Origin of the sequence: Pseudomonas alcaligenes (assembly GCF_041729615.1) — a bacterium.
GTDB classification, from domain to species: domain Bacteria; phylum Pseudomonadota; class Gammaproteobacteria; order Pseudomonadales; family Pseudomonadaceae; genus Aquipseudomonas; species Aquipseudomonas alcaligenes_B.
Genome location: NZ_CP154874.1, coordinates 3,207,501 through 3,262,948, shown reverse-complemented (window position 1 = coordinate 3,262,948; position 55,448 = coordinate 3,207,501). Strand labels below are relative to the sequence as shown.

Genomic DNA, 55,448 nt, shown 5'->3' with positions numbered 1-55,448 from the left:
CCCTCGGCCACCACTCTGAGCCCCATGTTGTGGCCCAGCTCGACGGTGGAGCGGACGATGATGTCGTCGTCCGGGTTGCTCAGCAGGTCCTGGACGAAGGACTTGTCGATCTTCAGCTCGTGCACCGGCAGGCGCTTGAGTTGGGCCATGCTGGAGTAGCCGGTACCGTAGTCGTCGATCGACAGGCGCACGCCGAGCTCGCACAGCTGCTGCAGCTGGCCCATGGCCAGTTCGGGGTCGGCCATCACCGCGCTCTCGGTGATTTCCACCACCAGGCCGGCCGGCGGCACGCCGTGCTCGGCCAGCTGGGTGGCGATATAGCCGGCGAAGCCGGGATCGGCCAGGTCCAGCGCGGAGACGTTGACCGCCACCTTCAGGTCCAGCCCCTGGTCATGCCAGGCGCGGCTCTGCGTCAGGGCGGTACGCACCACCCAGCGGGTCAGCGCGCAGACGTTGCCGGTCTGCTCGGCCAGGGGGATGAACTCGTCCGGGGGGACGAAGCCGTGCACCGGATGAATCCAGCGCACCAGGCACTCCACCCCGAGCAGGCGGCGCGCCCGAATCTCCAGCTTGGGTTGGAAGTACAGGCTCAGCTGGCCCTGCTCCACCGCGCCCTTTAGCTCGCTCATCAGCGCCAGGCGCACCAGGCTGTGACGATCCAGCTCCGGGCGGTACAGCGCATAGGGTGCGTGCTGCGCCTTGCCCCAGTACATGGCCACCTCGGCATGCTGCAGCAGGCTGCCGGCACTCTCGCCATGGTCCGGATGCAGGGCGATGCCGAGGGTGGCGTTGAGGGTCATGCCGATGCCGCGTACCACGAAGGGCTGCTGCAGGGCGCCGCGGTAGTGCTCGGCGGCCGGTATCAGGTCGCCCGGGTGGCAGCGCGGCAGCAGCACGGCGAACTCGTCCCCGCCGAGGCGCGCCAGCTGCTCGCCCTCGCGCAGCAACTCCTGCAGGCGCCGCGCGAGCAGGCACAGCAACTGGTCGCCGGCCTCGTGGCCGAGGGTGTCGTTGAGGTCCTTGAAGTTGTCCAGGTCCATCAGCAGCACCGCCACGCCCTCCCCCGCCGGGCATTGGGCCAGGGCCTGCTGCAGCTCGGCGGCGAAACGGTTGCGGTTGGCCAGCTGGGTCAGCGGGTCGCGGTAGGCGAGGAAGCCGATGGTGGCCTCGCGCTCGGCGATGCCGCGCTGCATGGCGACGAACTCGCGGGCCAGCAGGCCGACCTCGCCACCGGCCTGGCTGGCCACGCTGGCCTGGTAGTCGCCGCCGGCGATACGCCGCACGTTCTCCACCATCTGCGCCAGTGGCCGGCTCACCGTGTTGGCGATCCACAGGGCGCCGAGCCCGGCCAGCAGCAGGGCGGCGGCGAAGATGCCCGCCAGCTGCCACTGCAATGGCCGGTAGTGGGCCAGTTCGGCGGACAGCGAGCGCATCAGCAGCACCTGCAGGTCGCCATCGGTACCGGCCAGCGGTGCACGCAGGGCCAGCTGTTCCAGGCCCTGCAGGGGAAAACGGAAGACCTCGGCGCTGTCCGGCAAATGGCTGCCGCCCAGCTCGGCGCGCGGCAGGTCGGCCAGGTTGCTGGCCAGCACCCGGTAGGCGCCTGGCGCGCCGTCGAGCAGCGCCACGTCGGCACCGCTGAGCTCGGCCAGGTGACTGACGGCCGCATCGTCCAGCTCGAAGGCCATCAGCAGCCAGCCCATCAGGTTGGGACGCGGGGCGAAGATCGGCGTCAGGTTGATGTGCAGCACGCGACCATCGAGCACCACCAGGCGCTCGGCGCTGTCCGGTTCGGCCGCGTTCAGCAGCCCGGCCCAGGGCAGGCGCGTGCCGGGCTCCAGCTCGGTACTGGTGCCGGCCAGCACCAGGCCGTCCGGCGCCAGCACCAGGGCGAAGCCGGCCTGGCTGCGCGAGGCGAAGGACTCCAGCGCGGCGGACAGCGACTGCGCCTCCTGCTGCGGACTGGTCACCAGGTCGGCGATCTCGCCGAGCAGGGTGAAGTCCTTGGCGATCAGCTCGGCCATGGCGCTCTGCGCCTGGCGCCGGCTGTGCAGCTCGTTGGCCAGCACGCGGTGGGCGAAGCCCAGCTGCGCCTGCACCTGCTGCAGGCTGTGGCCGAAGGTGGAGCGGTAGACCAGTAGCGCCAGCAGCAGCATCAGCGCCACCAGCAGCAGCAGGAAGAAACCGAGGATCTTGCCGCGCAGGCTCATGGCGCGTAGCCGCCCTTGCCCTTGGGTCGCCCCTGGGGCTCCTTGGGCCGCGGGTCTGGCCTGAGCGGCGCGACCAGCTGCCAGTTCACCGGCCCTGCACCGTCCAGCGCGCGGACCAGCTGCGCCGGGGCATCGGCGATGCGCGGGTGCCACAGGTGCAGGCGCTGGCCGGCGGAGGGCATGTAGTCGATGCGCGCCAGCCCCCGGGCATCGGCCTGGGCGAACCAGGGGCTGTCCAGCACCAGCACGAAGCCGAGCATCCAGTCGTGGATGTTGCAGCCCAGGGTGACCAGTCCGGGCTTGTCGAACAGCACCTCCTGCGGCGCCTCGCTGCTCTTCTGCAGGCGCAGCTCGAAGCGCTTGGCGGCGGAGAAGGAATAGACGTGGTGATTGATCGGGTCGGCGTTGGGGAAGCTCACCCGGGTGCCGGTCTGTACGGCGAGGATATAGGGCACGAACTGGCGCTTGCGCTGGTCGACATGGGCCGCGAGCGGCAACGCCTGCACGGGTCCCGGCTCGATCCACAGCACCGCCTCGCTCAGCGGCCGGCCCTGGTCATCGCGCAACTGCACCTCCAGAGTCGCCGCCGCCAGCGGCGAACACAGCCACGCCAGCGCCAGCCCCCAGTACCGCCTGCCCATAGCCATCCCTCCAGTTGCGATGGCTTGAGTATAGGAAGCCCTATTCCAGACCGATTTCGCGGATGCGCGCGACCAGCCACTGCAGCGCCTGGTCGCGGCGGCGCAGGTCGAGGCTGACGATCTCCAGGTGGAAGGGCCCCAGGGCGAACGGCAGGTCGAACAGCTGCAGCGGCAGCAGGCCGGCGAAGTAGCGCGCCAGGCGCGTCGGCAGCACCGCCACCAGGTCGCCGCCGGCGGCGATGTGCGCCGCCTGCAGGTAGTTGGGCGTGGTGTAGACGATCTCGCGGGCGAGGCCGTGCTCGCCCAGCCACTGCTCGACCATGCCGCGGGTCTGCCCGCCATGCACCCACAGGTGGCGCAGGCCCAGGAAGGTCTCCAGGTCGAGCCCCGCCCGCAGCTGCGGGTGGTCGCGTCGCGCCACCAGCTGCAAGGTCTCGCTCATCCAGCGCACCCCGGCGAAGCGCGGCGGCAACGCCTCGAAACGGCCCAGGGCGAGGTCGATCTCGCCCTTCTCCAGGGCCTCGGCCGGCAGCCGTGGCGACAGGTGCTGCACGTCGATGCGCACGCCCGGCGCCTGCTCGGCCAGGCGCGCCAGCAGGCGCGGCATCAGCAGCATCTCGGCGTAGTCGGTGAGGGCGATGCGAAAACGCTGGCGGCTACGTGCCGGCTCGAAGCGGCTGCCCTCGCCCAGGCTCTCCTCGATCTGCCGCAGCGCCGCGCGGATCGGCGCCTCCAGCTCCAGGGCCCGCGGCGTCGGCTGCATGGCGCGGCCAACACGCACCAGCAGCGGGTCGTCGAGCAGGTCGCGCAGGCGGTTCAGCGCGTTGCTCACGGCCGGCTGGCTCAACGCCAGGCGCTCGGCGGCGCGCGACACGTTGCGCTCGCGCAACAGGGCATCGAGCACCCGCAGCAGGTTGAGGTCGAAGGTCAATATATTCACGAGGAGAATTCTGCTTATCACAAGTCAAAATTTCCCAAATAGTACAGCCGTACTTAAGGTGCGTCAGTTGTGTTTTACGTGACCGAGGTAGGGCTATGAGCAACAACTACAAGATCGAACAGGCCGCCGTGATCGGTGCCGGCACCATGGGCCGCGGCATCGTCATCAGCCTGGCCAACGCCGGCATCCCGGTGCTGTGGCTGGACAACAACCCGCAGATGGTCACAGCCGGCCTGCAGATGGCCGAGGACACCTGGGCCCAGCACGTCGCCAAGGGTCGCATCAGCACCGGCGAGGCCAGCCTGCGCCGCGCGCGCATCCAGGCGGTGGCCGACTACGCCGAGCTGGCCGGGGTCGATCTGGTGATCGAGGCGGTTTACGAGAACCTCGAGCTCAAGCAGGAAATCTTCCGCACCCTCGACAAGACCGTGAAGCAGGGTGCGATCCTCGCCAGCAACACCTCGGCGCTCGATATCGACGCCATCGCCGCCGTCACCGCGCGCCCGCAGGAGGTGCTCGGCCTGCACTTCTTCAGCCCGGCGCACATCATGAAGCTGCTGGAGATCGTGCGCGGCGCCAAGACCGCGCCGGCCGTGCTCGACGCCGCCCTGGGCCTCGGCCAGCGCATCGGCAAGGTCAGCGTGGTGGCCGGCAACTGCGACGGTTTCATCGGCAACCGCATGCTGCATACCTATGTGTTCGAGGCGCGCAGCCTGCTGCTCGAAGGCGCCTACCCGCACCAGGTCGACAGCGCCCTGCAGGGCTTCGGCTTCGCCATGGGCCCGTTCCGCATGTACGACGTGGTCGGCATTGACCTGGAATGGCGCGCCCGCGAGCTGGCCGGCAAGGGCCAGGACGTGGCCCAGGTGCAGGTCGACAACCGTCTGTGCGAACTCGGCCGCTTCGGCCAGAAGTCCGGCAAGGGCTACTACCTCTACGCGCCGGGCAGCCGCCAGGCCGAGCACGACCCGCAAGTGGACGCCCTGGTACAGCGCGAGAGCGAGCGCCTCGGCTACGCCCGTCGTCGCATCGGCCCGGAGGAAATCCTCGAACGCTGCCTGCTGGCGCTGGTCAACGAAGGCGCGAAGATTCTTGAAGAAAAGATCGCCGCAAACGCCCACGACATCGACCTGGTGTACCTCAACGGCTACGGCTTCCCCGCCGACAAGGGCGGGCCGATGGCCTGGGCCGACGCCCAGGGCGTGGCGCAGATCCGCCAGCGCCTGCTGCAGCTGGCCGAGCGCTTCGGCGCCCACTGGCAGCCGGCCGGCCTGATCGACCACCTGGTGGCCGACGGCAAGAAATTCGCCGATGTCCAGGAGGGCCGCGCATGACGTACCAAGCGCCACTGCGCGATATGCGCTTCGTCCTGCATGAACTGTTCGACGTCGCCGGCCACTGCGCGCGCCTGGGCAACGGCCTGGACCGCGAGCTGATCGACGGCGTGCTGGAGGAGGCCGCGGCCTTCACCGCCAACGAGATTGCCCCGCTCAACCGCAACAGCGACGAGGAAGGCTGCCAGCTGGTCGACGGCAAGGTCAGCACGCCCAAGGGCTTCCGCGCCGCCTACAAGCAATACGTGGACAACGGCTGGGCGAGCATGACCGGGCCGGTGGACTTCGGCGGCCAGGGCTTCCCGCAGCTGGTCAGCTTCGCCTTCCACGAGATGCTGATGGGCGCCTCGCTGTCGTTCCGCATCTACTCCGGCCTCACCGAGGGCGCGGTGCTGGCGCTGGACAAGCACGGCAGCGCTCCACTGAAGGACGCCTACCTGGCCAAGATGGTCGGCGGCCAGTGGACCGGCACCATGTGCCTGACCGAACCCCAGGCCGGCACCGACCTGGCCCTGCTGCGCACCCGCGCCGAGCCGCAGGCCGACGGCAGCTACAAGGTCACCGGCAACAAGATCTTCATCAGCGGCGGCGAGCAGGACCTGTCCGAGAACATCGTCCACCTGGTGCTGGCGCGCCTGCCGGACGCTCCGGCCGGGGTCAAGGGCATCAGCCTGCTGCTGGTGCCCAAGTTCATCGCCACGCCGGAGGGCGGGCTGGGCGCGCGCAATGCCCTGAGCTGCGGCGCCATCGAGCACAAGATGGGCATCAAGGGCGCCTCCACCTGCGTGATGAACTTCGACGGCGCCACCGGCTGGCTGGTCGGCGAGGCCAACCAGGGCCTGGCGTGCATGTTCACCATGATGAACGACGCGCGCTTCCAGGTCGGCCTGCAGGGCCTCGGCATCGGCGAGGCGGCCTTCCAGGGCGCCCTACGCTATGCCCGCGAACGTCTGCAGTCGCGCGGCCTGAAGGGCGCCGCCGCACCCGAGAAGGCGGCCGACCCGATCATCAATCATCCGGACGTGCGGCGCATGCTGCTGACCCAGAAGACCCTGGTCGAAGGCTGCCGCATGCTCGCCGCCTACACCGCGCGCCAGCTCGACCTGGAGCACGGCGCCGAGGAGCCGGCCGCGCGCAAGGCCGCGGCCAGGCGCGCCGCGCTGCTGATCCCGATCGTCAAGGCGTTCTTCACCGACATGGGCCAGGAAGTCGCCAGCCATGCGGTGCAGGTCTACGGCGGCCACGGCTTCATCCGCGAGTGGGGCATGGAACAGCTGATGCGCGACAGCCGCATCACCCAGCTCTACGAGGGCACCAACGGCATCCAGGCGCTCGACCTGATCCGCCGCAAGCTGCTCGGCGACGGCGGCGCCGAACTGAGCGCGCTGATCGGCGAATTCAGCGAGCTGTGCGACGCGCAGGCCAGCCAACCGGCGCTGGCAGAGATGGCGCACACGCTGCAGGCACGCCTGGGCGAGTGGCGCGAGCTGAGCGCCGAGGTGCTCGCCCGCAGCCAGCGCGACGCCGAGGAAATCGGCGCCGCCTCGGTGGACTTCCTGCAGTACTCGGCCTATGTGTTGCTGGCCGGTTTCTGGCTGCAGGCCGCCGCTGCCGCCCAGCGCGCACTGGATGCTGGCACCAGCGAGGCGGCCTTCTACCAGGCCAAGCTGCACAGCGCCGCGTTCTATCTGCGCCGCGTACTGCCGCGCGCCAGCAGCCACCGCGAGGCCCTGCTGGGCGGCGCGGCGTGCCTGATGGCGATGCCGGAGGAGAGCTTCGCGTTCTGATTGGCGCTGCGTGCGGCGCTGTCCGATGCTCATTCTCGGGCAGCCCCGCACGCAGCCCCTCCCCCTAACCAAGAGGCACGGATGAAAACAACAAGAAGGGTGCTGAAAATCCTGCCGGTGCTGGCCCTGATCCTGGCCGGCCTGTACGGCTATTTCCTGTATGCCCCGCCACCGACTACACCGACCCTGAGCGCCAGCCTGCAACGCGCGCAGATCGCGGTCGGCGACCGCCAGCGCGACTACGCCTACTACCTCCCCGCCAAGCTGCAAGCCAAGGCAACGCTGCTGTTCGTGCTGCACGGTTCGCTGCAGACCCTCGACGACATGCGCACCTTCAGCGCCTACCAGTTCGAGCGCCTGGCCGACGAGCATGGCTTTATCCTCGTCTATCCACAGGGCTATGAGCGCAACTGGAACGACTGCCGCGCCGTGGCCGACTACCCCGCACGCCAACAGAACGTCGATGACGTCGGCCTGATCGCCGCGCTCATCCAGCGCTTCGCCGCGCAGCACGGCGCCGACCCGCGGCGCGCCTTCCTCGCCGGCTATTCCAACGGCGGCCACCTGGGTCTGCGTATTGCCCTGGAGCGCCCGAACCTGCTGGCCGGCGTCGCCGCCGTGGCGGCCAGCCTGCCGACGCCCGACAACCTGGCCTGCCAGGCCGTGGCCGGCGCCACGCCGGTGCTGCTGATGAACGGCACCCGCGACCCGATCAACCCCTACAACGGCGGCCGCGTCACCCTGTTCGGCTTCGGTGATCGCGGTCACGTGCGCTCGTCCTATGCCTCGGCGCTGTTCTTCGCCGAGCGCGCCGGTTACGTGGCCGCCGAGATGCAGCGCGAGAATCTGTGGCAGAACGGCGACAACCCGGCGCAGCGCGTCGAGCTCGACCGCTGGCAGGCCGCCGAGCGCGCCGAGGTCGTCCTGTTCGCCGTGATCGGCGGCGGCCACCTGCTGCCCCAGGCCGGCTTCCGCGCGCCGCGCCTGCTCGGCCCGACCCTCTCCGGTTTCGACGGCCCACAGGCCATCTGGGACTTCTTCGCCCGCCAGCGCCCCGCGCCGGCGCAGCCCTGATCGTCAGGAGGATTCGCCATGCAACCCTTCAGCTTCGCCACCACTGCGCAGATCCTCTGCGAATCCGGCGCCGCCACGCGCCTCGCCGAACTGTGCCGCGAGCGCGGCGCTAAGCGCGTGATGCTGGTGACCGACCCCGGCATCACCCGTTTCGGCCTGCTCGACGGCGTGCTGCCCGGTTTCACCACTGCCGGCCTGGCCGTGGAGGTGTTCGACCAGGTGATCGCCGACCCGCCCGAGGCCATCGTACTCAACGCCGTGGAGCGGGCCCGTGCGCTGGGCGCCGACCTGGTGGTCGGTTTCGGCGGCGGCAGTTCGATGGACGTGGCCAAGCTGGTCGCCCTGCTCGCCCATCCCAACTGCCAGCAGGCGCTCAAGGACATCTACGGCGTGGGCAATGCCCGCGGCCAGCGCCTGCCACTGATCCAGGTGCCGACCACCGCCGGCACCGGCTCGGAGGTGACGCCGATCTCCATCGTCACCACCGGTGAAACCACCAAGATGGGCGTGGTCTCGCCGCTGCTGCTGCCGGACCTGGCGCTTCTCGACGCCGAGCTGACCCTCGGCCTGCCGCCGGCGGTGACCGCCGCCACCGGCATCGACGCCATGGTCCACGCCATCGAGGCCTACACCAGCAAGATCAAGAAGAACCCGCTGTCCGACCTGCTGGCCCGCGAGGCCTTGCGCCTGCTCGCCGCCAATCTGGATGAGGCGGTGCACAACGGGCACAACCGCGAGGCACGCCAGGCCATGCTGCTAGGCGCCTGCCTGGCCGGCCAGGCGTTCGCCAACGCGCCGGTGGCGGCGGTGCACGCCCTGGCCTATCCGCTGGGCGGGCACTTCCATATTCCCCATGGTCTCTCCAACGCCCTGGTGCTACCGCAGGTGCTGCGCTTCAACGCCCCCGCCGCCACGCCGCTGTACGCCGAGCTGGCGCCGCTGCTGCTCGGCGAGCGCTTCAGAGAGGGCAGCGCCGAGCAGCGCTGCGCCGAGTTCATCAACGAGCTGGCGGCGCTGAACGAGCGCTGCGGCCTGCCCAGCCGCCTGCGCGACGCCGGCGTCCCGGAAGCCATGCTGCCGACCCTGGCCCGCGACGCGATGCTGCAGCAGCGCCTGCTGGTGAATAACCCGCGCGAGGTCAGCGAGGCGGATGCGCTGGCGATCTACCAGGCGGCGTATTAATGCCCCTCTCCCTTACGCGGGCCGCCCCTCCCCTCTCCCATAAATGGGAGAGGGGGCAGTCCTGTGCAGTGATCAAGCCGTACAAGGCTTGCCTCCCCTCTCCCGTTCACGGGAGAGGGGCCGGGGGAGAGGGAGAGGGAAAGACCCTCGCAATCACCAAGAACAACACCCACGGTAGCCCGGATGCAATCCGGGAAGCCCGCCACTCCGCCCCCGGATTACATCCGGGCTACGACTGGCCAATAGGCCGAAATACAGCCCACGAATCTAACTACCCCGCGCACCACCCAGGCCCTAGGCTGGTACGCAAGCACGACGAGAACCGTCCCATGAGCCAGCCCGAACACCTGCGCAGCGACTACGTCCACTTCCAGCCGATCACCACCCGCTGGCACGACAACGACCTCTACGGCCACGTCAACAACGTCGTCTACTACGGCTTCTTCGACAGCGCGGTGAACACCTACCTGATCGAGGTCGGCGGCCTGGATATCCACGAGGGCGAGGTGATCGGCTTCGTGGTCAGCTCGTCCTGCGACTACTTCGCCTCCATCGCCTTCCCCGAGCGCATCGAGGTCGGCCTGCGGGTCGGCAAGCTGGGCAACAGCTCGGTGCAGTACGAGCTGGCCATTTTCAAACAGGGCGAAGACGAAGCCTGCGCCGCCGGGCGCTTCGTCCACGTGTTCGTCGACCGCGCCAGTAACCGGCCGGTCAGCATCCCCGAGAACCTGCGCACGGCGCTCGCCCGCCTGCTGCGCGACTGATAACAGCCATAACAGAGGATTCCGCCATGCAAGACGCCGTCATCATCTCCACCGCCCGCACGCCGATCGCCAAGGCCTTCCGCGGCGCCTTCAACGACCTCAAGTCGCCGTCCATGGCCGCCGTCGCCCTGCGCACCGCCGTCGAGCGTGCCGGCATCGAGCCGGGCGAGATCGAGGACGTGGTGATGGGCACCGCCATGCAGGGCGGCACCGCCTCGACCAACCTCGGCCGCCTGTCGCTGCTGGCCGCCGGCCTGCCGCTGTCGGTCAGCGGCCAGACCATCGACCGCCAGTGCGCCTCCGGCCTGATGGCGATTTCCATTGCCGCCAAGCAGATCATGGTCGACGGCATGGCCGTTACCGTCGGCGCCGGCCAGGAGCAGATCAGCCTGGTGCAGAACACCCATATGAAGTGGACCGTTGCCGAAGCCGACGCCAACGTCATCAAGATGGCCGAGCACGCCTACATGCCGATGCTGCAGACCGCCGAGCTGGTGGCCAAGCGCTACGGCATCAGCCGCGAAGCGCAGGACGCCTACTCCCTGCAATCGCAGCAGCGCACCGCCGCAGCCCAGGCCGCCGGCCTGTTTGCCAATGAAATCGTCCCGGTCACAGCACGCAAGAAACTGGTAGATAAAGAAACCGGCGCGGTCAGCTTCGAAGACGTCACCCTCAGCCTGGACGAAGGCAACCGCCCGCAGACCGTGCTGGACGACCTGACCAAGCTCAAGCCGGTCATCGAAGGCGGCTGCATCACCGCCGGCAACGCCAGCCAGCTGTCCGACGGCGCCAGCGCCAGCGTGCTGATGAGCGGCGCCCTGGCCGCCCAGCGCGGCATCCAGCCGCTGGGCCTGTACCGCGGTATCGCCGTGGCCGGCCTGGCCCCTGAAGAAATGGGCATCGGCCCGGTATTCGCCGTACCCAAGCTGCTCAAGCAGCACGGCCTGAGCGTCGACGACATCGGCCTGTGGGAACTCAACGAAGCCTTCGCCTGCCAGGTGCTGTACAGCGCGCAGAAGCTCGGCATCGACCCGGCCAAGCTCAACGTCAACGGCGGCGCCATCTCCATCGGCCACCCCTACGGCATGAGCGGCGCGCGCATGGTCGGCCACGCCCTGCTGGAAGGTAAGCGGCGCGGCGTGAAGTACGTGGTGATCACCATGTGCGTCGGCGGCGGCATGGGTGCGGCAGGGCTGTTCGAGGTGCTCTGAGCCCCGTGCGGCAAACGCGAAAACGCAGGCTTCGGCCTGCGTTTTCGTTTCTGCGGTACTCAGTTGCCGCGGTAGGTGGAGAAGCCGTACGGGCTCAGCAGCAGCGGGATGTGGTAGTGCGCCACGCTGCCGTCGACCTCGAAGATCACCGGCACTTCCGGGAAGAAGGTCGCGGTGGCGTGCTGCTTGAACCAGGCGCCGGTTTCGAAGGTGACGCGATAGGTGCCACTTTCCAGCTTCTTGCCCTCGGGATAGAGCGCGGTGATGCGGCCCTGCTCGTTGGTCGTGCCCTCGTTCAGCTTGTTCCAGCGCTCGCCATCGAGCTTCTCCAGGCTGACCTCGACCCCCGGCGACGGCAGGCCGTCCTGCAGGTTGAGGACGTGCACGCTAAGTGGGTTACCGGCAGCCAGGACGAGGGTGGACAGGCCGCTCAGGGCGCTGCCGAGCAGCAGTTTTTTCAGCATCTTCATGGTGGATCTCCAGTTCAGGGTTGGGTGGGTAGAACCTGGGCGATGGCCTGCAACGCGCAGCCTTCGTCGAATTGCGCGCCGCCGGCACCGGCCACGCCGATGGCGCCGATCACCTGGTCGGCCACCTTCAGCGGCACGCCGCCGCCGAGCAGCAGCAGTTCATCGAGGGTGTTGAGGTTTTCCGCGTCGGGGGTGCTGCGTGCACGCTCGGCCAGCAGGCCGGTGGCGGTCTTGGTCGACAGCGCGGTGAAGGCCTTGCGCTGGGCAGCCAGGGTGTTGTGCGGGCCGACGTTGTTGTCGCGCTGCACTGCCACCAGGTTGCCGCCACGGTCGACGACAGCCGCCACGGCAGTGCGGCCTTCGGCATGGCAGGCGGCCAGGGTGGCATCGAGCAGCTGGTTGGCCAGGGCCAGGCTGACATCGGCGCGCTGCGCCACCGCCGGGATCTCGGCCCAGGCCGGGCTCGCCGCCAGGGCCAGGGCGAGCAGCGACAGTGCGGTAGGGGTTCGGATGGTCATGCGGTTCTCCCGGATAAGGCTCGGCTGAGCCAGTGGCGGGCATCTTGCCCAGTCCTTCCGCACAGACCGATTGCCGGCGGATTACCAATTTGTAATGGGAGAGAAGCGCGGATCGACCTAGGCTATGCGTCTGCAGTGGAGGTCGGCATGCGTATCCTGGTGGTTGAAGACGAAGCGAAGACGGCGGATTACCTGCGCAAGGGCCTGAGCGAAGACGGCTATGCGGTAGAGGTCGCCGGCAATGGCCTGGACGGCCTGCACCTGGTGCAGGAGGAAGTGTTCGACCTGATCATCCTCGACGTCATGCTGCCGGGCATCGATGGCTGGCAGCTGCTGCAGATCATCCGCCGCCAGCTGCAGACCCCGGTGCTGTTCCTCACCGCCCGTGATGCCGTCGAGGACCGCGTCCGCGGCCTGGAGCTGGGCGCCGACGACTATCTGATCAAGCCCTTCTCCTACGCCGAGCTGCTGGCGCGCGTGCGCAGCCTGCTGCGCCGGGGGCCGCCACGGGAAACCGAGCACTTCGAGGTCGCCGACCTGCAGCTCGACCTGCTCAAGCGCAAGGTCACCCGCAGTGGCGAGCGGCTCAACCTGACCAACAAGGAATTCGCCCTGCTGCATCTGCTGCTGAGCCGCCAGGGCGAAGTGCTGTCGCGCTCGCTGATCGCCTCGCATGTCTGGCAGATGAACTTCGACAGCGACACCAACGTGGTCGACGTGGCCATCCGCCGCCTGCGCGCCAAGGTCGACGATCCCTACCCGCTCAAGCTGATCCACACCGTGCGCGGCATCGGCTACCTGCTGGACCTGCAGCCGTGAGGCTCTGGCCGCGCACCCTGAGCCTGCGCCTGGCGCTGATGTTCGCCCTGGTCGGCGTGCTGCTGCTCGGCGCCCTGGGCTTCTTCCTGTATCAGTCGCTGCAGCGCGAAATCGCCTGGCGCGACGACCAGGCCCTGCTCGGCCGCCTGCAGCGCATGCAGGCCCTGCTCGATGACGCCGCCAGCATCGAGGCGCTGCGCCGCCGTCCGCAGCTGTACGAGAACATGCTGGGCAACCGCGACAACCTGCTGTGGATAGTCGATGCCCAGGGCCGGCCACTGATCGAGGTGAACCCGCCGGCCCTGCCCCTGCCGCACCTGCCGCCGGCATCGGCGCCCAGGCTGGCCGATGCGCCGGGCGCTGCGACCCTGCGCCTGGCCTGGCTCGATGTGCCACGCCCGGGCGGCGCGCTGCGGCTGATCGCCGGCAAGCTGGCCAGCGAGCGCGAGCAGATGCTCGCCGCCTATCGCCTGAAGATCGGCCTGGCGCTGGGCGTCGGCGCGCTGCTGGCCTTCGCTCTCGGCGCCCTGGTCAGCCAGCGCGGGCTGCGCCCGGTGCGCCAGCTGGCCCGGCAGGCCGCCGGCATCGATACGCAGCACCTGCACCTGCGCCTGCAAGGCTTTGCCGAGGTCGGCGAGCTGAGTGCCCTGAGCCAGGCGCTGAACCAGATGCTCGATCGCCTGGAGCAGGGCTTTGCCCAGCTCTCGCGCTTCTCCGAGGACCTGGCCCACGAGATGCGCACGCCGCTGAGCAATCTGATGGGCCAGACCCAGCAGGCGCTGCGCCGCTCGCGTTCGGTGGAGGATTACCAGAACCTGCTGGTATCCAATCAGGAGGAATATGAACGCCTGGCGCGGATGATCGACAGCATGCTGTTCCTTGCCCGCACCGAGCAGCCAAAGGCGGCGATCCAGCGCGAGACGGTCGACCTGCAGGCGCTCGGCGAGCAGCTGTGCGACTACTTCGAAGGCATGGCCCAGGAGCGCGACATCACCCTGCTCAACCTGGCCAGCGGACAGCTCGCGGCCGAACCGCAACTGCTGCGCCGCGCCCTGGCCAACCTGCTGGCCAATGCCCTGCGCCATGCCACGCCACACAGCCGCGTGACCCTCGGCAGCACCCACACGACCACGGGCGTGACTCTCAGCGTGCACAACCTCGGCGAGCCGATCGGCGCACAGCACCTGCCGCACCTGTTCGAGCGCTTCTACCGCTGCGACCCTTCACGCCATCAGCCGGGCGACTCCGGCGGCCTGGGCCTGGCGATCGTGCGTTCGATCATGCAGGCGCACGGTGGTCAGGTCAGCGTCAGCAGCGATGGCGACGGCACCACCTTCCGCCTGCACTTCCCGGCCTGACGGCTGCGCCACTCATGCGAACGGGGCCGCAGCCACGTTGTCTTCACAGCTGCTGCGGCGCCCGCTCGCACAGCACCTTGAGCGCCTGCACCCACTGCGGGTGGTCGTTCAGGCAGGGCACCAGCACCAAATCCTCGCCGCCCGCCTCGCGGAACTGCTCGCGGCCGCGGTCGCCGATTTCCTCCAGGGTCTCGATGCAGTCGGCGACGAAGGCCGGGCACATCACCAGCAGCTTCTTCACCCCGGCCTTGGCCAGCTCGTCGAGGCGCGCCTCGGTGTAGGGCTCGATCCACTTGGCGCGGCCCAGGCGCGACTGGAAGGCCACCGACCACTTGCCGGCCGGCAGCCCGGCGCGCTCGGCGAACAGTTCGGCGCTGCGCAGGCACTGGGCGCGATAGCAGTTGGCGAGCACCTGCGGCGAGGCGTTCTTGCAGCAATCGGCGCCTTTCAGGCAGTGGCCGGTGGGGTCCAGCTTGTGCAGGTGGCGCTCCGGCAGGCCGTGGAAGCTCAGCAGCAGGTGGTCGAAGTCCTGCTCGATATAAGGTTTGGCGCTCTCCACCAGGGCCTCGACGTACTCCGGCTGGGCGTAGAACGGCGCCAGCTCGGCGAATTGCAGGGCCAGGCCGCGCTCGCGCACCACCCGCCGCACTTCCTGCAGCGCGGTGGTGGTGGTGCTGTCGGCGAACTGCGGATAGAGCGGGGCCAGGGTGACTTTCTTCACGCCCCGGGCCGCCAGGCCGACCAGAACTTTCTCGATCGACGGTTCGCCATAGCGCATGGCCAGCTCCACCGGGCCATGCGGCCAGTGCGGCGCCATGGCCTGCTGCAGGCGGCGGCTGAGCACCACCAGCGGCGAGCCCTCCTCCCACCAGATCGAGGCGTAGGCGTGTGCCGACTGCGCCGGGCGCTTGAGCAGGATCAGCGACACCAGCAGGCGCCGCACCGGCCAGGGCAGGTCGATCACGTAGGGGTCCATGAGGAACTGGTTGAGGTAGCGACGCACGTCGGCCACCTCGGTGGAAGCCGGCGAACCCAGGTTGAGCAACAGCAGGGCATGATCGGTCATGCGTTGTCCTTGAGGATGTCGGCCAGGGCCGAGTCGATGTCGGTGAAGCGGAATGCGTAGCCGTCCTGCAGGGCGCGCTGCGGCAGGGTCTTCTGCCCGCCCAGGAGCAGCTCGGAGAGCTCGCCCAGGCCCAGCTTGAGCGCCAGGGCCGGCACCGGCAGGATGGCCGGGCTATGCAGGGCCCGGCCCAGGGCGCGGGCGAAGTCGCGGTTGCGCACCGGCTGCGGCGCGCAGGCATTATAGGGACCGCTGGCGCCCTCCCGCCGCAAGAGAAAATCGATCAGGCCAATTTCATCCTGCAGATGAATCCACGGCATCCACTGCCGGCCGTTGCCGATCGGCCCGCCCAGGCCCAGGCGGAACGGCAGCAGCAGGCGCTTGAGGAAGCCGCCATCAGGCGCCAGCACCAGCCCGGTGCGCAGCAGCACCACGCGGATGCCGAGGGCCTCGGCGCGCTGCGCGGTCTCCTCCCAGGCGCCACACAGCTGGGCGGCGAAGTCCTCACAGACCGGCGCATCGCTCTCGTGCAGCTCGCGCTCGCCGCCATCGCCATACCAGCCCACGGCCGAGCCGGAGATCAGCACCCGCGGGCGCTGCGTGCGCGCCTCCAGCCAGGCCAGCAGCTGTTCGGTGAGGCTGATCCGGCTGGCCCACAGCAGGGCCTTGCGCTTGTGCGTCCAGTGGCGGTCGGCGATCGGCGCGCCGGCCAGGTTGATCACGGCGTCCAGGGGGGCGTCGCCATATTCCTCCAGCCGCGCGATGCCACGCACCGCTGCGCCACAGAGTTGGCTCACCTGCTCCGGCCTGCGGCTCCACACGGTCAGGCTGTGGCCCGCGGCCAGCCAGTGCCGGCACAGCGCGCGGCCGATCAGACCCGTACCGCCGGTCAGCAATATGTGCATGGCATCCTCCTCGCATGGCGCTAACCACCAGTCTCGCCCTAGTCTGAAGTATGACGCAGGCACGTGCCTTGTCCGCCCGGACCTGACGTCGCAGTTTCAGCAGGTTCGCGATTGGAACCGAACATAGCTGTACAAGACAAGTGTTTGTACAGAATTCGTCGAGAGCGTAGCCTGTAGTAAAGGCAAACGAGGTAGACCATGAGCGCACCCATCGCCATCATCGGTACCGGCCTGGCGGGCCTCTCCGCCGCGCAGGCGCTGCACGCCGCCGGGCTGCAAGTTGAACTGTTCGACAAGAGCCGCGGCAGCGGCGGGCGCATGGCCAGCAAGCGCAGCGACGCCGGCTCGCTGGACCTCGGCGCCCAGTACTTCACCGCCCGCGACCGCCGCTTCGTCGAAGTGGTGCAGCAGTGGCAGGCGCGCGGCTGGGTCGCCGAGTGGGACCCGCAGCTCTACCACAGCAACCAGAACGGCCTGCAACCCTCGCCGGACGAGCAGGTGCGCTGGGTCGGCACGCCGCGCATGAGCGCCATCACCCGCGCCCTGCTCGGCGCCCTGCCGGTGCATTTCGCCTGCCGCATCACCGAGGTGTTCCGCGGCGAGCAGCACTGGGAGCTGCTGGATGGCGAGGGCAACAGCCACGGCCCCTACAGCGCGGTGATAGTCGCCACCCCGGCGCCGCAGGCCACCGGCCTGCTCAGCGCCGCGCCGAAGCTCGCCAGCGCCGCCGCCAGCGTGATCATGGAGCCGACCTGGGCGGTCGCCCTGGCCTTCGCCACGCCGCTCGATACCCGTGTGGAGGGCTGCTTCGCCCAGGGCAGCGCGCTCGACTGGGTGGCACGCAACCGCAGCAAGCCCGGCCGCGACGGCACCTTCGACACCTGGGTGCTGCACGCCAGCAGCATCTGGAGCAAGCAGCATCTGGACCTACCCAAGGAGGCGGTGATCGAGCGCCTGCACGGCGCCTTCGCCGAGCTGATCGGCTGCGCCCTGCCGGAGCCGGCCGTCAGCCTGGCACACCGCTGGCTCTACGCCCGCCCGGCCAGCGCCCACGAGTGGGGCGCGCTGGCCGACGCCGACCTGGGCCTGTACGCCTGCGGCGACTGGTGCCTGTCCGGCCGTGTGGAAGGCGCCTGGCTGAGCGGCCAGGAAGTGGCGCGGCGGCTGCTGGAACATCGCCAGTGACGCCGGGCCGGATCAATCCGCGCAAGCTGCTGCTGTCGAAGTGGACGGCGCGCCAGCCGCGCAACCGCGAGAAGCACTTCCTGGTCACCGAGCTGCACTGCGACGAGGAGGGCGAGGTGCTGGCCGTGGAGCTGCAGGCCGTGCTGACCCGGCGCAGCGAGCGCCTGGACTGGCGCCTGCTGGAAGATGGCGAGCGCTGGCGGATGGGCTGGGCCTAGCGGACAATGCCGCCCCCTCGCCCGCCGAAGCAGTCACCATGCGTCAGAAGAACCCGCCGCCGCGCCAGCCCAAGGCAGTCGTCAAGGGCCAGCTGCACCCGCGCAACCGCCACCAGGGTCGCTACGACTTCCCCAGGTTGATCGAGAGCAGCCCGGAGCTGGGCCGCTTCGTCATCCTCAACCCCTATGGCAAGCAGAGCATCGACTTCGCTGACCCCGAGGCGGTGCGGGTGTTCAACCGCGCCCTGCTGCGCCAGCTGTACGGCATCCGCCACTGGGACATCCCGCCGGGCTACCTGTGCCCGCCGATCCCCGGCCGCGCCGACTACCTGCACGGCCTGGCCGACCTGCTGGCCGAGGGCAACGCCGGGGTCATCCCGCGCGGCGCCGGAGTGCGCGTGCTGGATGTGGGCTGCGGGGCCAACTGCATCTACCCGCTGCTCGGCCACAGCGACTACGGCTGGCGCTTCCTCGGCTCGGACATCGACGCGCGGGCACTCGATTCGGCGCGCCAAATCGTGCAGGCCAACGGCCTGGGCGAGGCCATCGAACTGCGCCGGCAGCCCGATGACCGGCACATCTTCCAGGGCCTGCTGGCAGCCGACGAGCGCTTCGCCCTGACCCTGTGCAACCCGCCCTTCCATGCCTCGGCCGCCGAGGCGGCCAGCGGCAGCACGCGCAAGTGGAGGAACCTCGGCAAGCTCGACCCCAGGCGCAAGCTGCCGGTGCTCAACTTCGGCGGGCAGAGCAACGAGCTGTGGTGCGCAGGCGGTGAGGCGGCCTTCCTGCGCCGCATGGCGCGCGAGAGCGCGGCCGTGGCCGGCCAGGTGCTGTGGTTCAGCAGCCTGGTGTCCAAGGCCGCCAACCTGGCGCTGCTGAAGGCGGCGCTGCAACAGGCCGGTGCGCTGGAAGTGCGCCAGGTGGACATGGCCCAGGGCAACAAGCAGAGCCGCTTCGTCGCCTGGACCTTCCACGAGGTCGCCGCCCGTCGCACCTGGCTGGGTGCTTGCGCCGGCGCGAATGCGGGATGACTATGCTAGGGCTGTAAGAGCGGAGACCGCCGGGAGCCGAGGAGTGCCCATGCGCTGGACAATGCTGCTGACCATCTGCTGCCTGTGCTGGGGGCTGAGCGCCCAGGCGCAGCCGCGCGAGCTGCAGATCAGCGTCGGCGACTGGCCGCCCTACCTGTCCACCGACCAGCGCCACAACGGCGTGATGGCCCACATCATCAGCGACCTGTTCGCCGCGGAAGGCTACAAGGTCAACTTCCGCTTCCTGCCCTGGCCGCGCGCCTACTCGGAGGCCGCCGCCGGCAAGTTCGACGCCACCGGCGTTTGGATGCACAAGGGCGAGCGCGAGGCCGACTTCCTGTTCAGCGAGCCGCTGCTGAACGAGCAGTTCGTGTTCTTCCACCTCAAGTCCATGCCCTTCGACTGGCAGCGCTTCGACGACCTCACCGGCATGACCCTCGGCGGCGGCCTGGAATACAGCTACGGGCCGGCCTTCGATGCCTTCCTGGCACGCGGCAAGGTGCGCATGGAGCGGGTCTCCAGCGACCAGCAGAACTTCGAGAAACTGCTCAAGGAGCGCATCGTGCTCTACCCGCAGGAGCTCAACGTCGGCTACGCCGCCCTGCGCAGCCAGTTCACCCCGGCCGAGCGGGCGCGCATCACCCATCATCCCAAACCGCTGCTGGTCAACCAGAGCTACCTGATGCTACCCAAGCGCCTGGCCGGCAGCGAGGCACTGGTGCAGCGCTTCAACCAGCGCCTGCGCGAGTTCCGCAGCAGCGGCCGCTACGACCGCTACTTCCATGACCTGCAGGCGGGCAAGTACATGCTCACCGAGGACGGCGCCGAGCAGGCCGTGGTCCTGCCCTGAGCGCGTAAACGCAAGAGCCGCCCCGAAGGGCGGCTCCCGTGCAGGCCCGCTGCGTTACTCGACCAGTTCGAACAGTGCCACGCTGCCGTTCTTCTCCAGGCCGGCAACCAGGAAGTGGCGGCCCTGGTGCTCGACATGGACCAGCCCTTCCGGGGCCAGTTCACCCTTGCCGGCCCCTGCGGCCACCGGCACCACCTGCAGCACCTTGGGCTGCTGCGGCTGGCTCAGGTCGATCAGCGCCAGACCATCGGCACGCTCCAGCGCGGCCACCGCCAGCGACTTGCCGAATGCGGCGAAGGCCACCACGCCTTCCGGCTCGCTGCCCTTGTTGGGGCTGCGCGCGTCCGGGTAGATGCCGGCCTGGGCCGCCATGTCGTCCAGCTGGCTGTCGGTGTCGCCGACCAGCGCGCCGCTCTCGGCGTCGAACAGGCTGACGCTGCGGCCGCCGCCGGTGGGCAGGCCGGCCTTGGTCTTGGACGCCTTGGGATCGGTATCACCCTCGTCGGCGGTGACCAGGTAGCGGCCATCGGCGCTGACGCTGATGCCATCCGGCTCGCGCAGCGCCAGCAGGCTGGCCTCGGGCTTGTACTGGCCGTCGTCCTCGATGTCGGCGGCATGCTCGATGGTGCCCAGGCCGAACACCTTGAGCAGCCTGGCGCCGGCCACGTCGACCACGGCGATGGCGTTGTTCTCCTGCAGGCTGACGTAGGCCTTGCTGCCGTCCCTGGAGAAGGTCACGTACTCCGGCTCGATGTGCTCGGGCGCGCTGCCGAACGGTACCTTCAGCTCCTCGCCGTCGATCATGCGCTCGACCAGGCGCTTGTGCGCGTCCTGCACGGTACCCGGCACCTGGGCCAGGTCCGGCAGCTCGACCTTGTGCTGCACGGCCTGGTCCAGCCCGGCGCGCAGGTCGATCACGCTGATCGAGCCCTCGCCGCTGCGGTAGCCGGCGCCATCCTTGACATAGGCCTCGCCCTCGTTGGCCACCACCAGGAACTCGCCGTTCGGCGAGAAGGCCAGGCTGTCCGGCCAGATGCCCACCGGCACGCTGGCCAGCAGCTTGCCGTCGGCGGCCGAACGCAGCTGCACCTCGCCGGCGGCCATGCCGTCGCTGCTGCGCACGCACACGGCGTAGAGATCCTCGCTGGGGTGGAAGGCGGCCGAGGTGATCTCGCCGGCGCCCTTCTCCACCAGGTTCTGCCGCGCCGTGCGCTGCAGCTTGCCGATCGGGTCGAGCTGGAGGATGTCGACCAGTCCCTCGGCGCTGTTGGTGAGGATCACCCGCATGCTGGAGGCCTGGACGTTGACGATCTCGGTGCCCTCGGCAAAGCCGCTCTGGTACAGGTCCAACGGTTTCAGTTCGAGGGCGCAGGCCAGCGGGCTCAGGGCGAACAGTGCGCAGAGAGCGGGGAGACGCAGCATGTGGAGAGTTCCTTGTGCGGGTTGGTCGGATGAACCGCCGCAGTCTCCACGGGCCGTGTGAAAGGTTGATGAAGCCGCGGTTACAGCCTCACATCGGCCATTCGTTGACCACCATGTGGGTCTTCACCCGCTGCATGCCGGGGTAGTTCTCGATCTCGCCGCGGATCTCGGCCAGGCGCGCCATGCTCGCCGCCTCCACCTGCACCAGCATGTCGGTCTCGCCGCTGATGCCACAGCACTGGCGGATCTCCGGATGGGCGCGCATGCGTTCGACGTAGTCCTGGCAGCGGCCATTGCTGTAGAAGAGTTCGAGGAAGGCCTTAACCGCCGTGCCTTGCGCCTCCACCACGCGGGCGTGGTAGCCGCGGATGATCCCGGCCTGCTCCAGCTGGCGGATGCGCTCGCCCACCGCCGAGCGCGACAGGCTGACCTCGCGGGCGATCTGGCTGACGGAGGTGCGCGCGTCGCTGCGCAGCAGGGCGAGAATCTGACGGTCGAACTTGTCCACGAAGGCTCCGGCGATCTGACGGGCGATTCCGCCAGTTTGCCGGCGATCGGCGGCAACCTGGCCGCGGCGGCGCGCTTAACATGGCGGGATCGAAAAGGATCGCACGAGCATACCTCATGAGCCGTCTGAACAAGGAACTGGGCCTGCTGCAGGGCATCGGCCTGCTCAGCACCTCGCTACTGGGCACCGGCATCTTCGTGGTGCCGGCGCTGGCCGCAACCGCCGCCGGCCAGGCCTCGCTGTGGGCCTGGCTGATCCTCATCGCCCTGGTGCTGCCGGTGGCCTTCACCTTCGCCCAGCTGGGCCGCCGCTTCCCCCACGCCGGCGGCGCGCCGCACCTGATCGGGCGCGCCTTCGGCGCGCGCAGCGAGCGGCTGATCGCCTTCCTGTTCCTCGCCGTGCTGCCGGTCGGCCTGCCCGCCGCGCTGAACATCGCCACCGGCTTCTGGCAGGCCGTGCTGCCGGTGGGCCGCGGCGAAGCGCTGCTGATCCAGCTCGCCACCCTGGCTGCCATGCTCCTGCTCGGCCAGCGCCCAGCGCGCGCCAGCGGCCTGGTGCAGGGGCTGATCGCCCTGGCGATCATCGGCACCGTCGCCCTGGTCTGGTGGGTGGGCGAGCTGCCGCTGGTCAGCCAGCCGCTGCTGCCGGAGATCGGCGACACCTGGCCGCTGATCCCCGCCGCGCTGGGCGTGATGTTCTGGTGCTTCGTCGGCATCGAGGCCTTCACCCACCTGGGCGAGGAATTCCGCCGCCCGCAGCGCGACTTCCCCCTGGCCCTGCTGCTCGGCGTGCTGCTGGCCGGCCTGGTGTACTGGGCCTTCTCGGTGGCGGTGCTGAGCTTCGGCGTGTACGGCGACGAGCACAGCGACGCCGCCTCGCTGCCGCGCCTGATGCACCTGCTGCTGGGCGACCGCGCCGGCTGGCTGGTGGCGCTGGTCGGCTACCTGGCCTGCTTCGCCTCGATGAACGTCTACGTGCAGGGCTTCGCCCGGCTGATCTGGAGCCTGGCCGACGAGGGCAAGCTGCCGGCGCCGCTGGCCGCGCGCAACCACCACGGCGTGCCCGGCCCGGCGCTGCTGCTGGTGGTGGCGATCTGTGCCCTGTGCGCAGGCCTGGCCGCCGTGCTGCAGCTGTCGGTGGACGACCTGATCCGCTATGCCAACGGCAACTTCATCCTGGTCTATCTGCTCAGCATGGGCGCCGGCGTGGTGCTGCTGCGCGGCATCTGGCGCTGGCTCGCGGCGTTCAGCGCCCTGCTCTGCGCGCTGGTGCTGCTGGCACTGGGTATCGACGCGCTGTATGCCCTCGGCCTGCTGGCCGTGATCGCCCTGCTGGATCACTGGCGCACTCGCCGCGGCACACAGGCCAGCCTGCAGAGCTGAGGCGGTTCCGGCTATCCTGCCCATTGGGATAGCCTCAAGGACCGACCATGCGCCGCATTCTCCGCGACCTGAAAATCCTCATCCTCGCCAACCTGTGGCTGGTGCCGGTGATCGCCGGCCTGGTCGGCGCGCTGTTCTACTTCGTCGCGCCGCCGCCGCCGATGCACGCGCGCCTGGCCACCGGCGCCGAGGGCGGCGGCTACCACGCCTTCGCCGAGCGCCTGCGCGCCGAGCTGGCCGAGCAGGGCTTCGAGCTGGAGCTGGTGCCGAGCCAGGGCTCGCGCGACAACCTGGCCAAGCTGGGCGCCGGCGAAGTGGAGCTGGCCCTGGTGCAGAGCGGCCAGGAGCTGACCCTGGACGCCGAGGCGCGCGCCCGGCTGCTCGGCCTCGGCGTGATGTACCGCGAGCCGCTGTGGCTGTTCACCGGCCGCAAGGTGAAGTTCGAACGCCTCTCCGACCTGCTGCGCCTGCGCCTGGCCATCGGCGCCGAGGACAGCGGCACCCAGGCGGTCACCGCCGCCCTGTTCGCCGCCAACCGCATCACCCCGGCCGACTACCCCAAGGGCTGGCAGAGCCTGGGCGGCAGCCGCGCCGCCGACGCGCTGGTCGAGGGCCGGCTGGACGCCGCCTTCTTCGTCGGCCCGGCGGAGAACCCGCTGGTCCAGCGCCTGGCCGCCGAACCCCGGGTGCGCCTGGTCAGCCTGCGCCGCACCGAGGCCTACCTGGCGCGCCTGCCCTACCTGAGCCGCCTGCAGGTCGGCGAGGGCATGCTGGACATGGCCAACAACAGCCCGGACCGCGACATCGTCACCCTCGGCCCGGTGGCCACCCTGGTGGCCGGCGAGGACTTCCACCCCTCGCTCACCCCGCTGATCCTCGAAGCCGCGCGCGAGGTACTCAAGGATGGCAGCCTGCTCGATCCGGCCGGCAGCTACCCGCAGCGCCCGCCGCGCTCGCTGGAGACCCTGGCCGAGGCCGAGTACTACTACGACAAGGGCCTGCCGATCCTGCAGCGCTACCTGCCGTTCCGCATCGCCTCGCTGGCCGACCGCTACATCATCCTCGCCATTCCCCTGGTGATCCTGCTGTTCCCGCTGTTCAAGGCCATCGGCCCGATCTACCAGTGGCGCATCCGCGCGCGCATCTACCGCTGGTACAAGCACCTGCGCGAGATCGACCAGCAGCTCTACAGCGGCAAGCTCAACGGCGATATCGACGCGGAGATCGCGCGCCTGGAGAAACTGGAAGACGAACTGGCCAAGGTCGAGGTGCCGCTGTCTTACTCCAGCGAGCTGTACGAGCTGCACATGCACCTGCGCTACATGATCGAGCGCCTGCGCGCGGTGCAGCAGCGGCGCCTGGCCGGCGCATGAAAAAGCCCCGCCAGGACGAACCTGGCGGGGCCTCGGCGCAGCCCGGGATCACTTGATCCAGTGCTTGCCCCAGTGGGTGATGTCGTAGGCCTTGGCGGCGCGCTTCAGGCTGGGCCCGGCCTGGCTCGCGGCGATCTCGTCATCGACCACCTTGGTCGACAGCGCCAGCCAGCTGGTGACGAAGGCCATGGCATCGCCATTGATCTCCAGGGCCCGCTGGTCGAGGTTGTTGAGATCATCGCAGGCCGCGTGGTAGCAGGGGTCGAGGGCGATGCCGGCGGTGCCGCCGTAGCGCGCCGCCTGCTCCTCGGTCTTCAGCACCTCGGCGCCGGTGAACAGTCCGCCGAAGGCGATGCCGTCGGTGAAGAACTGCGCGTAGTCGGAGCGGAAGGTGATCTCGTCGCCCTCGAACGGCAGGCCACGCAGCTTGTAGTACTCCTCGAACAGCTTCTCCAGCGCCGCCGAGCCGGGCGGGCCCTGCAGGCCGAAGTCGGAGCCATCGCCGTCATAGATGAAGTAGGCGAAGTTGGGCGAGGCGATCATGTCGAAGTTCAGGTAGGCCTTGATCTTCGCCTTCTCCTCGGCCGGCAGCTCGCTGACGTAGTAGGTCGACCCCACCAGTCCCGACTCCTCGGCGCCCCACCAGGCGAAGCGCAGCTTGTTCTTCGGCCTGACCTTGCGCATCTGCACCGCCAGCTCCAGCAGCGCGGCGCTACCCGAGCCGTTGTCGTTGATGCCGGCGCCCTCGTACACCGAGTCCAGGTGCGCACCGGCCATCACCACGTTGTCCGGGTTGCCGTGGCGCGACTCGGCGATCAGGTTGAAGGTCTGGGTGCGCTCGCGTACCACGTCGGTGAACATGCGCAGCTGCAGCTCGGCGGTCTGCGCCAGGCTCACGCCCAGATCGTAGGTGACGAACAGCACCGGGATGCCGCCGGCGTAGGCATCGCCCAGGGTGGCATTGAGCAGGCCCTTGCGCTCCTCGGTGTCGCCCTGGTTGAAGATGACCACCCCGCTGGCACCGGCCGCCGCCGCGTTCTCCGCCTTCAGCTGGAAGTTGCAGGTGCCGCGCTGCAGCAAGGCGATGGCACCGGCCGGGAAGCCGACGAAGTCCTCGGCTTCGCAACCGCTGCTGGAGGTGTTGCCGAGGCCGAGGGCGATGTCCACCGGCGCCACGGCGGCGCTCACGTCACCGGCGTCGGTCTGCGACAGGTAGGTGAAGTCCACCTCCCACTCGTATTGCGCGGGCGTCGGCGCCAGGGCCTGCAGCACGCCTGGGCCCTGCGGGTAGAAGGCGCTGAACGGGAAAGCCTGCTGGGTGACGCTGTAGCCGGCGTCCTCCAGGGTGGTGCGCACATAGTCCAGCGAGCCCTGGTAGCCGGGCAACCCGGCGGCGCGATTGCCGCCATTGGCCAGGGCCACGGCATGGAGCATCTGCAGGTGCTCGGTGGTTTTCTGCGCCTGCATGCAGCGCGGCAGTAGCAGCGGCGAGCCGTTCAGCACCCCGGCGCGACACTCCATGGGGCCGAGGCGACTCGGGCTCCACAGCCGGTCGAACAACTGCGCGGGGTCTTCAGGGCCGGCGGCCATGGCCGGCGTGGCCAGGCTGGCCAGCAGTGCAGCGAGCGAGAGTTTCTTCTTGTTAGGCATGGGTTTTCTCCAATCCATATCTGGAGCAGATGGATGCGACAGCGCTTGTGGCGCGGCCGCGGGCCGTCCCTTACTGCGTCGTGTGGACGCAGGAGAAGCTAGACAGGGATTACCGCAAGGGCGAAGAAACACTCCTCTTTATTGCCGAAATATTGCGCTGGTTCACCGAAGATAACGGCCAGTTGCCAGCAAAACAGCGGCACCATGCTGGCACCGCCAGGGCTCCCCTGAAGCCGTGGCCAGACTCGGGTAGACTGCGCGCATGCCGCGGCGCCCCTGCCGCCCCCGAACCACCGCGAAGAATACGACCCATGCCGATCCGCCATTGCATCGTCCACCTGATCGACAAGAAGCCCGACGGCTCGCCCGCCGTGCTGCACGCCCGCGACAGCGAACTGGCCGCCTCGCAGGCCATGGAGAACCTGCTGGCCGACCTCAACGAGAGCTACAACGCCAAGCAGGGCAAGGCCTGGGGCCTGTTCCACGAGGAGTCCGGCGCCTACCCCTTCAGCGGCTGGCTGAAGCAATACCTGGACGGCGAGCAGGACTTCACCGCCTTCAGCCGCCAGGCGGTGACGCAGCTGCAGAAGCTGATGGAGGAGTCCAACCTGTCCACCGGTGGCCACGTGCTGTTCGCCCACTACCAGCAGGGCATGACCGACTACCTGGTCATCGCCCTGCTGCACCACAGCGAGGGCGTGGCGGTGACCGAGGCGCTGGACGTGGCGCCGGCCAAGCACCTGGACCTCGGCCAGCTGCACCTGGCCGCGCGCATCAACATCAGCGAGTGGCAGAACAACAAGCAGTCCAAGCAGTACATCTCCTTCATCCGTGGCAAGAACGGCAAGAAGGTCTCGGACTACTTCCGCGACTTCATCGGCTGCCAGGAAGGTGTCGATGCGCCGAGCGAGACGCGCACCCTGCTCAAGGCCTTCAGCGACTTCGTCGAGAGCGAGGACCTGGCCGAGGAGAAGGCCCGCGAGAAGACCGACGCGCTGGTCGACTACGCCACCAGCCAGGCCAGGCTGGGCGAGCCAATCACCCTGGAGGAGCTTTCCGGGCTGATCGACGAGGAGCGCCCGCGCGCCTTCTTCGAACATATCCGCAACAAGGACTACGGCATGGCCCCGGAGTTTCCGGCGGACAAACGCACCCTCAGCCAGTTCCGCCGTTTCACCGGGCGCGCCGAGGGCCTGTCGATCAGCTTCGAGGCGCACCTGCTGGGCTCGAAGATCGAATACGACGAGGCGCGCGACATGCTGATCATCCGCCAGGTCCCGACCCAGCTGAAGGACCAGCTCAAGCGCCGCAAGGACTGAGCCCATGCGCCTGCCCGACGCCGTGCTCGACGCCTGCCTGTGCGACGTGGACGCGCCGCTGGCGGGCGATCCGGCACGCGACTTCGGCCTGGACAAGCTCCAGGGGCAACAGGCCCTGGCCGCCTTGCGCCCTTGGCTCAACGAGCGCCAGCGCATGCTCTGGGCCAATCGTCGCGAGGCCCTGCTGCTGGTGTTGCAGGGCCCGGACTGCTCCGGCAAGGACAGCCTGATCCGCCGCGTGCTCAATGCCTTCGACCCGCAGGGCCTGAGCATCCACGACTTCCACCAGCCGAGCGCCGAGGAGCAACGCCAGCACTTCCTGCTGCGTTATCGCCAGCGCCTGCCCGGCCCCGGCCTGCTCGGCGTGTTCAACCGCAGCCACTACGAGGCGCTGATCTGCGACCCGCTCGATGGCCTGTGCAGCGCAGACGAACTGCCCGGCCGCCTGCACGAGCTGCGCGCCTTCGAGGCCGAGTGGCCGGCGCGTCACCTGCATCCGCTCAAGTGTTACCTGCACATCTCCCGTGACGAGCAGCGACTACGCCTTCTGAGCCGTTTGCAGCGCCCGGAGAAGCGCTGGAAGCTGCACCCCAGCGACCTGCAGGCGTACCGCGAATTCGACCTGCGCCAGGCGCGCTGGAGCGCGCTGCTGGCGGCCAGCCATACGGAGGCAGCGCCCTGGTATGTGATCCCCGCCGAGCAGCGCTGGCTGCGCGACTGGCTGGTGGCCAGCCTGCTGGCCCGCGAGCTGGAACGCCTCGACCTCAGCTGGCCGGACAACCCGCCGCCCTTCTCCGCCGCCGACCTGCTGTAGCCCGGATGCAATCCGGGAGCGGAGTCGCCTGCTTCCCGGATTGCATCCGGGCTACGCCATCTGGCCGCCCCAACGAAAACGCCCGGCGGTGCCGGGCGTTCGTGCAGCGCTCGCGCGGCCTCAGACCGCCGTCAGGCTGAAGCCCAGGCGCGGGAAGTGCACATGCACAGTACCGGCGCGCTCGTCCTGGCGGCGCAGGATAATGCTCTCGTCCGACACGCAGAGCAGCTCGCCCTGCACCGGATCGACGCCGTAGTCGGTCGCCGCCACGCTGACCTGCTGGCCGACCTGGAAGCCCAGCGCCTGGCTGCAGTCTTCCTCCGGCAGCGCCGCAGGCGTCGCCGCGCGGGCGATGGCGATGGCCTCCTCGCTGCTCAGCGGGCTGTGCGCGCCATGCCCGAAGCCGAGCACGCGGCCGAGCCAGGCCGCCACTTCAGGGTAGTCGTCAACCAGCGGCGCAGTGACGTGGGTGCCCTTGAGGAACCACAGCGGATGGGCCATGGCGAAGTCGGCGATCGACGGCTCGCCGCACAGGAAGTCGCCCTCCTCGCGCGCCAGCTGCTGCTGCAGGCGTGCCATCAGCACCGGCCACTGCAGCTTGGCCTGCGCGGCCGGCAGGCGGCTGGCGCTACCACCGGCGAACAGCGCCGCACGGTCGGCGACGAAGGCCTGCTGCGCCGCCGGCGGCAGCTTGCCCATGCGCACGGCGATGGATTCCGGCTGGAACACCAGGGTCACCGCGTGTTGGAACACCGCCGCGTCGGCCCACTGGGCGAAGCTGGCGGCGACGAACTCCTGGCCTTCGGGGAACAGGCTCGGCGTGGCCTTCTCGGCCTCCAGGCGACGGGCGATCAGCGCGGTGTCGCAGTAGATGTCGGCGCCGACCTGCAGCACCGGGGTCTTGCGGTAGCCGCCGGTCAGCGCGACGAGATCGGGCTTGGGCATGATCCGCGGGATTTCCACCGAACGCCACGACAGCTGCTTGAAGCCCAGCATCAGGCGGGCCTTCTCGGCGAAGGGCGAGGCGTCGTAGTGGTGCAGGATGAGTTCGGACATGGCGGGACTCCGCGGCAGTTGAAAAGACGAGGCCGCAGCTTAGCCGCAGGCGCCGCCACGGCCTACCCCTTCAACCTGATGACGGCCCATCCAGCGCACCTATCAAGGCCTCCTTGGCCGCCTTCTTCAGGCGCTTGATGGCGATCTCGCGGCGCAGCGCGGCGCCCTTGTTGGCGCAGGCCTCAACATACACCAGCGCCCGCGCCGGGCTGGAATGGAAAAAGCGCGCGCCCCTGCCGCTGCGATGCTGCTCGAAGCGCCGCTGCGGATCGTCGCTGATGCCACAGTAGAGCGCACCGCTTTCGGCGCGGACCAGGTAGACGAACCAGGGTTTGGCGGGCGGAGTATCGGTCATGGCTCGGCGGCACAATGGATGGCTGCCGAGCTTACCCAGTCAGCGCCCGGCCTGCCAGGCGCGCAGCCCGGCCATGGCCTGCTTGCCGACCGCCGCCTGCACCGGCGCCAGCCAGCCCAGCAGCAGGCCCTTGGCGCCCAGCGCCTGGCGCATCCAGCGCCACAGGTCGAAGTGATCGCGGTGCTCAACGATCTTGCCGCCCTCGAAGCGGAAGCTCGCCTCGATGTGGTTCTCCACTTGGCGCCCGGTGGCGCTGAACAGGTAGTTCGCCACCCAGCGCGCGCGGCCCTGCTGGTCGTCGGCCTCGAGCACCTCGTAGCTCAGCGAAAAGTCCTTGGCACGCGCGCAGAGCATGCGCCACATGTCGCCGGCGTCGCGGCCGCGCAAGTCGCGGAAGGCCGGGTCGGAGAAGCGCACGTCGGCGGCGTAGCAGGCGGCCATGGCCTCGGCGTCGAGCTTCTGGAAGGCCTGGTAGAAACGGTCGATCAGTTCGGCATTGGGATGGGCCATGGGGCGCTGCTCCGGGTGGGAATGGGCAGAGTATGGCCGCGCGGGTGAGCGACAGCGATTGGCGATAAAGACAACTTTGTGGCAATAATCGCCACATGATTCGCATCGCCCTGTACGTCTGCCCGCTGACCGTGCTGTCCAGCCTGAGCCAGGCCCTGGATACCTTTCGCCTGGCCAACCAGCTGGCTGGCGCGACGCTGTTCGAACTGCTGCGGGTCAGTGCCGACGGCCGGCCGGTGGACCTGGGCCTTGCCGAAGTGCGGGTGGACGGCGGCCTGGAGCTGGCCGAGGGCGCCGCACTGCTGCTGATCCCCGCCACCGGCAGCGCGCTGCAGCGCACCCTCGAGGGCAACGCCGCCCTGCTCGCCTGGCTGGCCGCGCGGCCGCCGGAACAGCAGCTGGCCAGCCTGTGCAGCAGCGCCTGCCTGCTGGCCGCCGCCGGACAGCTGGACGGGCGCCGCGCCACCACCCACTGGGCCCTGGCGCAGCAGTTCCGCCAGCGCTACCCGCGGGTACGTTTGCAGATCGACGCGCTGTTCACCGCGGACGGCAACCGCTTCTGTTCCGGCGGTGCCCAGGCCGGGATCGACCTGTGCCTGCAGCTGATCGCCCTGCACGCCGGCGACTGGCTGGCGCAACAGGTGGCCAATGCCCTGGTGGTGGAGCGCCAGCGCGGCAGTCAGCTGCGCTTCACCCCGCTGCTGCCGGATAATGGCCAGGACGATGCCCAGTTCGCCCCGCTCTTGCGCTGGATGGCCCTGCACCACGCCGAGCCCATCGACCTGGCGAGCCTCGCCGCACGCGCCAACTGCTCCACCCGCACCCTGCTGCGGCGCTTCAAGGCGGCCACCGGGCTGACGCCCAACGACTACCTGCAGCGCCTGCGCATCGGCGCCGCGCAGCATGCCCTGCGCAACCCCGCGCACTCGCTGGAGCAGGTCGCCGCGCAGGTCGGCTACGCCGACCGCGCCACCTTCGCCAAGCTGTTCAAGCAGCTGTGCGGCGAGACACCCGGCGCCTTCCGCAAACGCCTGCGCCAGGCATGAAAAAGCCGGGCCCGGGCCCGGCTTTGGCGAACAGCGCGCTTAGAAGCTGGTGCGGTAATGCAGGGTATAGGCCTCGACGCCGTCGTTGGGCTGCTTGATGCCGAGGTTGGAGTAGTGGATGGCGCGGATGCCGACTTCCTGGCCGGAGAAGCGCAGGCCGGCGCCGATGCGGTCCTCGAACTGGAAGGAGGAGCCGAGGTCGTTGTCCTCCAGTTCGGTGCTCTCGAAGAAGGCCACGCCGATACCGGCCTCGATGTAGGGGCGCACCGTCTCGCCGGCGAATTCGTAGACGAACACCGGGCTGAATGACAGGCTGTGGTTACTGGCCGTCTCGTCGCCGTCCCAGTAGCTGTAGCCGGCGTCCCAGTAGCCGGTCAGGCGCCCGGTGTCGCTCTGCCACCAGCTGGTGTTCCAGTCCCATTGCGCACCGAGGCGATAGACCATGGTCGAGTCGCCGGTCTGGCCGACGGCGGCGGTGAAGTCGACGGCCTGGGCGGACAGGCTCCCCATTGCCAGGGCCGCAGCGGCGGCCAGAGAAAGGATCTTCTGCATTCTTCTACATCCTGTACTGGAAGGTAACGGCGTTATGACAGTACAGAGAGTATAGAACCCAGGGTTCTCAGGGAAAGCCGACCAAAGGCAAAATTCAGGGCAGCGGCTGCACCGCGCAGGCTTCGCCCCAAAGCAGCGGCAGGACGCCGGCCAGGCTCTGCGGCGTGCCACTGGACCAGAACCGCGCGCGGGCCCGCGTGCCTTCCCCGGCCAGCAAGCGGCGCTGCTCCAGCAGGCGCTGCAGGTGCCGCGCCACCGCCGCGCCGGTATCCACCAGGCTGACCGCATCCGGCACCAGCTCGCGCAGCAGCGGCTTGATGAAGGGGTAGTGGGTGCAGCCAAGGATCAGCGTGTCGCAGCCCTCGGCCAGCAGCGGCTCGACCCAGCCCTGCAGCAGCGCGCGGGTGCGCGGGCTGTCCAGCTCGCCAGCCTCGATCTGCTCGACCAGCCCCGGACAGGGCTGGGTGATCACCCGCACGTCGCTGGCGAAGCGATCCAGCAGGGCGGCGAACTTGGCGCTCTTCAAGGTGCCGGTGGTGGCCAGCACGCCGACCACGCCGCTGCGGGTAGCCGCCGCCGCCGGCTTCACCGCCGGCTCCATGCCGACGATGGGCAGCTCGGGGTAGCGCGCGCGCAGCTCGGCCACCGCCGCCGCGGTGGCGGTGTTGCAGGCCAGCACCAGCGCCTTGGCGCCCTGCCCCAAGAGAAACTCGGCGATGTGCTGGCTGCGTTCGCGGATGAACTCCGCGCTCTTCTCGCCGTAGGGCACATGGCCGCTGTCGGCCACGTACAGCAGCGACTCGTGCGGCAGCCGCGCGCGGATCTCGCGCAGCACCGAGAGGCCACCGACGCCGGAGTCGAACACGCCGATCGGTGCCTGGCTCATGGCCGCGCTCCGCACACACTGCAGGCCGGATCGCGCTTGACCCGCAGCTCGCGAAAGCGCGAACCGAGGGCGTCGATCAGCAGCAGGCGGCCGACCAGCGGCTCGCCGAAGCCGGCCAGCAGCTTGAGCGCCTCCAGCGCCTGCAGGCTGCCGACCAGGCCCACCAGCGGCCCGACCACGCCGGCCTCGCTGCAGGTCAGCTCGGCCTCGCTGCCATGGCCATAGAGGCAGTGATAGCAGGGGCTGGCCGCGTCGCGCGGGTCGAACACGGCGAGCTGGCCCTCCAGGCGGATCGCCGCGCCGGACACCAGCGGCTTGCCGGCGGCCACGCAGGCGGCGTTGACCGCCTCGCGGGTGGTGAAGTTGTCCGAGCAGTCCAGCACTAGGTCCACCGCGGCAACGGCGGCGGCCAGGGAATCCTCGTCCAGCGCCATGCGGTGCGGCACCAGGGCGATCTGCGGATTGATGGCGGACAGACGAGCCATGGCCGAATCCACTTTGCTGGCACCGATCTGCGTGCTGTCATGCAGCACCTGGCGCTGCAGGTTGGTCAGGTCGACGCTGTCGAAGTCTGCCAGGTGCAGCTCGCCGACCCCGGCGGCGGCCAGGTACAGGGCCACCGGCGAGCCGAGGCCGCCTAGCCCGACTATCAGCACGCGGCTCTGTTTCAGCCTGAGCTGCCCGGTCACGTCGATCTGCGGCAGGAGGATCTGCCGGCTGTAGCGCAGCAGCTCATCGTCGTTGAGTTCCATCGTCATGCAGGCCATTGCCCCAGGGAAATACGCTCGTGACCGCCCAGGTCGCGACGGCTGTCCACGCGGGTGAAACCGGCGGCGGCGAGCAACCCGCGCACCGCCGCGGCCTGATCGTAGCCATGCTCCAGCAGCAGCCAGCCGCCGACTTCCAGGTGCGACGGCGCCTGGGCGACGATCTGGCGGATATCGTCCAGGCCATCGGCGCCGGCCACCAGGGCGCTGAGCGGCTCGAAGCGCACGTCGCCCTCGCCCAGGTGACGGTCGCTAGCGGCGATATAGGGCGGATTGCTCAGGATCAGGCCGAAGCGCTCGCCGGCCAGGCCGTCGAACCAGCTGCTCTGGCGGAACACGGCATTGGTCAGCCCCAGGCGCTGGCGATTGCGCTCGGCCAGCGCCACCGCCTCGGCGATGCGGTCCACCCCGGTCACTTGCCAGCCGCCGCGCTCGCTGGCCAGGGCCAATGCGATGGCGCCGCTGCCGGTGCCCAGGTCGAGCACCCGCAACGGGGTGGCCGGCGCCAGCTGCAGGGCGGTCTCCACCAGCAGTTCGGTATCGGGACGGGGAATCAGGGTGTGCGGCGCGACTTCCAGGTCCAGGCTCCAGAAGCCCTGGTGGCCGAGGATGTAGGCCACCGGCTCGCCGGCGCGGCGGCGTTCGAGCAGGGCGGCGAAGGCGGCTTGCTGCTCGGCGCCCGGCTCGTGCTCGGGCCAGGTACGCAGGTAGCTGCGCGGCTTGCCCAGGGCGGCGGCCAGCAGCAGCTCGGCATCCAGGCGCGCCGTCGGCGAGTCCGGCAGTTCGGCCTGGTCCAGCAGCGCGGCGAGGCTCGGCATGCGGTCAGTCGCCCAGGGCCGCCAGCTGGTCGGCTTGGTATTCCTGCAGCAGCGGTTCGATCACCTGCTCCACCGCGCCGCCCATCACCTCGTTCAGCGAATACAGGGTCAGGTTGATGCGGTGGTCGGTGACCCGGCCCTGCGGGAAGTTGTAGGTGCGGATGCGCTCGGAGCGGTCGCCGGAGCCCACCAGCAGGCGACGGGTCTCGCTGATTTCCTTGTGCGCGGCGGCGTCCTGCTGGTCCTGCAGCTTGGCCGCCAGCCAGGCCATGGCCTTGGCGCGGTTCTTGTGCTGCGAGCGTTCTTCCTGACACTCCACCACCATGCCGGTGGGCAGGTGGGTGATGCGGATCGCCGAGTCGGTCTTGTTCACATGCTGGCCGCCGGCACCGGAGGCGCGGTAGGTGTCCACGCGCAGGTCGGCCGGGTTGATCTCGATGGCCTGCTGCTCGTCCGGCTCCGGCAGCACGGCGACGGTGCAGGCCGAGGTGTGGATGCGCCCCTGCGACTCGGTCTCCGGCACGCGCTGCACGCGGTGGGCGCCGGACTCGAACTTGAGCTTGGCGTAGACGTTGTCGCCCTCCACCCGGCTGATGACTTCTTTATAGCCACCGTGCTCGCCGAGGTTTTCCGAGAGAATCTCGACCCGCCAGCCCTGGCGCTCGGCGTAGCGCGAGTACATGCGGAACAGGTCGCCGGAGAAGATCGCCGCCTCGTCGCCACCGGTGCCGGCGCGGATTTCCAGGAACACGTTGCGACCGTCGTTGGGGTCCTTGGGCAGCAGCATGCGCTGCAGGCGGTCCTCCAGCGCGACCAGCGCCTCCTTGGCCTGGGCCACCTCCTCCTCGGCCATCTCGCGCATTTCCGGGTCGCCGTCCTTGAGCAGCGCCTGGGCGCCCTCGAGGTCGCCCTGGGTCTTGCGGAACTCGCGGTAGGCGACGATCACCGGCTCGACCTCGGCGTACTCCTTGGAATAGGCGCGGAAACGGTTCTGGTCGCTGATCACTTCGGCATCGCCGAGCAGCGCGGTGAGCTCCTCGAAACGGTCGTGGAGGATGTCGAGTTTCTTCAGCAGGGAGGCTTTCATGTCTTGCTCGGGCCCTCGTCGAGGGCAAAGAGTTCCTGGGCCACGGCCAGCGCTTCGAAGCGACCGTCGGCGGAGATTTTCTTCAGCTGCACGCTGGGCGCGTGCAGCAGCTTGTTGGTCAGGCCGCGGGCCAGCTGTGCCAGCACGTCCTCGGCACTGCTGCCGTTGGCCAGCAGGCGCTGGGCCTTGGCCAGCTCCTCGTCGCGCAGGCGCTCGGCCTGCTGGCGGTAGGCCTTGAGCACGTCCACCGCGGCCAGCTCGCGCAGGCGCTGCATGAATTCCTCGGCGCCGGCGGCCACCAGTTCCTCGGCGGCCTGGGCGGCGCCCTGGCGGCTCTTGAGGTTTTCCTCGATGACCTCGTGCAGGTCGTCCACCGTATAGAGATAGACGTCGTCCAGCTCGCCCACCTCCGGCTCGATGTCGCGCGGCACGGCGATGTCGACCATGAACATGGGCTTGTGCTTGCGCTGCTTGAGCGCGCGCTCCACCGCGCCTTTACCCAGAATGGGCAATTGACTCGCCGTAGAGCTGATGACGATGTCGCTGTGCGCCAGTTCCTGGGGGATGTCGGCTAGCAGCACGGCGTGCGCGCCGAACTGCTCGGCCAGCTGGCTGGCGCGCTCGAGGGTGCGGTTGGCCACGACGATGCGCTTCACGCCCTGGTCGTGCAGGTGGCGGGCGACCAGGCTGATGGTCTCGCCGGCGCCGATCAGCAGGGCCTGGCTGCGGTGCAGGTCGGCGAAGATCTGCTTGGCCAGGCTGACGGCGGCGAAGGCCACCGACACCGGGTTCTCGCCGATGGCGGTATCGGTGCGCACGGTCTTGGCGGTGCTGAAGGTGGCCTGGAACAGGCGGCCGAGCAGCGGGCCGACGGTGCCGGCCTCGCGCGCCACGGCGTAGGCGGACTTCATCTGGCCGAGAATCTGCGGCTCGCCGAGGATCATCGAGTCCAGGCCCGAGGCCACGCGCATCATGTGGCGTACCGCGTCGTTGTCCTGGTGCACGTAGGCGCAGGCGCGCAGGTCGTCGAGGCTCAGGCGGTGGTAGTCGGCCAGCCAGCGCAGCACCTCGTCGGCGGACAGCTGGTCCTGCTCCAGGTACAGCTCGCTGCGGTTGCAGGTGGAGAGGATCGCCGCCTCGCGGCTGGGCGTGACGCGACAGAGCTGCTGCAGGGCCTCGACCAGCTGCTCGGGGGTGAAGGCCACGCGTTCGCGGACGTCCACCGAGGCGGTCTTGTGATTGATGCCGAGGGCGAGGAAGGCCATGCAGGGTCGCTAAGGGGGAATCGGAGATAGCGGGCGATTGTCCTACGTCACCCGAGGGAGAACAACTGTTGCGACAAATTGACCCGCCCGCCATCCCCGGCCAATCACCGGCGCCGCGGTGGGCTTGCGCCCGCCGCTTGTGTCATGATGCTGCCACGCCACGGACCGCAAGCTTGCCCTCATGAACAAATCCCTCGCGTTGCTGACCGCCTCCCTCCTGCTCGCTGGCTGCCAGAGCCTGGCGCCTGTCCCGGACGGCACCCCGCCGGTGGAAGACGCGGCGACCACCCCGTCCCCGGCCAAGCCCAAGCAGTACGCCTCGTTCAGCGAGGAGACCCTGTACGCCCTGCTCGCCGCCGAGCTGGCCGGACAGCGCAACCGCTTCGACATCGCCCTCGGCAACTACGTGCAGCAGGCCAATGCCACCGGAGACCCCGGCGTGGCGGAGCGCGCCTTCCGCATCGCCGAGTACCTGGGCGCCGAGCAGGCGGCCCTGGACAGCGCGCTGATCTGGTCGAAGAGCGCCCCGGACAGCCTCGACGCCCAGCGCGCCGCCGCCGTGCAGCTGGCCCGTGCCGGCCGCTACGACGAAGCCATGGAATATATGGAGAAGGTCCTGCAGGGCCAGGGCGACACCCACTTCGACTTCCTCGCCCTGTCCGCCGCCGAGACCGATCCGGACACCCGCGCCGGCCTGCTGCAGAGCTTCGACCGCCTGCTGCAGAAGTACCCGGAAAACGGCCAGCTGCTGTTCGGCAAGGCCCTGCTGCTGCACCAGGACGGCCGCGCCGAGGAGGCCCTGGAACTGCTCGAGGCGCACGCCGCCAGCGAGGAGGAGATTCCCCCGCTGCTGTTGCGCGCCCGCCTGCTGCAGGGCCTGGACCGCGGCAAGGAGGCCATCCCGCTGCTGGAGAACGGCATCGCGCAGCACCCCGAGGACAAGCGCCTGCGCCTGGCCTATGCCCGCCAACTGGTCGAGCTGCGCCGCCTGGACGAGGCCAAGAGCGAATTCGCCGGCCTGCTCCAGCGCTTCCCCGACGACGATGACCTGCGCTACTCCCTGGCCCTGGTGTGCCTGGAGGACCAGGCCTGGGACGAAGCCGCCGTCTACCTGGAGGAGCTGATCGAGCGCGGCGCCCACAGCGATGCCGCGCACTTCAACCTGGGGCGCATCTACGAACAGCGCGGCGATGCGGAAAGCGCCCTGATCGAATACGGCATGGTCGGCCCCGGCGACGACTTCCTCGCCGCCCAGGTACGCCAGACCGAGATCCTCTTCGAGCAGGGCCGCGCCGCCGAGGCCAGCAGCCGCCTGGGCCGCAGCCGCGACAGCCAGCCCGACTACGCCATCCAGCTGTACCTGCTGGAGTCCGAGGCCCTGGCCAACCGCCAGCGCCACGAGGAGGCCTGGCAGGTGATAGCCAGGGCGCTGGAACAGTTCCCCGGCGACACCAACCTGCTCTATACCCGCGCCATGCTGGCCGAAAAGCGCGGCGACCTGGCCGGACTGGAGCGCGACCTGCGCGACATCATCGCGCGCGAGCCGGATAACGCCACCGCGCTCAACGCCCTCGGCTACACCCTGGCCGACCGCACCACCCGCTATGACGAGGCCAAGGCGCTGATCGAGCAGGCCCACCGCCTCAATCCGGAGGACGCCGCCACCCTCGACAGCCTGGGCTGGGTCAACTACCGCCTGGGCAACCTGGAGGAAGCCGAGCGCTACCTGCGCGCCGCCCTGGCCAAGTTCCCCGACCATGAGGTCGCCGCCCACCTGGGCGAAGTGCTCTGGGCCCAGGGCCGGCAGCGCGAGGCCCGCAAGGTCTGGGCCAGTGCCCTCGAGGCGCAGCCCGACAGCGCCATCCTGCGCTCCACCATTCAACGCCTGACCGGTTCCGAGAAACTCTGATCCATGCTTCGTCACCTTATCGTTTTCAGCCTGATCGCCCTCCTCGCCGGCTGCGCCGGCCTCACCAGCCGAGAATCCGTCGAGGGCCAGGGCGACGCCAAGCGCTGGCAGGCACACAAGACCAAAGTCTCCGCCCTCGACGGCTGGCAGATCAGCGGCAAGGTCGGCATCCGCGCACCCAAGGACTCCGGCAGCGGCACGCTGTTCTGGCTGCAGCGCCAGGACTACTACGACATCCGCCTGTCCGGCCCGCTCGGCCGCGGCGCCGCCCGCCTCACCGGCCGCGAGGGCGCCGTGCTGCTGGAGGTGGCCAACCAGGGCCGCTACGAAGCCGCATCGCCCGAGGCCCTGCTAGAGGAGCAGCTGGGCTGGCGCCTGCCGGTCTCCCACCTGTTCTGGTGGGTACGCGGCCTGCCCGCGCCGGACAGCCGCAGCCGCGTCACCCTCGACACGCAGAGCCAGCTGGCGCGCCTGGAGCAGGATGGCTGGCAGCTGCAGTACCTCAGCTATGTCGAGCAGAACGGCTACCGCCTGCCCGAGCGCATCAAGCTGCACGGCAAGGATCTCGACATCACCCTGGTGATCAAGGACTGGCAGCCGCGCCAGCTGGGCCAGTAAGCGCCAGGCTCGCACCGATTATTCCCTCTCCCCTCGGGGAGAGGGCCAGGGAGAGGGGGCTGCCCCAAGAACCCTCTCCCCCCTCTCCCGTAAACGGGAGAGGGGACACACCCACTCGGCACTCCAGCTCTGCATATGACAACCCAAGCCATTCCCGCCCGCGCCGAACTGATCCTGCCCGCCCCGGCCAAGCTCAACCTGATGCTGCACATCCTCGGCCGCCGCGCCGACGGCTATCACCTGCTGCAGACCCTGTTCCAGTTCCTCGACCACGGCGACGAGCTGGGCTTCGCCCTGCGCACCGACGGCGAGATCCGCCTGCACACCGAGATCCCCGGCGTGCCGCACGACGCCAACCTGATCGTGCGCGCCGCACGGCGCCTGCAGGAGGCTTCCGGCACCCGCCTGGGCGCCGATATCTGGCTGGACAAGCGCCTGCCCATGGGCGGCGGCATCGGCGGCGGCAGCTCGGATGCCGCCACCACCCTGGTCGGCCTCGATCACCTGTGGCACACCGACCTGGGCGAGGAGCGCCTGGCCGAGCTGGGCCTGGCCCTGGGCGCCGACGTGCCGGTGTTCGTGCGCGGCCGCGCGGCCTTCGCCGAGGGCGTCGGCGAGCAGCTGCAGCCGGTGGAACTGCCCGAACCCTGGTTCCTGGTCGCCATGCCGCAGGTCAGCATCAGCACCGCGGAAGTTTTTGCCGACCCCGAGTTGACACGTGATACCCCCGCCATTACAGTTCGCAGCCTTCCCGAGGGGGGCGGTCGTAACGACTGTCAGCCGGTTGTCGAGAAGCGTTACCCAGAAGTACGTAACGCCCTGAAAACGCTCAACAAATTTGTTGCAGCCAAGATGACCGGAACCGGAGCTTGCGTGTTTGGGAGCTTCCCAAACCAGGCCGATGCTGATAAAGTCTCGCGCCAACTTCCGGCCACCCTGCCGAGCTTCGTCGCTCGCGGCTGCAATCGGTCTCCGTTGCATCGCCAGCTCGAAACGGTAACTCGGAAGTGAATGCGGGACGCGATACAGGGGCGTCGCCAAGCGGTAAGGCAGCAGGTTTTGATCCTGCCATGCGTTGGTTCGAATCCAGCCGCCCCTGCCATTAACCTCCCAGCATTCGACTAATACTCTAGGGGCGTCGCCAAGCGGTAAGGCAGCAGGTTTTGATCCTGCCATGCGTTGGTTCGAATCCAGCCGCCCCTGCCATACACTCGAAAGCTGTTCAGAAAGCCGGCCTTTTTGAACAGCTTTTTAATTCATCGGGCCCACTCCCAGGCAGGTACTGCGCGTGTCCAAGATGATGGTCTTCACGGGGAACTCCAACCCCGATCTGGCCCGGCGCATCGTGCGCCAGCTGCATATCCCCCTGGGCGATGCTTCCGTAGGCAAGTTCTCCGACGGCGAAATCAGCGCCGAAATCAACGAGAACGTTCGCGGCAAGGATGTCTTCATCATCCAGCCGACCTGTGCGCCGACCAACGACAACCTGATGGAACTGGTGGTGATGGCCGACGCCTTCCGCCGCTCCTCGGCCACTCGTATCACCGCGGTCATCCCCTACTTCGGCTATGCCCGCCAGGATCGTCGTCCGCGCTCCGCCCGCGTGGCGATCAGCGCCAAGGTAGTGGCCGACATGCTCACCGTGGTCGGCATCGACCGCGTGCTCACCGTCGACCTGCACGCCGACCAGATCCAGGGCTTCTTCGACATCCCCGTGGACAACATCTACGGCTCGCCGGTGCTGACCGACGACATCCAGGATCAGCGCTTCGAGAACCTGATGATCGTCTCCCCGGACATCGGTGGCGTGGTTCGCGCCCGTGCCGTGGCCAAGAGCCTGGGCGTCGACCTGGCGATCATCGACAAGCGTCGCGAGAAGGCCAACCAGTCCGAAGTCATGCACATCATCGGCGATGTCGAAGGCCGCACCTGCGTGCTGGTCGACGACATGGTCGACACCGCCGGCACCCTCTGCCACGCCGCCAAGGCGCTGAAGGAGCACGGCGCCTCGAAGGTCTACGCCTACGCCACCCACCCGGTGCTGTCGGGCCGCGCCATCGAGAATCTGGAAAATTCCGTGCTGGACGCCCTCGTGGTGACCAACACCATCCCGCTGTCCGCCGCGGCGCAGGCCTGCCCGCGCATCCGTCAGCTGGACATGGCCCCGGTCATCGCCGAAGCGGTTCGCCGCATCAGCAACGAAGAATCGATCAGCGCGATGTTCCGCTAAGCGGAACAGGCCTGAGCGACAAGTGCCCCGCCGCGTGCGGGGCTTTTTGCCCAACCGTCCACACGCTGGTCGCAAGCGCTGAGGGCGGTTTGGTTATTTTGGAGAAATGCAATGACTGAGTTTGCCCTGAATGCCGAAGTGCGTTCCGACCTGGGGAAAGGTGCGAGCCGCCGCCTGCGTCGTAACGTCGCCATGGTGCCTGCCGTAGTTTACGGCGGCGACAAAGCCCCGCAATCCATCAGCCTGCTGGCCAAAGAAGTGGCCAAGCTGCTGGAAAACGAAGCCGCCTTCAGCCACGTGCTGGCCCTGAACATCGCCGGCGCCACCGAGAACGTGGTGATCAAGGCCCTGCAGCGCCACCCGGCCAAAGGCTACGTGATGCACGCCGACTTCGTCCGCGTCGTTGCCGGCCAGAAGCTGAGCGCCCACGTTCCGCTGCACTTCATCAACGAAGCCAGCTCCGTTGGTGTCAAGCAGCAGGGCGGTGAAGTGTCCCACACCATTTCCGAAGTCGAAGTTTCCTGCCAGCCGCAAGACCTGCCGGAATTCATCGAAGTCGACCTGGCCAAGGTTGAAGTCGGTCAGATCGTTCACCTGTCCGACCTCAAGCTGCCAAAGGGCGTCGAGCTGGTGGCCCTGGCCCACGGCAACGACCTGGCAGTCGCCAACATCCACGCTTCCCGCGTGAAGGAAGAAGGCGCCGAGTAATACTCGCCCGCCCCTTCCGGTAAAAGGGCTCCTGACGTGACTGCCATCCAACTGATCGTCGGCCTGGGTAATCCAGGCCCCGAATACGACCAGACCCGGCACAACGCAGGGGCCCTTTTCGTTGAGCGCCTGGCCGACAGCCAACGCGTCAGCCTCGCCCTCGACAAGAAGTATTTCGGCCTGGTGGGCAAGTTCAGCCATCAGGGTCGCGACGTTCGTCTGCTCATCCCCACCACCTACATGAACCGCAGCGGCCAGGCCGTGGCGGCGCTGGCGAATTTCTTCCGCATCCCGGTCGACGCCATGCTGGTGGCCCACGACGAACTCGACATGCCTCCCGGCGTCGCCAAACTCAAGACCGGCGGCGGCCACGGCGGCCACAACGGCCTGCGCGACATCATCGCGCAGTGCGGCAACCAGAACGGCTTCCACCGCCTGCGCCTGGGCATTGGCCACCCCGGCCACGCCAGCCTGGTCTCCGGCTTCGTCCTCGGCCGCGCCCCGCGCAGCGAGCAGGAGCTGCTGGACAAGAGCATCGACAATGCCCTCGGCGTATTGCCCGAAATGCTCGCCGGCGACTGGACCAAGGCGATGCAGAAGCTGCACAGCCAGAAAGCCTGACCCCCTTTTCACGACTTCATCTCCGCGAGGGATACACCATGGGATTCAACTGCGGCATCGTCGGCCTGCCCAACGTCGGCAAGTCCACCCTGTTCAACGCCCTGACCAAATCCGGCATCGCCGCGGAGAACTTCCCCTTCTGCACCATCGAGCCGAACAGCGGCATCGTGCCGATGCCGGATGCCCGCCTGGACGCCCTGGCCGCCATCGTCAAGCCCGAGCGCGTGATCCCCACCACCATGGAGTTCGTCGACATCGCCGGCCTGGTGGCGGGCGCCTCCAAGGGTGAGGGCCTGGGCAACAAGTTCCTCGCCAACATCCGCGAGACCGATGCCATCGCCCACGTGGTGCGCTGCTTCGAGGACGAGAACGTCATCCACGTGGCCAACAGCGTCGACCCCAAGCGCGACATCGAGATCATCGACCTCGAACTGATCTTCGCCGACCTCGACAGCTGCGAGAAGCAGCTGCAGAAGGTCGCCCGCAACGCCAAGGGCGGCGACAAGGAGGCCCTGGCGCAGAAGGCCATCCTGGAGAAGCTCATCCCCCACTTCAGCGAAGGCAAGCCGGCGCGCAGCCTGATGAAGAACATGAGCCCCGAGGAGAAACTGGTCATCCGCGGCTTCCACCTGCTCACCAGCAAGCCGGTGATGTACATCGCCAACGTCGCCGAGGACGGCTTCGAGAACAACCCGCACCTGGACGTGGTCCGCGCCATCGCCGAGGAAGAAGGCGCCATCGTGGTACCGGTGTGCAACAAGATCGAGGCCGAGATCGCCGAGCTGGACGAGGACGAGGAAAAGCAGATGTTCCTCGAATCCATGGGCATGGAAGAGCCGGGCCTGAACCGCGTGATCCGCGCCGGTTACTCGCTGCTCAACCTGCAGACCTACTTCACCGCCGGCGTCAAGGAAGTGCGCGCCTGGACCGTGCGCATCGGCGCCACCGCCCCGCAGGCCGCCGCCGTGATCCACACCGACTTCGAGAAAGGCTTCATCCGCGCCGAAGTGGTGGCCTACGACGACTTCATCCAGTACAAGGGCGAGGCCGGCGCCAAGGAAGCCGGCAAATGGCGCCTGGAAGGCAAGGACTACATCGTCAAGGACGGCGACGTGATGCACTTCCGCTTCAACGTCTGAGCCTCCTCCAAAGCCCCGCCAGCGCGGGGCTTTTCATTCTCCCGGGCATCACGCCTAAGCGCTTGATAAGGCATCAATTTATCCGCCAGACGGGGTTGACAGCCGGCATCGACAAGAGAATAATGCGCGCCACTCGGCTACATAGCTCAGTCGGTTAGAGCGCAGCATTCATAATGCTGATGTCCCAGGTTCAAGTCCCGGTGTAGCCACCATACAAAACAAAGGGTTAGCGAAAGCTAGCCCTTTGTCGTTTCTGGCCGGGCAATTCTACTATTGCCCGCGCCCTCTCCCCGCCAGTAACAACCCGCTGACAATCAGCGCGCCACCGACCCAGTGATAGCCCTGCAGGCTCTCGCCCAAAAGCAGCCAGCCGAGAATGGCGGTGAACACCGGCATCAGGTAGTTGCTCATGGCGGTGCGTGAAGGGCCCAGCTCGCGCAGACCGATGTTCCACAGCTGGTAGGCAACCACCGAAGCGAATAGCGCGGTGTAGCCGATGGCAGCGAGGTTGGCCGGACTGAGTTCGAAGCGCGCCCCCAGCCAGAACTCCCAGGCGTAGAACGGTGCCAGCATGAGCAGGCCGAGCAACACCAGCGCGCCGAGCAGGGTGAAGGGTGGCAGCTGGAAGTAGGCGTTCCAGCGACGCAACAGCAGCGAATAGAGCGCCCAGTCCAGCGTGGCAAGCACCATCAGCAGATCGCCCTCGGCAAACGACAGGCTGGCCAGCACTCGCCAGTCGCCCTGGCAGATCAGCCACAGCAAGCCGAACAGGGCCAGCAGCAGGCCGACCCAGGCCCTGCGCACCGGCCACTCGCCGAGCAGCAGCCCAGCCCCGATGAAGGTCGCCAGCGGCAGGCAGGTGCTGACCAGGCTCAGGTTGATCGCCGCCGTACTGAGCGCGGCGGTATAGAGCAGGCAGTTGTAGGCGGTGATAGCCAGCGCGGCCAGCAACCAAAGGCGCCAGCCGGCCCTGCGCAACACCTGGCGATGTTGCCAGAGCGAGGGACCGACCAGCGGCAGGAGGATGGCCAGGGCCACGGCCCAGCGCCAGAAGGCCAACGAAAGCGGCGGAATCGCCCCGGTGAAGGCGCGCGCCACCAGCGAATTGCCAGCCCAGAACAGGCTGGCCAGCGCCAGGCCGGCCCAGGCCAGCAGCGCGGCACGACTCATGAAAGATCACGCCATGCGCAAAAGCGCCGAAGCCATCTGGGCATGTGGCGGCCCGGGCCTAATCGAACAGCGTACAGGCCATCACCAGGGCATCCTCTCGCCCACCGGCGGCCGGATAGTAGTCACGCCGGCGACCGACTTCATTGAAGCCGTAACGCTCGTAGAGGCGGTAGGCGCTCTGGTTGCTGGCACGCACTTCGAGGAAGCACTCGCCCGCGCCGAGCTGGCGGGCGCGCTGCATCAGGTGCTCCAGCAACTGCAACCCCAGCCCACGGCCCTGGCTCTGTGGACGCACGGTGATGTTGAGCAGGTGCGCCTCGTCGAGAATGATCTGGATGATGCCGTGGCCGATCTGCTCATCACCGTCGAACATCAGCCAGCAGTCATAGGACTTGAGGCCATCGGCGAACAGGTTGCGGCTCCAGGGATGACTGAAGGCCGCATTCTCGATCTGCACCACGCGGTCGAGGTCCGCCTCGGTCATCGGGCGGAAGTGGACAGCGGCACTCACGACGGCTGCTTCCATCGCGGCATGATACGGCGCATGGCACGCCAGACCTCGACCTTACGCTCGGGCTCGTCCATCAGCAGTTCCAGGCTCGGCAGCGCCCAGGCAGCGCCCAGGCCCTCGACCTGCAGCTCGCGGTTGTAGGCCTCGGCATCCGCCTCACCAGCAAAACGCACGGCGGGCAGGCCGATCAGCCACAGACAGCGGCAGGGCTCGGCCTCCAGCTGACCGGCCAGCACGCCCTGCACGTAGTCGCGGGCGGCGTCCGGACCCTGGTCGAGGTTGCCGCGGGTGAGCAACGGCCAGCGAATCGGCGAGCCATCGCCGACCTGCTGCGGGGCATCCGGCAGGCCGGCGGCGCGCAACAGGTCCTTGAGCAGCAGGTAGGAGGGGTCGCGGCTCTGGAACGGTTCGCCGGTGGCCAGCTCGACCAGCACCGCGCAGTCGCCCGCGCGCAGCAGCTGCAGGGCGAAGCGCGGCGGCGGCAGCACCGGCTTGGCCTCGGCCACCGGCGCGTCCTCCGGCTCGGCCTGGGCCTCCGGCTTGGCAAATACCTTGGAGGCGGCCGACGGGCGCGGCACTTCGATGACCGGGCGCGGCGGCTCGGCCGCTGCCTTGGACTCGACCACCGGCGCGGCGACGGGCACAACCGGCGCGACTTCCGGCTCAGGCAACGGCTGCAGCAACTCGGCGCGCGAGGGCGCGGCGAACGGCAGTTCCACGCGCGGCAACCAGCTGGCCACCTGCATGGCGGTCAGATAGGCGCGGCGGCGGACTTCTTCGATCAAGAGCGGCTTCCAGGACGGACGGAATCAGGCGCGAATTGTGGACTGAATCGGCCCCCGGGAAAAGGCCGATGGAGTGACGGTCATGCATCGGCCCTTTCCAGTACAATCCGGGCTTTTGCGACGGACCGACCCCGCCCATGATCGACCCCAAGCGCGTGTTGCGCGCCCTCGCCGAGCACTGGACGCTGCTCGAACCGCTGTGCGAGCGCTTCGACACCGGCACCCTGAGCCTGGTCGAGCTGCGCAACCAGCTCGGCACGCAGCTGCCCGAGGGCAGCCCCGCCGACATCACCGCCCTGCTCGACCAGTGGATCCGCCTGGACATCCTGGTGCCGGTGGCCAAGAGCCCCAACCGCTTCGAGCTGAACGCACAGATCCACGACTTCCTCGCCTACCTGCGCCGTGAGCACCGCCTCGGCCTGTGCCTGGAGATCGAGGCCTACCTGCGCCACCTGGAGCGTCTGGCCGGCTATATCCAGGACGCCTTCGAGGTGCGCGACGGCAACGACCTGGCGCGCCAGCTGCGCCTGCTCGATATGCGCGTGCGCGACGTACTGAAGAAACTGGCCAACGACGAGCAGGCCCTGGTCGGCGTGGCCGAACGGGCCAAGACCAGCGACCGGCAGATTCCGCTGCGCCAGCGCTATGCCGAGGTGCTGGCGACCTGGGACGAATATGTCGAGCCGATGATCCAGCTGGTCTCCGCCGACGGCGCCTTCGAGCAGGGCGTACGCCGCGTCGAGCAGGTGCTGCTGCGCCTGCTCGGCGAACAGCAGCGCCTCGGCCAGCTGGTCGACGACGACCTGCTGCTGCGTACCCACGCACGCATCCTGGAGATGCAGACCGTCGCCCAGCTGACCCTGCGCAAGGCCCGCGAGCTGCTGCTGCCGCTGCGCGAGGAAGCGCGCCGGCACAACGCCGTGACCCGTGGCGCCGCACTGGCCCTCTCGGTGATCCGCAAGAAGGGTCTGGACGCCCTGCCGCAGGCCTCGATGCCGCTGTTCACCCGGCCGCAGAGCACCTTCCTCGGTACCGCCAGCCAGGTGGAGAGCTACGTCTACGCCCTGGCCCGCTTCCAGCCCAAGCCCAACCAGTTCCCGCGCGCCAGTGGCTCGCGCAAGGGCGCGCCGCCCAAGGCGCCACGCACCGCACGCGAGATGATCGAGCGCTGCGAGCAGGCTCTGCCGCTGCCGGACCTGATGGTCTGGCTGCTGGAGCAGGAGCCGGAAGGCGCCACCGACGAACTCCTCTACTGGTTCTCGCGGCTGTCGCGCGACGGCCGCTTCCAGCGCGAGCGCCTCGAGCGTCGCGACTACCTCACCCGCGAGCATCAGGTCAGCCTGAGCTCCTATGCCCTGATCAAGCCGGCCGGGACCTCCGCATGAATATCGATCTGAAAGAACTCACCCAGCTCGCGCCGATCTTCCGCGAGCTGTTCAAGGGCTACCACATCAGCCGTGCCGCCCCCGAGCTGTACACCCAGCTGTCCAACCAGCAGGACGCCTACCGCGCGCTGTTCAAGTCGCTCGGCTACGAGCTGGTCTGCGACAGCCGCGGCTTCTACTACTTCGTGCCGGAGCAGATGGGCGCCCAGGTGAACAAGACCGCCCAGCGCCTGGCACTGTTCACCTTCATTCTGGTCGAGCATCTGGCCGACCAGGGCCGCGACCCGCTGGCCGTGCTCGACGGTGGCAGCCTCGGCCGCGACGAGCTGCCGCCGCTGCTGGAGAAGTACAAGGACCTGTTCCTGCAGGCCGAAGTCACCACCCAGGACGAACTGGAAGAGAAGGTCATGCGTCGCCTGGCCCAGCTCGGCTTCGCCAGCGAGGAGAACGGCGTGTACCGTTTCCTCGCACCGATGCACCGCTTCCTCGACGTGTGCCTGTCGGTGCAGCAGGACCGCGACCTGGCCGCCAGCCTGCACAGCAACCTGCCGCTGCCGACGCCGGAACTGGTGGTCGACGAAGCCGAGGAAGACATCGTGCGCATCGAGCCGCTGCCCGCGGCTACCGAGGAATCCGAGGAAGAGGCCCTGGCCCGCGCCATGGCCGAGGAACGTGACGCCCAGGAGATCGACGCATGAGCCAGGAACGCTACGGCATCCGCCGCTTCGCCCTGCTGAACACCGCCGGCTACAGCCTCGGCATCTTCCCGCTGGAAAACCCGCTGTCGGTGTACGGCGCCAACAACCTGGGCAAGTCGGCTTCGATCAACGCGCTGCAGTTCCCGATCCTCGCGCGCATGTCCGACATGAGCTTCGGCAAGTACAGCCTGGAGGCTTCGCGCAAGTTCTACTTCGCCAGCGACACCAGCTACATCCTGGTGGAAGTCGCCCTGCCCCACGGCCCGCACGTGATCGGCGTGGCCGGTCGCGGCCCGGGTGGCGGCTTCGGCCACCAGTTCTTCGCCTACCAGGGCGAGCTGGACCTGGACCACTACCAGCAGGATGGCGTCTGCCTGCGCCAGCGCGAGCTGTTCAAGAACCTCGGCCAGGCCGGCATCACCCCCTATGAGCTCAAGCCCGAGGAACTGCGCCGCCTGCTGGTCGGCGGCCATACCAGCATCCCGCTGGACCTGACCCTGATCCCGCTGCGCTCCACCAGCGAACAGAGCCTGAAGACCTTCCGCGCCCTGTTCATCAACCTGCTGCATATGCGCGAGATTACGGCTGCGAAGTTGAAGCAGCTGTTCCTCGATGCCTTCGAGCACAGCCTGCGCTCGGGCAGCGTCGACTATATCGCCGCAACAGAAGAGGCCTTCCGCGACGTACGGCGCATGGAGCAGGACTACCAGGCACTGGTCGCCGCCGGCCCGCTGGTCGAGGTGCTGTCCGCCGGTGTGGCCCAGCGTGAAGTGCTGCGCGGCAAGCTGCATCGCCTCTCGCCGCTACTGGATCACCTGCTCGGCGCCTGGCAGGACTACTCCGGCGCGCGCAAGGAAGAGCTGGTGATCCAGGCCGAGCACTACAAACGCGAGCAGGATGGCCTGCAGAACGAGCAGCGCGGCGGCACCGCCGAACTGATGCGCCTGGAGCGCGAGATCAGCGAGATCCAGCGCTGGCTCGGCGAGCTGTCGGTGTTGAAGAGCCGCTTCGCCCTGGTCACCGACGCCAAGGTACTGGAAGAGCAGCTGCTCGCCGCCAAGGACGCCCACGACGAGCTGGCCGGCGCCCTGGCGCAATCGCGGCAGTTCTCCGCCGAGGACCTGGACGAGCGCCTGCGCGATCTGGAGAAGCGCCTGAAGTCGGTCAAGCAGCAGCTCGACCACGCCGACAACAACAGCTACTCGCGCCTGCGCGAGGAGTTCAGCCAGGCCGACGTCGACCGCCTGATGCGTCTGTTCAACGGCCAGCTGTTCAGCCTGCCGCTCGGCGAGAAAGGCATCCAGGCCGAGGGCGACGACTGGGTCAAGGCCGTCGAGGCCGTGCTGGATCGCTTCAAGGGCGACACCTTCGCCGTGCCGGGCCTGTCCATCGACCTCTCGCACATCGAACCGCCCGCCCTGCAGGCGCTGGCCGATCGCGCCGCCCTGCGCGACCAGAAGGACCGCCTGGAGCGCGAGCTGAAGCAACTGAAGACCCAGCAGGCGGTGGCCAACGACCGCGCCGCCAGCAAGGCCCAGGCCGAGCAGCTGTACCAGGCCGTGCTCGATGCCCAGAAAGCGCTGGAGGACTTCCGCAAGAGCCAGACCCTGGCCGCCGAGGAGCCGGCCAAGCTGGAGCAGTTGGCCGAGGCCGAAGCCGCCCAGGACGAACTCAAGCGCGCATCGGACGCCTTCACCGAACGCGTGCAGCAGCTGTCCGCCAAGCTGCAACTGGTCGGCCGCCAACTGGCCGATCTGGAAGCCAAGGAACGCACCCTAGAAGACGCCCTACGCCGTCGCCAACTGCTGCCGGCTGACCTGCCCTTCGGCACGCCGTTCATGGAGCCGGTCGACGACAGCCTGGACAACCTGCTGCCGCTGCTCAACGACTACCAGGACAGCTGGCAGGCGCTGCAGCGCATCGACGGCCAGATCGACGCGCTGTATGCGCAGGTACGCCTCAAGGGCGTGGCCAAGTTCGACAGCGAGGATGACCCGGAGCGCCGCCTGCAGCTGCTGGTCAACGCCTATGCGCATCGCCAAGACGAGGCGCTGACCCTGGCCAAGGCCCGTCGCGCCGCGGTCACCGATATCGCCCGGACCCTGCGCAACATCCGCAGCGACTACGACAACCTGGAACACCAGCTGGCGCTGTTCAACCGCGAGATCAACAAGCGTCAGGTCTCCAACCTGGAGAGCTTCCGCATCGTCCTGGCACCCAACCGCGACGCGCTCAAGCACATCGACCAGATCATCCACAGCGCCGGCCAGTACGAGGAAGGCGAGACCCTGTCGGTGTTCGATCTAAGCCAAAGCGCCGAGCAGGATGCGAGGAACGAAGAGGCCAAGGACTACCTGTCGCGCCTGGTTGCGGCCAACGGCAACCAACTGGGCCTGAAAGACCTGTTCGAGCTGGCCTTCGAGATCACCAAGGTCGGCGGTCAGCCGGTGATGCACACCGACATCGATGGTGCCGCCTCCAACGGCACTACCATGACCATCAAGGCGCTGACCAACATGTACCTGCTGCTGCACCTGATGGACCGCGAGCAGGCCGGCAAGGTGCGCCTGCCCTACTACCTCGACGAGGCGGCGGACATCGACGAGCGCAACCAGCAGGCGCTGATCGAGACCAGCCTGCAGCTAGGCTTCGTGCCGATCCTCGCCTCGGTGAAACCGCAGGTCTCGGCCCACGTGGCCATCGACCTGGAAGGCGGCAGCGGGCCGAACGGCATCTATATCGACGAGGCCGACTGGAAGTTCATCAGGCGCCGCGAGACTGCCAAGGTCACCGAGGAGCAGGCCGAGCCGGCCTGATTCCTTCGCACAAACGAAAAGGGCCGCTGATGCGGCCCTTTTTCTTGGGGATGGAATCAATCGTCCTGGTGATCCTGCAGGACCTGGCCATTAGTGGCGTCCAGCTCCAGATCCCACTTCACGCCTTGGGCGTCGCGCACCTCCACCTGGTAGATGTAGCGGCCGTACTCTTCTTCCAGTTCGGTCTCGCTGACCTGGCCGCCGGGGTGCTTGGCCAGGGCGGCGGCGTTGAGCTTGTCGAAGCTCTGGATGGTGCCGGCGTCGCGCAGCTTCAGGGCTTCGTCCGGGCCCAGGTCACGAGCCTGGGCAATACCGGCAGTGGCGGCGAGAGTGGTGATGGCGAAAAGGGCAGTCAGCTTGTTCATCTTGATTCTCCGTCGGGAGTGATTGGTTTCGACGGGAGCCAGGATAGCCAAGCCGACTTAATCCAAGCTGAATCTCTCTACTGCTCCAACACTATCTTCGGCGCCCACTTCAGCCATTCCTCGTTGACCTCGTCGTTGAGGGCGAAAGTCTGGCCGGGCTGCGCCGGACCACCCATCACGGCGTTGTCCGGCGTGGCGAAGGCGATCCCGCCCTCGAGCAGGGCCTCCAGGGATTCGGTGCGCACTTTGAGCCCCTTGAACAAGCCGGCGTCGACACCGATACCGCTGGCGTTCCAGAAGCGGCTGCCGCTGCGTACCAGAGGCGCATAGCGTGGCTCGATCAGCACATGGATCAGAACCCGATCGGAGGTTGGCCCCAGTTCGAAGTGGCTGACCTTGCCCACCGGCACCTCACGATAGCTGACCACCACCCCAGGCTTGATCGAGCCGCGCCGCGCCGTGCTGAGGGTGATCCGCAACCCTTCTTCGCGCACCTCGGCAACCGGCGCCTGCGGGCGAATCTCGAAATAGTGCTGCGGCTTGCCGGCCTTGGACGCCGGCAAAGCCTCCAGATACTGGCCACTGACCAGGGTCTCGAGATTGGCAGTGCGCACCAGTCCCAGTTCGGGTTTGACCACCCAGAACTCGGTCCCGACCGTTGCGATACGGCCGCTGGCCTTGGTGATACGCGCATTGAGCAGGACGGCCTGCAGGTCATCGGTCAGCTCGACGCTTTCCACCTTGCCGACATCAATGCCCTTGAAACGGATCGCCGTTCCCGGGCTGATACCATCGCCGCTCGGCACCTTGATCTGGATGGCAACGCCTTCCTGCATGGCCATCTCGCGGCTGTCGTGCAGAGTGAAGCGCTGAATCTTGCGATTGACCGGCGCCTGTAAATCCGGCGTCTCAAAGGTCACCCCCCCCGCCAGCAGGGTCTGCAACGACTCACTCTTGACCTCGATACCAGAGGAGATCCCACCCTTAAGCGTGATACCGCTGGCGTTCCAGAAGCGTGTGGAGCTGTTTACCAGGCTGGCGTACTCCGGCTCGATATGGGCACCAAGAACTACGCGCTTGCGATCACGGGAAAACTGAAAACTCTGGATGGTGCCGACCTTGACCTGGCGATAGAGGATGGGGCTACCAACCTCCAGCGAGCCCAGGGTATCGGCGAACAGCACCAGGTGCAGGCCAGGGGCATCGATGTCCAGCGGTGGCGCCTTGGCCCGAGAGACGAACTCACGTAGCGGCGGCTTGCCCTTCTCACCCGGTTTGATGGCGATGTAGTTACCCTTGACCAGCGCCTCAAGGCCGGTGATCCCGGCCAGGGAAATGGATGGTTTGACCATCCAGAACTCGGCGCCCTCGGTCAGATAGTCCTCGGTACGCGGATCGAGCATCAGGTCGACAGAGGCGCTGGACAGATCCTCGTTGATCTTGATGGTCTTCAGGGAGCCGACCTGAATGCCTTTGTACATCACCGGGGTGCGCCCAGGCTCTACGCCTTCGAAGTCCTGCAGCTTCAGCGCGACCTTGATGCCGGCCTGAGCGGCATCGAAGTCCTCGTACAGACGGAAAGGAATGCTCGGGTCGGTAGCAGGGCTATCCTTGCGGTGCTCCGGAGTGGCGAAGGCGATGCCGCCGGCGACTATGCTGGCCAGCGACTCGGTACGCAACTTGACTCCCGACAGGCCGGCATCGATGGTCACACCACTGGCATTCCAGAAGCGCGTGTGTTTGCGCACCAGGCTGGCGAACTCAGGCTCGATATACACCCTGATCTCGACCGTACTTTGATCCTCGGCGAGGCGGTAACTCTTCACCCGCCCGACCTGGAGTTGCTTGTAGAACACCGGACTATCGCGATTCAGCGAGCCCAGGCGCTCGGCCTTAAGGGTCAGATGCAGCCCTGGCACTGTGTCGGCCAGCGGTGGCTGCTCCGTCAGGGCGACGAACTTGCGGGTTGGGGTGCCATCGCCGGGACTGGCGGTGATGTAGTTGCCCGAAACCAGGGTCTCCAACCCGGTGATACCGGCCAAAGTCACGCTGGGCTTGACCAGCCAGAAGCGCGTGTTGCTGCGCAGGTGCTTCTCCACCTGCTTATCCATCTCGACCGTCACTTTGACGCCGCGCTCCTGGCCGTGATCATCCAGCACCATGTCGACGACCTTACCGATCGACATGCCCTTGTAGATGACCTCGGTCTTGCCAACCTGGATACCATCGCCGGACGGGAAGAATATCTCGATCTCGATACCGGCCTGGCTGTAAGCCCTCCAGCCCAGCCAGCCGCCGATCAGCAATGCGATCAGCGGTAATATCCAGATGGCAGACCAGTTGGTGGTGCGGCGGGTCTTGGCTGTGCTCAGCTCGGTCATGCAGGAAAGCTCCATTCCTCACAGCAGGGCGAGGCGTCCTTGCACGGCAGCAAGGTCAGCGCCCGCTATCAAGCTAGTTCATCGACAAAGTGGCGAACAGCAGGCGCAAGCCTAACGCATGCACTTGTTGTTCGCATGCCTGCGTAACCAGAGCCTGTGATTTTTCTTTCGCCCAAAAAGGCCAAACCCCCACCCGCTTTCGCGGATGGGGGTTTGGGGATAGGAGCTTGACGATGACCTACTCTCACATGGGGAAACCCCACACTACCATCGGCGATGCGTCGTTTCACTACTGAGTTCGGGATGGGATCAGGTGGTTCCAACGCTCTATGGTCGTCAAGCAATTCGGTTGCTGTGTCGGTGTTAAGCCGCCACAGCGAATTGGGTATGTGATCTTGGCTTTGCGGTTCTTAGCGAACTTTCGGTTCGTTTGTCGACTTCACCATCACCGACAATCTACAGATTGTTTGGGTGTTATATGGTCAAGCCTCACGGGCAATTAGTATTGGTTAGCTCAACGCCTCACAGCGCTTACACACCCAACCTATCAACGTCGTAGTCTTCGACGGCCCTTTAGGGAGCTCAAGGCTCCAGTGAGATCTCATCTTGAGGCAAGTTTCCCGCTTAGATGCTTTCAGCGGTTATCTTTTCCGAACGTAGCTACCCGGCAGTGCCACTGGCGTGACAACCGGAACACCAGAGGTTCGTCCAACCCGGTCCTCTCGTACTAAGGTCAGCCCCTCTCAAATCTCAAACGTCCACGGCAGATAGGGACCGAACTGTCTCACGACGTTCTAAACCCAGCTCGCGTACCACTTTAAATGGCGAACAGCCATACCCTTGGGACCGGCTTCAGCCCCAGGATGTGATGAGCCGACATCGAGGTGCCAAACACCGCCGTCGATATGAACTCTTGGGCGGTATCAGCCTGTTATCCCCGGAGTACCTTTTATCCGTTGAGCGATGGCCCTTCCATACAGAACCACCGGATCACTAAGACCTACTTTCGTACCTGCTCGACGTGTCTGTCTCGCAGTCAAGCGCGCTTTTGCCTTTATACTCTGCGACCGATTTCCGACCGGTCTGAGCGCACCTTCGTACTCCTCCGTTACTCTTTGGGAGGAGACCGCCCCAGTCAAACTGCCCACCATACACTGTCCTCGATCCGGATGACGGACCAGAGTTAGAACCTCAAGCATGCCAGGGTGGTATTTCAAGGATGGCTCCACGCGAACTGGCGTCCACGCTTCAAAGCCTCCCACCTATCCTACACAAGCAGGCTCAAAGTCCAGTGCAAAGCTACAGTAAAGGTTCACGGGGTCTTTCCGTCTAGCCGCGGATACACTGCATCTTCACAGCGATTTCAATTTCACTGAGTCTCGGGTGGAGACAGCGCCGCCATCGTTACGCCATTCGTGCAGGTCGGAACTTACCCGACAAGGAATTTCGCTACCTTAGGACCGTTATAGTTACGGCCGCCGTTTACCGGGGCTTCGATCAAGAGCTTCGCTTGCGCTAACCCCATCAATTAACCTTCCGGCACCGGGCAGGCGTCACACCCTATACGTCCACTTTCGTGTTTGCAGAGTGCTGTGTTTTTAATAAACAGTCGCAGCGGCCTGGTATCTTCGACCGGCATGGGCTTACGTAGTAAATACTTCACCCTCACCGGCGCACCTTCTCCCGAAGTTACGGTGCCATTTTGCCTAGTTCCTTCACCCGAGTTCTCTCAAGCGCCTTGG

Annotated in this window: 51 protein-coding genes, 3 tRNA genes and 2 rRNA genes (2 of these 56 cut by a window edge); 30 read left to right on the top strand and 26 right to left on the bottom strand. The window is 67.8% G+C overall.

The window, feature by feature from the left end; all coding sequences use genetic code 11:
* The 3 genes in view from AAG092_RS15765 to AAG092_RS15755 are tightly spaced (at most 40 nt apart) and all read right to left on the bottom strand, a layout consistent with a single transcriptional unit that may run on beyond the window.
* A protein-coding gene (locus AAG092_RS15765; protein ID WP_373387388.1) for a putative bifunctional diguanylate cyclase/phosphodiesterase crosses the window boundary here: on the bottom strand, window positions 1–2,210 show its 5' portion. The gene continues 142 nt to the left of window position 1, outside the view; 2,210 of the gene's 2,352 nt are visible here — the first part of the coding sequence; the start codon lies at window positions 2,208–2,210; its stop codon lies beyond the left edge, outside the window.
* Window positions 2,207–2,851: a methylamine utilization protein gene (locus AAG092_RS15760; protein ID WP_373387387.1), complete on the bottom strand. Its 645-nt coding sequence runs from the start codon at window positions 2,849–2,851 to the stop codon at window positions 2,207–2,209. Before AAG092_RS15760 ends, AAG092_RS15765 begins: the two co-directional genes overlap by 4 nt.
* Window positions 2,852–2,891: 40 nt before the next feature.
* Window positions 2,892–3,791, bottom strand: a complete 900-nt coding sequence (locus AAG092_RS15755; protein WP_373387385.1) for a LysR family transcriptional regulator — start codon at window positions 3,789–3,791, stop codon at window positions 2,892–2,894.
* Between the two features lie 95 nt (window positions 3,792–3,886).
* On the opposite strand from AAG092_RS15755, the gene AAG092_RS15750 reads away from it, so the two are divergent.
* The 6 genes from AAG092_RS15750 to AAG092_RS15725 all read left to right on the top strand — a co-directional run bounded on the left by AAG092_RS15750 (window position 3,887) and on the right by AAG092_RS15725 (window position 11,143).
* Window positions 3,887–5,125 carry a 3-hydroxyacyl-CoA dehydrogenase NAD-binding domain-containing protein gene (locus tag AAG092_RS15750; protein ID WP_373387384.1) on the top strand — a complete coding sequence of 413 codons (1,239 nt, stop codon included), beginning with the start codon at window positions 3,887–3,889 and terminating at the stop codon, window positions 5,123–5,125.
* Window positions 5,122–6,912 (top strand): acyl-CoA dehydrogenase C-terminal domain-containing protein, encoded by a 1,791-nt coding sequence (locus AAG092_RS15745; RefSeq protein WP_373387383.1) that lies wholly within the window; start codon window positions 5,122–5,124, stop codon window positions 6,910–6,912. Before AAG092_RS15750 ends, AAG092_RS15745 begins: the two co-directional genes overlap by 4 nt.
* Before the next feature lie 81 nt (window positions 6,913–6,993).
* On the top strand, window positions 6,994–7,986 hold the full coding sequence (locus AAG092_RS15740) for a PHB depolymerase family esterase (RefSeq protein ID WP_373387382.1): 993 nt from the start codon (window positions 6,994–6,996) through the stop codon (window positions 7,984–7,986).
* A gap of 18 nt (window positions 7,987–8,004) precedes the next feature.
* Window positions 8,005–9,168: an iron-containing alcohol dehydrogenase gene (locus AAG092_RS15735; protein ID WP_373387381.1), complete on the top strand. Its 1,164-nt coding sequence runs from the start codon at window positions 8,005–8,007 to the stop codon at window positions 9,166–9,168.
* 329 nt (window positions 9,169–9,497) lie between these two features.
* Window positions 9,498–9,932 carry a thioesterase family protein gene (locus tag AAG092_RS15730; RefSeq protein ID WP_280052903.1) on the top strand — a complete coding sequence of 145 codons (435 nt, stop codon included), beginning with the start codon at window positions 9,498–9,500 and terminating at the stop codon, window positions 9,930–9,932.
* A gap of 26 nt (window positions 9,933–9,958) precedes the next feature.
* Window positions 9,959–11,143 (top strand): acetyl-CoA C-acyltransferase, encoded by a 1,185-nt coding sequence (locus tag AAG092_RS15725; protein WP_373387380.1) that lies wholly within the window; start codon window positions 9,959–9,961, stop codon window positions 11,141–11,143.
* A 59-nt stretch (window positions 11,144–11,202) separates the two neighbouring features.
* Here the strand turns inward: AAG092_RS15725 and uraH are convergent, their stop codons facing one another.
* Together uraH and AAG092_RS15715 are read right to left on the bottom strand one after the other, a co-directional pair.
* Window positions 11,203–11,613: a hydroxyisourate hydrolase gene (gene uraH, locus AAG092_RS15720; protein ID WP_373387379.1), complete on the bottom strand. Its 411-nt coding sequence runs from the start codon at window positions 11,611–11,613 to the stop codon at window positions 11,203–11,205.
* A 14-nt stretch (window positions 11,614–11,627) separates the two neighbouring features.
* Window positions 11,628–12,131 (bottom strand): heme-binding protein, encoded by a 504-nt coding sequence (locus AAG092_RS15715; protein WP_373387378.1) that lies wholly within the window; start codon window positions 12,129–12,131, stop codon window positions 11,628–11,630.
* 147 nt (window positions 12,132–12,278) lie between these two features.
* Here AAG092_RS15715 and AAG092_RS15710 point away from each other — a divergent pair, with 147 nt between their 5' ends.
* Complete coding sequence (locus tag AAG092_RS15710) at window positions 12,279–12,950, top strand: heavy metal response regulator transcription factor (protein ID WP_373387377.1); 672 nt, start codon at window positions 12,279–12,281, stop codon at window positions 12,948–12,950.
* Window positions 12,947–14,308: a heavy metal sensor histidine kinase gene (locus tag AAG092_RS15705; RefSeq protein WP_373387376.1), complete on the top strand. Its 1,362-nt coding sequence runs from the start codon at window positions 12,947–12,949 to the stop codon at window positions 14,306–14,308. The genes AAG092_RS15710 and AAG092_RS15705 overlap by 4 nt, the downstream gene beginning before the upstream one ends.
* 43 nt (window positions 14,309–14,351) lie before the next feature.
* Here the strand turns inward: AAG092_RS15705 and hemH are convergent, their stop codons facing one another.
* Window positions 14,352–15,374: a ferrochelatase gene (hemH, locus tag AAG092_RS15700; protein ID WP_373387375.1), complete on the bottom strand. Its 1,023-nt coding sequence runs from the start codon at window positions 15,372–15,374 to the stop codon at window positions 14,352–14,354.
* Window positions 15,371–16,276, bottom strand: a complete 906-nt coding sequence (locus AAG092_RS15695; RefSeq protein WP_373387374.1) for a TIGR01777 family oxidoreductase — start codon at window positions 16,274–16,276, stop codon at window positions 15,371–15,373. Before AAG092_RS15695 ends, hemH begins: the two co-directional genes overlap by 4 nt.
* A 198-nt stretch (window positions 16,277–16,474) precedes the next feature.
* Here AAG092_RS15695 and AAG092_RS15690 point away from each other — a divergent pair, with 198 nt between their 5' ends.
* From AAG092_RS15690 to AAG092_RS15675, 4 genes are read left to right on the top strand one after another with little or no spacing between them, the layout of a single operon-like run.
* Window positions 16,475–17,461: an NAD(P)/FAD-dependent oxidoreductase gene (locus AAG092_RS15690; RefSeq protein WP_373387373.1), complete on the top strand. Its 987-nt coding sequence runs from the start codon at window positions 16,475–16,477 to the stop codon at window positions 17,459–17,461.
* Window positions 17,458–17,679: a TIGR02450 family Trp-rich protein gene (locus AAG092_RS15685; RefSeq protein ID WP_373387372.1), complete on the top strand. Its 222-nt coding sequence runs from the start codon at window positions 17,458–17,460 to the stop codon at window positions 17,677–17,679. The genes AAG092_RS15690 and AAG092_RS15685 overlap by 4 nt, the downstream gene beginning before the upstream one ends.
* Before the next feature lie 38 nt (window positions 17,680–17,717).
* Window positions 17,718–18,710 (top strand): 23S rRNA (adenine(1618)-N(6))-methyltransferase RlmF, encoded by a 993-nt coding sequence (gene rlmF / locus AAG092_RS15680; protein WP_373387371.1) that lies wholly within the window; start codon window positions 17,718–17,720, stop codon window positions 18,708–18,710.
* 49 nt (window positions 18,711–18,759) lie between these two features.
* Entirely contained in the window at window positions 18,760–19,560 is an 801-nt protein-coding gene (locus tag AAG092_RS15675; RefSeq protein ID WP_373387370.1) for a substrate-binding periplasmic protein, read from the top strand.
* A 54-nt stretch (window positions 19,561–19,614) separates the two neighbouring features.
* Here AAG092_RS15675 and AAG092_RS15670 read toward each other — a convergent pair whose 3' ends face one another.
* Both AAG092_RS15670 and AAG092_RS15665 read right to left on the bottom strand, forming a co-directional pair.
* A complete protein-coding gene (locus tag AAG092_RS15670; protein ID WP_373387369.1) occupies window positions 19,615–20,982 on the bottom strand; it encodes a hypothetical protein in 1,368 nt (455 codons plus the stop codon).
* 88 nt (window positions 20,983–21,070) lie between these two features.
* Window positions 21,071–21,490, bottom strand: coding sequence for an Lrp/AsnC family transcriptional regulator (locus AAG092_RS15665; protein WP_349681693.1), 420 nt, complete (start codon window positions 21,488–21,490; stop codon window positions 21,071–21,073).
* A 116-nt stretch (window positions 21,491–21,606) separates the two neighbouring features.
* Between AAG092_RS15665 and yjeH the strand changes: the two genes are divergently transcribed.
* Entirely contained in the window at window positions 21,607–22,872 is a 1,266-nt protein-coding gene (gene yjeH / locus AAG092_RS15660) for an L-methionine/branched-chain amino acid transporter (RefSeq protein WP_286947276.1), read from the top strand.
* 47 nt (window positions 22,873–22,919) lie between these two features.
* Window positions 22,920–24,245 (top strand): TAXI family TRAP transporter solute-binding subunit, encoded by a 1,326-nt coding sequence (locus tag AAG092_RS15655; protein WP_373387368.1) that lies wholly within the window; start codon window positions 22,920–22,922, stop codon window positions 24,243–24,245.
* Window positions 24,246–24,293: 48 nt separating this feature from the next.
* Here the strand turns inward: AAG092_RS15655 and AAG092_RS15650 are convergent, their stop codons facing one another.
* Window positions 24,294–25,895: a M28 family metallopeptidase gene (locus tag AAG092_RS15650; protein WP_373387367.1), complete on the bottom strand. Its 1,602-nt coding sequence runs from the start codon at window positions 25,893–25,895 to the stop codon at window positions 24,294–24,296.
* Window positions 25,896–26,206: 311 nt separating this feature from the next.
* Between AAG092_RS15650 and yejK the strand changes: the two genes are divergently transcribed.
* Together yejK and AAG092_RS15640 are read left to right on the top strand one after the other, a co-directional pair.
* On the top strand, window positions 26,207–27,214 hold the full coding sequence (gene yejK, locus AAG092_RS15645) for a nucleoid-associated protein YejK (RefSeq protein WP_373387366.1): 1,008 nt from the start codon (window positions 26,207–26,209) through the stop codon (window positions 27,212–27,214).
* Window positions 27,215–27,218: 4 nt separating this feature from the next.
* Window positions 27,219–28,028: a polyphosphate kinase 2 family protein gene (locus tag AAG092_RS15640; RefSeq protein WP_373387365.1), complete on the top strand. Its 810-nt coding sequence runs from the start codon at window positions 27,219–27,221 to the stop codon at window positions 28,026–28,028.
* 120 nt (window positions 28,029–28,148) lie between these two features.
* Here the strand turns inward: AAG092_RS15640 and AAG092_RS15635 are convergent, their stop codons facing one another.
* From AAG092_RS15635 to AAG092_RS15625, 3 genes are all read right to left on the bottom strand, one after another.
* A complete protein-coding gene (locus tag AAG092_RS15635; protein ID WP_373387364.1) occupies window positions 28,149–29,084 on the bottom strand; it encodes a glutathione S-transferase family protein in 936 nt (311 codons plus the stop codon).
* 70 nt (window positions 29,085–29,154) lie between these two features.
* Window positions 29,155–29,439, bottom strand: a complete 285-nt coding sequence (locus AAG092_RS15630; protein ID WP_373387363.1) for a GIY-YIG nuclease family protein — start codon at window positions 29,437–29,439, stop codon at window positions 29,155–29,157.
* 39 nt (window positions 29,440–29,478) lie between these two features.
* Window positions 29,479–29,949: a nuclear transport factor 2 family protein gene (locus AAG092_RS15625; RefSeq protein ID WP_373387362.1), complete on the bottom strand. Its 471-nt coding sequence runs from the start codon at window positions 29,947–29,949 to the stop codon at window positions 29,479–29,481.
* Between the two features lie 95 nt (window positions 29,950–30,044).
* Between AAG092_RS15625 and AAG092_RS15620 the strand changes: the two genes are divergently transcribed.
* Window positions 30,045–30,995, top strand: coding sequence for a GlxA family transcriptional regulator (locus tag AAG092_RS15620; protein ID WP_373387361.1), 951 nt, complete (start codon window positions 30,045–30,047; stop codon window positions 30,993–30,995).
* Window positions 30,996–31,034: 39 nt separating this feature from the next.
* Here the strand turns inward: AAG092_RS15620 and AAG092_RS15615 are convergent, their stop codons facing one another.
* From AAG092_RS15615 to hemA, 6 genes are all read right to left on the bottom strand, one after another.
* Window positions 31,035–31,547: an acyloxyacyl hydrolase gene (locus AAG092_RS15615; protein WP_373387360.1), complete on the bottom strand. Its 513-nt coding sequence runs from the start codon at window positions 31,545–31,547 to the stop codon at window positions 31,035–31,037.
* Window positions 31,548–31,641: 94 nt separating this feature from the next.
* Window positions 31,642–32,433: a glutamate racemase gene (gene murI, locus AAG092_RS15610; RefSeq protein WP_373387359.1), complete on the bottom strand. Its 792-nt coding sequence runs from the start codon at window positions 32,431–32,433 to the stop codon at window positions 31,642–31,644.
* Window positions 32,430–33,185 carry a molybdopterin-synthase adenylyltransferase MoeB gene (locus tag AAG092_RS15605; protein WP_373389608.1) on the bottom strand — a complete coding sequence of 252 codons (756 nt, stop codon included), beginning with the start codon at window positions 33,183–33,185 and terminating at the stop codon, window positions 32,430–32,432. Before AAG092_RS15605 ends, murI begins: the two co-directional genes overlap by 4 nt.
* 2 nt (window positions 33,186–33,187) lie before the next feature.
* Window positions 33,188–34,018, bottom strand: a complete 831-nt coding sequence (gene prmC / locus AAG092_RS15600) for a peptide chain release factor N(5)-glutamine methyltransferase (protein ID WP_373387358.1) — start codon at window positions 34,016–34,018, stop codon at window positions 33,188–33,190.
* A 4-nt stretch (window positions 34,019–34,022) separates the two neighbouring features.
* Window positions 34,023–35,105, bottom strand: a complete 1,083-nt coding sequence (prfA, locus tag AAG092_RS15595) for a peptide chain release factor 1 (protein WP_373387357.1) — start codon at window positions 35,103–35,105, stop codon at window positions 34,023–34,025.
* Window positions 35,102–36,370: a glutamyl-tRNA reductase gene (gene hemA, locus AAG092_RS15590; RefSeq protein WP_373387356.1), complete on the bottom strand. Its 1,269-nt coding sequence runs from the start codon at window positions 36,368–36,370 to the stop codon at window positions 35,102–35,104. Before hemA ends, prfA begins: the two co-directional genes overlap by 4 nt.
* A 181-nt stretch (window positions 36,371–36,551) precedes the next feature.
* On the opposite strand from hemA, the gene AAG092_RS15585 reads away from it, so the two are divergent.
* The 10 genes from AAG092_RS15585 (at window position 36,552) to AAG092_RS15540 (ending at window position 43,807) form a co-directional block, all read left to right on the top strand.
* Window positions 36,552–38,279 carry a tetratricopeptide repeat protein gene (locus AAG092_RS15585; RefSeq protein WP_373387355.1) on the top strand — a complete coding sequence of 576 codons (1,728 nt, stop codon included), beginning with the start codon at window positions 36,552–36,554 and terminating at the stop codon, window positions 38,277–38,279.
* A gap of 3 nt (window positions 38,280–38,282) precedes the next feature.
* Entirely contained in the window at window positions 38,283–38,897 is a 615-nt protein-coding gene (lolB, locus tag AAG092_RS15580) for a lipoprotein insertase outer membrane protein LolB (protein ID WP_373387354.1), read from the top strand.
* A gap of 135 nt (window positions 38,898–39,032) precedes the next feature.
* The gene (gene ispE / locus AAG092_RS15575; protein WP_373387353.1) at window positions 39,033–39,908 is read left to right on the top strand and encodes a 4-(cytidine 5'-diphospho)-2-C-methyl-D-erythritol kinase; all 876 of its coding nucleotides are present in this window, start codon (window positions 39,033–39,035) and stop codon (window positions 39,906–39,908) included.
* Window positions 39,909–39,924: 16 nt separating this feature from the next.
* Window positions 39,925–39,999: transfer RNA gene (locus tag AAG092_RS15570), tRNA-Gln, on the top strand.
* Window positions 40,000–40,028: 29 nt separating this feature from the next.
* A tRNA-Gln gene (locus tag AAG092_RS15565) sits at window positions 40,029–40,103 on the top strand.
* A gap of 82 nt (window positions 40,104–40,185) precedes the next feature.
* The gene (locus tag AAG092_RS15560; protein ID WP_110681408.1) at window positions 40,186–41,127 is read left to right on the top strand and encodes a ribose-phosphate pyrophosphokinase; all 942 of its coding nucleotides are present in this window, start codon (window positions 40,186–40,188) and stop codon (window positions 41,125–41,127) included.
* A gap of 111 nt (window positions 41,128–41,238) precedes the next feature.
* Window positions 41,239–41,835 (top strand): 50S ribosomal protein L25/general stress protein Ctc, encoded by a 597-nt coding sequence (locus AAG092_RS15555; protein WP_110681406.1) that lies wholly within the window; start codon window positions 41,239–41,241, stop codon window positions 41,833–41,835.
* Between the two features lie 36 nt (window positions 41,836–41,871).
* Window positions 41,872–42,456 carry an aminoacyl-tRNA hydrolase gene (pth, locus tag AAG092_RS15550; protein ID WP_373387352.1) on the top strand — a complete coding sequence of 195 codons (585 nt, stop codon included), beginning with the start codon at window positions 41,872–41,874 and terminating at the stop codon, window positions 42,454–42,456.
* 38 nt (window positions 42,457–42,494) lie between these two features.
* Window positions 42,495–43,595: a redox-regulated ATPase YchF gene (gene ychF / locus AAG092_RS15545; RefSeq protein ID WP_373387351.1), complete on the top strand. Its 1,101-nt coding sequence runs from the start codon at window positions 42,495–42,497 to the stop codon at window positions 43,593–43,595.
* Between the two features lie 135 nt (window positions 43,596–43,730).
* Window positions 43,731–43,807, top strand: a tRNA-Met gene (locus AAG092_RS15540).
* A gap of 58 nt (window positions 43,808–43,865) precedes the next feature.
* Here AAG092_RS15540 and AAG092_RS15535 read toward each other — a convergent pair.
* The 3 genes from AAG092_RS15535 to AAG092_RS15525 are packed head-to-tail and all read right to left on the bottom strand — an operon-like array spanning window position 43,866 to window position 46,061.
* Window positions 43,866–44,765: a DMT family transporter gene (locus tag AAG092_RS15535; RefSeq protein ID WP_373387350.1), complete on the bottom strand. Its 900-nt coding sequence runs from the start codon at window positions 44,763–44,765 to the stop codon at window positions 43,866–43,868.
* Between the two features lie 58 nt (window positions 44,766–44,823).
* On the bottom strand, window positions 44,824–45,276 hold the full coding sequence (gene rimI / locus AAG092_RS15530) for a ribosomal protein S18-alanine N-acetyltransferase (RefSeq protein ID WP_061903456.1): 453 nt from the start codon (window positions 45,274–45,276) through the stop codon (window positions 44,824–44,826).
* Window positions 45,273–46,061: an energy transducer TonB gene (locus tag AAG092_RS15525; protein ID WP_373387349.1), complete on the bottom strand. Its 789-nt coding sequence runs from the start codon at window positions 46,059–46,061 to the stop codon at window positions 45,273–45,275. The genes rimI and AAG092_RS15525 overlap by 4 nt, the downstream gene beginning before the upstream one ends.
* 137 nt (window positions 46,062–46,198) lie before the next feature.
* Between AAG092_RS15525 and mksB the strand changes: the two genes are divergently transcribed.
* The 3 genes from mksB to mksF are packed head-to-tail and all read left to right on the top strand — an operon-like array spanning window position 46,199 to window position 50,960.
* Window positions 46,199–47,446 carry an Mks condensin complex protein MksB gene (mksB, locus tag AAG092_RS15520; protein WP_043307190.1) on the top strand — a complete coding sequence of 416 codons (1,248 nt, stop codon included), beginning with the start codon at window positions 46,199–46,201 and terminating at the stop codon, window positions 47,444–47,446.
* Window positions 47,443–48,144, top strand: coding sequence for an Mks condensin complex protein MksE (gene mksE / locus AAG092_RS15515; protein WP_373387348.1), 702 nt, complete (start codon window positions 47,443–47,445; stop codon window positions 48,142–48,144). Before mksB ends, mksE begins: the two co-directional genes overlap by 4 nt.
* Complete coding sequence (gene mksF / locus AAG092_RS15510; protein WP_373387347.1) at window positions 48,141–50,960, top strand: Mks condensin complex protein MksF; 2,820 nt, start codon at window positions 48,141–48,143, stop codon at window positions 50,958–50,960. Before mksE ends, mksF begins: the two co-directional genes overlap by 4 nt.
* Window positions 50,961–51,016: 56 nt before the next feature.
* Here mksF and AAG092_RS15505 read toward each other — a convergent pair whose 3' ends face one another.
* The 4 genes from AAG092_RS15505 to AAG092_RS15490 all read right to left on the bottom strand — a co-directional run.
* Window positions 51,017–51,325 (bottom strand): PepSY domain-containing protein, encoded by a 309-nt coding sequence (locus tag AAG092_RS15505; RefSeq protein WP_373387346.1) that lies wholly within the window; start codon window positions 51,323–51,325, stop codon window positions 51,017–51,019.
* Between the two features lie 77 nt (window positions 51,326–51,402).
* A complete protein-coding gene (locus AAG092_RS15500; protein ID WP_373387345.1) occupies window positions 51,403–53,706 on the bottom strand; it encodes an MlaD family protein in 2,304 nt (767 codons plus the stop codon).
* A gap of 225 nt (window positions 53,707–53,931) precedes the next feature.
* Window positions 53,932–54,047 (bottom strand): 5S ribosomal RNA (gene rrf / locus AAG092_RS15495).
* A 137-nt stretch (window positions 54,048–54,184) separates the two neighbouring features.
* Window positions 54,185–55,448 (bottom strand): 23S ribosomal RNA (locus AAG092_RS15490) (it continues 1,628 nt past the right edge of the window).

Excerpts from the sequence above, each read along its gene's own strand:
- hemH (WP_373387375.1), bottom strand. The coding sequence starts at position 15,374 with ATGACCGATCATGCCCTGCTGTTGCTCAACCTGGGTTCGCCGGCTTCC.
- mksB (WP_043307190.1), top strand. The coding sequence starts at position 46,199 with ATGATCGACCCCAAGCGCGTGTTGCGCGCCCTCGCCGAGCACTGGACG.
- AAG092_RS15750 (WP_373387384.1), top strand. The coding sequence starts at position 3,887 with ATGAGCAACAACTACAAGATCGAACAGGCCGCCGTGATCGGTGCCGGC.
- uraH (WP_373387379.1), bottom strand. The coding sequence starts at position 11,613 with ATGAAGATGCTGAAAAAACTGCTGCTCGGCAGCGCCCTGAGCGGCCTG.
- AAG092_RS15735 (WP_373387381.1), top strand. The coding sequence starts at position 8,005 with ATGCAACCCTTCAGCTTCGCCACCACTGCGCAGATCCTCTGCGAATCC.
- AAG092_RS15635 (WP_373387364.1), bottom strand. The coding sequence starts at position 29,084 with ATGTCCGAACTCATCCTGCACCACTACGACGCCTCGCCCTTCGCCGAG.
- AAG092_RS15675 (WP_373387370.1), top strand. The coding sequence starts at position 18,760 with ATGCGCTGGACAATGCTGCTGACCATCTGCTGCCTGTGCTGGGGGCTG.
- yejK (WP_373387366.1), top strand. The coding sequence starts at position 26,207 with ATGCCGATCCGCCATTGCATCGTCCACCTGATCGACAAGAAGCCCGAC.
- AAG092_RS15630 (WP_373387363.1), bottom strand. The coding sequence starts at position 29,439 with ATGACCGATACTCCGCCCGCCAAACCCTGGTTCGTCTACCTGGTCCGC.
- AAG092_RS15730 (WP_280052903.1), top strand. The coding sequence starts at position 9,498 with ATGAGCCAGCCCGAACACCTGCGCAGCGACTACGTCCACTTCCAGCCG.
- AAG092_RS15655 (WP_373387368.1), top strand. The coding sequence starts at position 22,920 with ATGCGCCGCATTCTCCGCGACCTGAAAATCCTCATCCTCGCCAACCTG.
- mksF (WP_373387347.1), top strand. The coding sequence starts at position 48,141 with ATGAGCCAGGAACGCTACGGCATCCGCCGCTTCGCCCTGCTGAACACC.
- AAG092_RS15605 (WP_373389608.1), bottom strand. The coding sequence starts at position 33,185 with ATGGAACTCAACGACGATGAGCTGCTGCGCTACAGCCGGCAGATCCTC.
- AAG092_RS15585 (WP_373387355.1), top strand. The coding sequence starts at position 36,552 with ATGAACAAATCCCTCGCGTTGCTGACCGCCTCCCTCCTGCTCGCTGGC.
- murI (WP_373387359.1), bottom strand. The coding sequence starts at position 32,433 with ATGAGCCAGGCACCGATCGGCGTGTTCGACTCCGGCGTCGGTGGCCTC.
- AAG092_RS15555 (WP_110681406.1), top strand. The coding sequence starts at position 41,239 with ATGACTGAGTTTGCCCTGAATGCCGAAGTGCGTTCCGACCTGGGGAAA.
- AAG092_RS15500 (WP_373387345.1), bottom strand. The coding sequence starts at position 53,706 with ATGACCGAGCTGAGCACAGCCAAGACCCGCCGCACCACCAACTGGTCT.
- ispE (WP_373387353.1), top strand. The coding sequence starts at position 39,033 with ATGACAACCCAAGCCATTCCCGCCCGCGCCGAACTGATCCTGCCCGCC.
- lolB (WP_373387354.1), top strand. The coding sequence starts at position 38,283 with ATGCTTCGTCACCTTATCGTTTTCAGCCTGATCGCCCTCCTCGCCGGC.
- AAG092_RS15640 (WP_373387365.1), top strand. The coding sequence starts at position 27,219 with ATGCGCCTGCCCGACGCCGTGCTCGACGCCTGCCTGTGCGACGTGGAC.
- AAG092_RS15690 (WP_373387373.1), top strand. The coding sequence starts at position 16,475 with ATGAGCGCACCCATCGCCATCATCGGTACCGGCCTGGCGGGCCTCTCC.
- AAG092_RS15625 (WP_373387362.1), bottom strand. The coding sequence starts at position 29,949 with ATGGCCCATCCCAATGCCGAACTGATCGACCGTTTCTACCAGGCCTTC.
- prfA (WP_373387357.1), bottom strand. The coding sequence starts at position 35,105 with ATGAAAGCCTCCCTGCTGAAGAAACTCGACATCCTCCACGACCGTTTC.
- mksE (WP_373387348.1), top strand. The coding sequence starts at position 47,443 with ATGAATATCGATCTGAAAGAACTCACCCAGCTCGCGCCGATCTTCCGC.
- yjeH (WP_286947276.1), top strand. The coding sequence starts at position 21,607 with ATGAGCCGTCTGAACAAGGAACTGGGCCTGCTGCAGGGCATCGGCCTG.
- prmC (WP_373387358.1), bottom strand. The coding sequence starts at position 34,018 with ATGCCGAGCCTCGCCGCGCTGCTGGACCAGGCCGAACTGCCGGACTCG.
- AAG092_RS15740 (WP_373387382.1), top strand. The coding sequence starts at position 6,994 with ATGAAAACAACAAGAAGGGTGCTGAAAATCCTGCCGGTGCTGGCCCTG.
- AAG092_RS15695 (WP_373387374.1), bottom strand. The coding sequence starts at position 16,276 with ATGCACATATTGCTGACCGGCGGTACGGGTCTGATCGGCCGCGCGCTG.
- rlmF (WP_373387371.1), top strand. The coding sequence starts at position 17,718 with ATGCGTCAGAAGAACCCGCCGCCGCGCCAGCCCAAGGCAGTCGTCAAG.
- AAG092_RS15535 (WP_373387350.1), bottom strand. The coding sequence starts at position 44,765 with ATGAGTCGTGCCGCGCTGCTGGCCTGGGCCGGCCTGGCGCTGGCCAGC.
- AAG092_RS15650 (WP_373387367.1), bottom strand. The coding sequence starts at position 25,895 with ATGCCTAACAAGAAGAAACTCTCGCTCGCTGCACTGCTGGCCAGCCTG.
- hemA (WP_373387356.1), bottom strand. The coding sequence starts at position 36,370 with ATGGCCTTCCTCGCCCTCGGCATCAATCACAAGACCGCCTCGGTGGAC.
- AAG092_RS15620 (WP_373387361.1), top strand. The coding sequence starts at position 30,045 with ATGATTCGCATCGCCCTGTACGTCTGCCCGCTGACCGTGCTGTCCAGC.
- ychF (WP_373387351.1), top strand. The coding sequence starts at position 42,495 with ATGGGATTCAACTGCGGCATCGTCGGCCTGCCCAACGTCGGCAAGTCC.
- AAG092_RS15670 (WP_373387369.1), bottom strand. The coding sequence starts at position 20,982 with ATGCTGCGTCTCCCCGCTCTCTGCGCACTGTTCGCCCTGAGCCCGCTG.
- AAG092_RS15745 (WP_373387383.1), top strand. The coding sequence starts at position 5,122 with ATGACGTACCAAGCGCCACTGCGCGATATGCGCTTCGTCCTGCATGAA.
- AAG092_RS15715 (WP_373387378.1), bottom strand. The coding sequence starts at position 12,131 with ATGACCATCCGAACCCCTACCGCACTGTCGCTGCTCGCCCTGGCCCTG.
- AAG092_RS15615 (WP_373387360.1), bottom strand. The coding sequence starts at position 31,547 with ATGCAGAAGATCCTTTCTCTGGCCGCCGCTGCGGCCCTGGCAATGGGG.
- AAG092_RS15760 (WP_373387387.1), bottom strand. The coding sequence starts at position 2,851 with ATGGGCAGGCGGTACTGGGGGCTGGCGCTGGCGTGGCTGTGTTCGCCG.
- AAG092_RS15505 (WP_373387346.1), bottom strand. The coding sequence starts at position 51,325 with ATGAACAAGCTGACTGCCCTTTTCGCCATCACCACTCTCGCCGCCACT.
- AAG092_RS15725 (WP_373387380.1), top strand. The coding sequence starts at position 9,959 with ATGCAAGACGCCGTCATCATCTCCACCGCCCGCACGCCGATCGCCAAG.
- AAG092_RS15710 (WP_373387377.1), top strand. The coding sequence starts at position 12,279 with ATGCGTATCCTGGTGGTTGAAGACGAAGCGAAGACGGCGGATTACCTG.